This window comes from Eubacterium sp. AF19-12LB (genome assembly GCF_003479125.1).
GTDB lineage: Bacteria > Bacillota > Clostridia > Lachnospirales > Lachnospiraceae > Eubacterium_U > Eubacterium_U album.
Genome location: NZ_QUGP01000004.1, coordinates 114,367 through 172,037, shown reverse-complemented (window position 1 = coordinate 172,037; position 57,671 = coordinate 114,367). Strand labels below are relative to the sequence as shown.

52 protein-coding genes and 1 tRNA gene (2 of these 53 only partly in view) are annotated in these 57,671 nt (G+C 32.9%); 48 read left to right on the top strand and 5 right to left on the bottom strand.

Going from position 1 to position 57,671, the window contains the following annotated elements; genetic code table 11:
- The 15 genes from gatB to DWX29_RS05450 all read left to right on the top strand — a co-directional run.
- On the top strand, window positions 1-427 hold the 3' end of the coding sequence (gatB, locus tag DWX29_RS05520; RefSeq protein ID WP_118565347.1) for an Asp-tRNA(Asn)/Glu-tRNA(Gln) amidotransferase subunit GatB. 1,001 nt of this gene lie to the left of the window's left edge; 427 of the gene's 1,428 nt are visible here — the last part of the coding sequence; the start codon falls outside the window, past its left edge; it ends in the stop codon at window positions 425-427.
- Between the two features lie 67 nt (window positions 428-494).
- Window positions 495-1,937, top strand: coding sequence for an amidophosphoribosyltransferase (gene purF / locus DWX29_RS05515; protein WP_022089742.1), 1,443 nt, complete (start codon window positions 495-497; stop codon window positions 1,935-1,937).
- Window positions 1,938-1,960: 23 nt separating this feature from the next.
- A complete protein-coding gene (purB, locus tag DWX29_RS05510) occupies window positions 1,961-3,391 on the top strand; it encodes an adenylosuccinate lyase (RefSeq protein ID WP_022089743.1) in 1,431 nt (476 codons plus the stop codon).
- Between the two features lie 130 nt (window positions 3,392-3,521).
- On the top strand, window positions 3,522-4,775 hold the full coding sequence (locus tag DWX29_RS05505; protein ID WP_118565346.1) for an FKBP-type peptidyl-prolyl cis-trans isomerase: 1,254 nt from the start codon (window positions 3,522-3,524) through the stop codon (window positions 4,773-4,775).
- Between the two features lie 32 nt (window positions 4,776-4,807).
- Window positions 4,808-5,980 carry an FKBP-type peptidyl-prolyl cis-trans isomerase gene (locus DWX29_RS05500; RefSeq protein WP_022089745.1) on the top strand — a complete coding sequence of 391 codons (1,173 nt, stop codon included), beginning with the start codon at window positions 4,808-4,810 and terminating at the stop codon, window positions 5,978-5,980.
- 24 nt (window positions 5,981-6,004) lie between these two features.
- Window positions 6,005-7,942 (top strand): DUF2142 domain-containing protein, encoded by a 1,938-nt coding sequence (locus DWX29_RS05495; protein WP_118565345.1) that lies wholly within the window; start codon window positions 6,005-6,007, stop codon window positions 7,940-7,942.
- A 16-nt stretch (window positions 7,943-7,958) separates the two neighbouring features.
- The gene (locus DWX29_RS05490) at window positions 7,959-9,398 is read left to right on the top strand and encodes a uracil-xanthine permease family protein (protein WP_118565344.1); all 1,440 of its coding nucleotides are present in this window, start codon (window positions 7,959-7,961) and stop codon (window positions 9,396-9,398) included.
- A 412-nt stretch (window positions 9,399-9,810) separates the two neighbouring features.
- Window positions 9,811-10,410, top strand: a complete 600-nt coding sequence (locus DWX29_RS05485; protein WP_158574507.1) for a C39 family peptidase — start codon at window positions 9,811-9,813, stop codon at window positions 10,408-10,410.
- A 5-nt stretch (window positions 10,411-10,415) separates the two neighbouring features.
- Window positions 10,416-10,892, top strand: coding sequence for a hypothetical protein (locus tag DWX29_RS05480; protein WP_022089749.1), 477 nt, complete (start codon window positions 10,416-10,418; stop codon window positions 10,890-10,892).
- A gap of 223 nt (window positions 10,893-11,115) precedes the next feature.
- The gene (locus DWX29_RS05475; protein ID WP_118565343.1) at window positions 11,116-11,802 is read left to right on the top strand and encodes a hypothetical protein; all 687 of its coding nucleotides are present in this window, start codon (window positions 11,116-11,118) and stop codon (window positions 11,800-11,802) included.
- Window positions 11,789-12,094: a transcriptional regulator gene (locus DWX29_RS05470; protein WP_022089751.1), complete on the top strand. Its 306-nt coding sequence runs from the start codon at window positions 11,789-11,791 to the stop codon at window positions 12,092-12,094. The genes DWX29_RS05475 and DWX29_RS05470 overlap by 14 nt, the downstream gene beginning before the upstream one ends.
- 271 nt (window positions 12,095-12,365) lie before the next feature.
- On the top strand, window positions 12,366-13,019 hold the full coding sequence (locus DWX29_RS05465) for a response regulator transcription factor (protein WP_022089752.1): 654 nt from the start codon (window positions 12,366-12,368) through the stop codon (window positions 13,017-13,019).
- Between the two features lie 95 nt (window positions 13,020-13,114).
- Entirely contained in the window at window positions 13,115-14,542 is a 1,428-nt protein-coding gene (locus tag DWX29_RS05460; protein WP_117908744.1) for a HAMP domain-containing sensor histidine kinase, read from the top strand.
- Window positions 14,543-15,334, top strand: a complete 792-nt coding sequence (locus DWX29_RS05455) for a hypothetical protein (RefSeq protein WP_117908745.1) — start codon at window positions 14,543-14,545, stop codon at window positions 15,332-15,334.
- Between the two features lie 91 nt (window positions 15,335-15,425).
- Window positions 15,426-16,220 carry a M15 family metallopeptidase gene (locus DWX29_RS05450; protein WP_118565342.1) on the top strand — a complete coding sequence of 265 codons (795 nt, stop codon included), beginning with the start codon at window positions 15,426-15,428 and terminating at the stop codon, window positions 16,218-16,220.
- A gap of 98 nt (window positions 16,221-16,318) precedes the next feature.
- On the opposite strand, the gene DWX29_RS05445 is transcribed toward DWX29_RS05450, so the two are convergent.
- Entirely contained in the window at window positions 16,319-16,621 is a 303-nt protein-coding gene (locus tag DWX29_RS05445; protein ID WP_118565341.1) for a DUF6120 family protein, read from the bottom strand.
- Between the two features lie 29 nt (window positions 16,622-16,650).
- Window positions 16,651-16,983 carry a PadR family transcriptional regulator gene (locus DWX29_RS05440; protein ID WP_022089757.1) on the bottom strand — a complete coding sequence of 111 codons (333 nt, stop codon included), beginning with the start codon at window positions 16,981-16,983 and terminating at the stop codon, window positions 16,651-16,653.
- 366 nt (window positions 16,984-17,349) lie between these two features.
- On the opposite strand from DWX29_RS05440, the gene DWX29_RS05435 reads away from it, so the two are divergent.
- The 5 genes from DWX29_RS05435 (at window position 17,350) to coaBC (ending at window position 21,917) form a co-directional block, all read left to right on the top strand.
- The gene (locus DWX29_RS05435) at window positions 17,350-18,189 is read left to right on the top strand and encodes a Rossmann-like and DUF2520 domain-containing protein (protein ID WP_118565339.1); all 840 of its coding nucleotides are present in this window, start codon (window positions 17,350-17,352) and stop codon (window positions 18,187-18,189) included.
- Window positions 18,186-19,013 (top strand): 3-methyl-2-oxobutanoate hydroxymethyltransferase, encoded by an 828-nt coding sequence (gene panB, locus DWX29_RS05430; protein WP_022089759.1) that lies wholly within the window; start codon window positions 18,186-18,188, stop codon window positions 19,011-19,013. Before DWX29_RS05435 ends, panB begins: the two co-directional genes overlap by 4 nt.
- Before the next feature lie 154 nt (window positions 19,014-19,167).
- Window positions 19,168-20,010: a pantoate--beta-alanine ligase gene (gene panC, locus DWX29_RS05425; RefSeq protein WP_118565338.1), complete on the top strand. Its 843-nt coding sequence runs from the start codon at window positions 19,168-19,170 to the stop codon at window positions 20,008-20,010.
- Between the two features lie 239 nt (window positions 20,011-20,249).
- Window positions 20,250-20,645: an aspartate 1-decarboxylase gene (panD, locus tag DWX29_RS05420; protein WP_022089761.1), complete on the top strand. Its 396-nt coding sequence runs from the start codon at window positions 20,250-20,252 to the stop codon at window positions 20,643-20,645.
- 81 nt (window positions 20,646-20,726) lie between these two features.
- Window positions 20,727-21,917, top strand: coding sequence for a bifunctional phosphopantothenoylcysteine decarboxylase/phosphopantothenate--cysteine ligase CoaBC (gene coaBC / locus DWX29_RS05415; RefSeq protein ID WP_117908753.1), 1,191 nt, complete (start codon window positions 20,727-20,729; stop codon window positions 21,915-21,917).
- Window positions 21,918-22,034: 117 nt separating this feature from the next.
- Here the strand turns inward: coaBC and DWX29_RS05410 are convergent, their stop codons facing one another.
- On the bottom strand, window positions 22,035-22,841 hold the full coding sequence (locus DWX29_RS05410; protein ID WP_117908755.1) for a zinc dependent phospholipase C family protein: 807 nt from the start codon (window positions 22,839-22,841) through the stop codon (window positions 22,035-22,037).
- A gap of 492 nt (window positions 22,842-23,333) precedes the next feature.
- On the opposite strand from DWX29_RS05410, the gene DWX29_RS05405 reads away from it, so the two are divergent.
- The 4 genes from DWX29_RS05405 to DWX29_RS05390 all read left to right on the top strand — a co-directional run bounded on the left by DWX29_RS05405 (window position 23,334) and on the right by DWX29_RS05390 (window position 29,933).
- Window positions 23,334-24,632 (top strand): putative DNA modification/repair radical SAM protein, encoded by a 1,299-nt coding sequence (locus tag DWX29_RS05405; protein ID WP_243053240.1) that lies wholly within the window; start codon window positions 23,334-23,336, stop codon window positions 24,630-24,632.
- Complete coding sequence (locus DWX29_RS05400; RefSeq protein WP_118565337.1) at window positions 24,632-25,396, top strand: TIGR03915 family putative DNA repair protein; 765 nt, start codon at window positions 24,632-24,634, stop codon at window positions 25,394-25,396. The genes DWX29_RS05405 and DWX29_RS05400 overlap by 1 nt, the downstream gene beginning before the upstream one ends.
- Window positions 25,397-25,505: 109 nt before the next feature.
- Entirely contained in the window at window positions 25,506-29,258 is a 3,753-nt protein-coding gene (locus tag DWX29_RS05395) for a phosphoribosylformylglycinamidine synthase (protein ID WP_118565336.1), read from the top strand.
- Window positions 29,259-29,345: 87 nt separating this feature from the next.
- Window positions 29,346-29,933: a DUF308 domain-containing protein gene (locus DWX29_RS05390; RefSeq protein WP_118565335.1), complete on the top strand. Its 588-nt coding sequence runs from the start codon at window positions 29,346-29,348 to the stop codon at window positions 29,931-29,933.
- 162 nt (window positions 29,934-30,095) lie between these two features.
- On the opposite strand, the gene DWX29_RS05385 is transcribed toward DWX29_RS05390, so the two are convergent.
- Entirely contained in the window at window positions 30,096-30,983 is an 888-nt protein-coding gene (locus DWX29_RS05385) for a DegV family protein (protein WP_118565334.1), read from the bottom strand.
- A gap of 247 nt (window positions 30,984-31,230) precedes the next feature.
- On the opposite strand from DWX29_RS05385, the gene DWX29_RS05380 reads away from it, so the two are divergent.
- From DWX29_RS05380 to DWX29_RS05295, 18 genes are all read left to right on the top strand, one after another.
- Window positions 31,231-32,517 (top strand): dihydroorotase, encoded by a 1,287-nt coding sequence (locus DWX29_RS05380; RefSeq protein WP_118565333.1) that lies wholly within the window; start codon window positions 31,231-31,233, stop codon window positions 32,515-32,517.
- A gap of 35 nt (window positions 32,518-32,552) precedes the next feature.
- Window positions 32,553-33,470, top strand: a complete 918-nt coding sequence (gene pyrF, locus DWX29_RS05375) for an orotidine-5'-phosphate decarboxylase (protein ID WP_022089770.1) — start codon at window positions 32,553-32,555, stop codon at window positions 33,468-33,470.
- A gap of 110 nt (window positions 33,471-33,580) precedes the next feature.
- A complete protein-coding gene (locus DWX29_RS05370; protein WP_117908767.1) occupies window positions 33,581-34,351 on the top strand; it encodes a dihydroorotate dehydrogenase electron transfer subunit in 771 nt (256 codons plus the stop codon).
- Window positions 34,351-35,253: a dihydroorotate dehydrogenase gene (locus DWX29_RS05365; RefSeq protein WP_118565332.1), complete on the top strand. Its 903-nt coding sequence runs from the start codon at window positions 34,351-34,353 to the stop codon at window positions 35,251-35,253. The genes DWX29_RS05370 and DWX29_RS05365 overlap by 1 nt, the downstream gene beginning before the upstream one ends.
- Window positions 35,254-35,359: 106 nt before the next feature.
- Window positions 35,360-36,040 (top strand): orotate phosphoribosyltransferase, encoded by a 681-nt coding sequence (pyrE, locus tag DWX29_RS05360; protein ID WP_022089773.1) that lies wholly within the window; start codon window positions 35,360-35,362, stop codon window positions 36,038-36,040.
- A gap of 18 nt (window positions 36,041-36,058) precedes the next feature.
- A complete protein-coding gene (locus DWX29_RS05355) occupies window positions 36,059-36,517 on the top strand; it encodes a VanZ family protein (protein WP_243053235.1) in 459 nt (152 codons plus the stop codon).
- A gap of 8 nt (window positions 36,518-36,525) precedes the next feature.
- Window positions 36,526-36,852 (top strand): hypothetical protein, encoded by a 327-nt coding sequence (locus DWX29_RS05350; protein ID WP_118565331.1) that lies wholly within the window; start codon window positions 36,526-36,528, stop codon window positions 36,850-36,852.
- A gap of 151 nt (window positions 36,853-37,003) precedes the next feature.
- Window positions 37,004-37,621: an HD domain-containing protein gene (locus DWX29_RS05345; protein ID WP_347497651.1), complete on the top strand. Its 618-nt coding sequence runs from the start codon at window positions 37,004-37,006 to the stop codon at window positions 37,619-37,621.
- 17 nt (window positions 37,622-37,638) lie between these two features.
- The gene (locus tag DWX29_RS05340) at window positions 37,639-39,639 is read left to right on the top strand and encodes an aminopeptidase (RefSeq protein ID WP_118565330.1); all 2,001 of its coding nucleotides are present in this window, start codon (window positions 37,639-37,641) and stop codon (window positions 39,637-39,639) included.
- 204 nt (window positions 39,640-39,843) lie between these two features.
- Window positions 39,844-40,344 carry a 5-(carboxyamino)imidazole ribonucleotide mutase gene (purE, locus tag DWX29_RS05335; protein WP_022089778.1) on the top strand — a complete coding sequence of 167 codons (501 nt, stop codon included), beginning with the start codon at window positions 39,844-39,846 and terminating at the stop codon, window positions 40,342-40,344.
- Window positions 40,345-40,501: 157 nt separating this feature from the next.
- The gene (purM, locus tag DWX29_RS05330) at window positions 40,502-41,527 is read left to right on the top strand and encodes a phosphoribosylformylglycinamidine cyclo-ligase (protein WP_117908777.1); all 1,026 of its coding nucleotides are present in this window, start codon (window positions 40,502-40,504) and stop codon (window positions 41,525-41,527) included.
- The gene (gene purN, locus DWX29_RS05325; protein ID WP_117908779.1) at window positions 41,521-42,144 is read left to right on the top strand and encodes a phosphoribosylglycinamide formyltransferase; all 624 of its coding nucleotides are present in this window, start codon (window positions 41,521-41,523) and stop codon (window positions 42,142-42,144) included. Before purM ends, purN begins: the two co-directional genes overlap by 7 nt.
- A 19-nt stretch (window positions 42,145-42,163) precedes the next feature.
- Complete coding sequence (purD, locus tag DWX29_RS05320) at window positions 42,164-43,438, top strand: phosphoribosylamine--glycine ligase (protein ID WP_118565329.1); 1,275 nt, start codon at window positions 42,164-42,166, stop codon at window positions 43,436-43,438.
- A 117-nt stretch (window positions 43,439-43,555) separates the two neighbouring features.
- Window positions 43,556-45,037, top strand: coding sequence for a cadherin-like beta sandwich domain-containing protein (locus tag DWX29_RS05315; RefSeq protein ID WP_118565328.1), 1,482 nt, complete (start codon window positions 43,556-43,558; stop codon window positions 45,035-45,037).
- A gap of 182 nt (window positions 45,038-45,219) precedes the next feature.
- Window positions 45,220-47,685: an ATP-dependent Clp protease ATP-binding subunit gene (locus DWX29_RS05310; RefSeq protein WP_118565327.1), complete on the top strand. Its 2,466-nt coding sequence runs from the start codon at window positions 45,220-45,222 to the stop codon at window positions 47,683-47,685.
- A 144-nt stretch (window positions 47,686-47,829) separates the two neighbouring features.
- Window positions 47,830-48,243, top strand: coding sequence for a hypothetical protein (locus DWX29_RS05305; protein ID WP_022089784.1), 414 nt, complete (start codon window positions 47,830-47,832; stop codon window positions 48,241-48,243).
- A 567-nt stretch (window positions 48,244-48,810) separates the two neighbouring features.
- Window positions 48,811-50,169: a DNA repair protein RadA gene (radA, locus tag DWX29_RS05300; protein WP_118565326.1), complete on the top strand. Its 1,359-nt coding sequence runs from the start codon at window positions 48,811-48,813 to the stop codon at window positions 50,167-50,169.
- A 410-nt stretch (window positions 50,170-50,579) separates the two neighbouring features.
- Entirely contained in the window at window positions 50,580-52,706 is a 2,127-nt protein-coding gene (locus DWX29_RS05295) for a hypothetical protein (RefSeq protein WP_118565325.1), read from the top strand.
- 223 nt (window positions 52,707-52,929) lie between these two features.
- Here DWX29_RS05295 and DWX29_RS05290 read toward each other — a convergent pair.
- Window positions 52,930-53,000 (bottom strand) — tRNA-Trp (locus DWX29_RS05290).
- A 532-nt stretch (window positions 53,001-53,532) separates the two neighbouring features.
- Between DWX29_RS05290 and DWX29_RS05285 the strand changes: the two genes are divergently transcribed.
- The 6 genes from DWX29_RS05285 to fabK all read left to right on the top strand — a co-directional run.
- Window positions 53,533-55,110, top strand: a complete 1,578-nt coding sequence (locus tag DWX29_RS05285) for a bifunctional GNAT family N-acetyltransferase/class I SAM-dependent methyltransferase (RefSeq protein ID WP_118565324.1) — start codon at window positions 53,533-53,535, stop codon at window positions 55,108-55,110.
- Between the two features lie 73 nt (window positions 55,111-55,183).
- Complete coding sequence (locus DWX29_RS05280; protein ID WP_117908793.1) at window positions 55,184-55,393, top strand: fibronectin type III domain-containing protein; 210 nt, start codon at window positions 55,184-55,186, stop codon at window positions 55,391-55,393.
- Window positions 55,394-55,589: 196 nt separating this feature from the next.
- Window positions 55,590-56,159, top strand: coding sequence for a sigma-70 family RNA polymerase sigma factor (locus DWX29_RS05275; protein WP_022089921.1), 570 nt, complete (start codon window positions 55,590-55,592; stop codon window positions 56,157-56,159).
- A complete protein-coding gene (locus DWX29_RS05270; RefSeq protein WP_022089920.1) occupies window positions 56,152-56,412 on the top strand; it encodes a hypothetical protein in 261 nt (86 codons plus the stop codon). The genes DWX29_RS05275 and DWX29_RS05270 overlap by 8 nt, the downstream gene beginning before the upstream one ends.
- A gap of 135 nt (window positions 56,413-56,547) precedes the next feature.
- Window positions 56,548-56,778, top strand: coding sequence for an acyl carrier protein (gene acpP, locus DWX29_RS05265; RefSeq protein ID WP_022089919.1), 231 nt, complete (start codon window positions 56,548-56,550; stop codon window positions 56,776-56,778).
- Window positions 56,779-57,671, top strand: partial view of an enoyl-[acyl-carrier-protein] reductase FabK gene (gene fabK, locus DWX29_RS05260; protein ID WP_117908798.1) — the 5' portion only. It continues 31 nt past the right edge of the window; 893 of the gene's 924 nt are visible here — the first part of the coding sequence; its start codon is at window positions 56,779-56,781; its stop codon lies beyond the right edge, outside the window.

Sequence of the window (57,671 nt, the reverse complement as noted above, 5' to 3'; positions counted from 1 at the left end):
TGCAAATGGAAGCAAACCAAAAGAAGCCAGCAACTGGTTGATGGTAGAAACAATGCGTCTTGTAAAGGAAAAAGGAATTGAACCTGACGAGGTTAAATTCTCTGCCGATAACTTTAGTAAGTTCTTAAAACTTATTGATGACAACGTAATTAACAAAACAGTTGCCAAAGAAGTATTTGAGGCAATGTTTAATGATGACATAGACCCTGAAAAATATGTAGATGAACATGAATTGAAGATGGACAACAATACAGATGACCTTAAGAAGATAATCGAGGAAGTCATTGCTAACAACCCTAAGGCAGTTGCAGATTATCAGGGTGGAAATCAGAAGGCGATTGGAGCATTAGTAGGTCAGACAATGAAAGCTACACAGGGTAAGGCTAATCCGCAGATGATAAATCAGATGCTTAGAGAGTTGCTATAGTTGTCGCATTGATATATAATGCAATGGAAAAATATAAAAGTTAGTATACGTAGGTGGAGAAAAGAAAATGAATAGTATCGAGCTTCAACAAAATTGGGAAGATGATGGACTGCATGAAGAATGTGGTGTGTTTGGTATGTATGATTTAGATGGCAATGATGTTGCATCATCCATTTATTATGGATTATTTGCACTGCAGCACAGAGGACAGGAAAGCTGTGGTATTTCTGTATCAGACACGTTTGGACCTAGAAAAGTGGATTTGTTAAAAGGAATGGGACTTGTAAATGAAGTATTTAACAGCGAAAATTTGTCAAAACTTCACGGAAATATCGGTGTAGGACATGTTCGTTATTCTACAGCAGGTGAAAGTATTCCTAGTAATGCACAGCCACTTGTAATCAATTATGTTAAAGGAACATTGATGCTTGCTCACAATGGTAATTTGATTAATGCAAATGAACTTCGTGATGAGTTAGCATATACAGGAGCAATTTTCCAAACAACAATTGATTCGGAAGTTATTGCTTATCTTGTTGCAAGGGAAAGAATTAATGCAAAGACAGCACAGGAAGCAGTTACAAATGCGATGAAGAAATTAAAAGGTGCTTATGCACTCGTAATTTCAAGTCCTCGAAAACTTATTGGTGCAAGAGATCCATTTGGTTTTAAACCATTATGTATTGGCAAAAGGGACAATGCTTATATTTTAGCATCTGAAACATGTGCCCTTGATACAATTGGTGCTGAATTTGTAAGAGATGTACTTCCGGGAGAAGTTGTAACTATTGACAAAGATGGAATTAAATCAGATACATCAATGTGTCTTCCTAAGGCAAAAGAAGCAAGATGTGTATTTGAATATATTTACTTTGCAAGACCGGACAGCAATTTTGATGGAGTGAGTGTATATCATTCAAGAATTATGGCAGGAAGATTCTTAGCTATGGATTCCCCGGTTGAAGCAGATGTTGTTGTGGGTGTACCTGAATCAGGAAATGCAGCAGCCATGGGTTATGCAATGGAATCAGGAATCCCTTACGGAACAGCATTTGTCAAAAACAGTTATGTTGGTCGTACATTTATTAAACCTCAGCAAAAGAGCAGGGAATCAAGTGTTAGAATTAAATTAAATGTTTTAAAAGAGGCAGTTTGTGGTAAACGAGTAATAATGATTGATGATTCAATTGTAAGAGGAACCACAAGTGATAGAATTGTTCAGATGTTAAAGGATGCAGGTGCCACAGAGGTACATGTAAGAATCAGTTCACCACCATTCTTATATGAATGTTATTTTGGAACTGATATACCATCAAGAGATCAGTTAATTGCCCACAATAGAACAATAGAAGAAATCAACGAAATAATCGGTGCAGATTCATTAGGATACCTTAGAGTTGAAAGATTAAAAGAAATTGCAGGCGGACTTGGGATTTGCACAGGATGTTTTGATGAAAAATATCCAATGGAGCCACCAAAAGAGGATATCCGTGGAGAATATATAAAATAAGGTCAAATGTTAAGGAGGAATTTATGAACGACAGATACCAAAGCCCATTATCAGAAAGATATGCAAGTAAGGAAATGCAGTATATTTTTTCACCTGATATGAAGTTTAAAACATGGAGAAAATTATGGATTGCATTAGCAGAATCTGAAATGGAATTAGGATTAAACATTACACAGGAACAGATTGATGAACTTAAGGCTCATGCAGATGATATTAACTACGATGTAGCAAAAGAAAGAGAAAAATTAGTTCGTCATGACGTAATGTCTCATGTTTATGCTTATGGTCAGCAGTGCCCTAAGGCAAAGGGAATTATCCATTTAGGAGCAACATCATGTTACGTTGGTGATAACACAGATATAATTATAATGACAGAAGCATTAAAACTTGTTAGAAAGAAATTAATTAACGTTATCAATGAACTTGCTAAATTTGCTGATAAATATAAATCTCAGCCTACATTGGCTTTTACACATTTTCAGCCTGCACAGCCTACAACAGTAGGTAAGAGAGCAACATTATGGTTAATGGAATTAAAATTAGATTTGGATGATTTAAATTACATGATTGACAGCATGATGTTGTTAGGTTCTAAAGGAACAACAGGAACACAGGCAAGTTTCCTTGAATTATTTGAAGGAGACCATGAAAAGATTAAAGAACTTGAAAATAAGATTGCAAAGAAAATGGGATTTGAAAAATGCTTTCCTGTTTCAGGACAGACTTATTCAAGAAAGATGGATACAAGAGTATTAAACGTTGTTGCAGGAATCGCAGCAAGTGCTCATAAATTCTCAAATGATATTCGTTTGTTACAGCATTTGAAGGAAATTGAAGAACCATTTGAAAAGAATCAGATAGGTTCATCAGCAATGGCTTACAAGAGAAATCCTATGAGAAGTGAAAGAATCGCATCTCTTGCAAATTATGTTATGGTTACAGCATTAAATCCGGCTATTACATCAGCAACACAGTGGTTCGAAAGAACATTAGATGATTCAGCAAATAAGAGATTAAGCGTTCCGGAATGCTTCCTTGCTATCGATGGAATTCTTGATTTATACTTAAATGTAGTAGATGGTTTAGTTGTATATCCAAAGGTTATTGAAAAGAGACTCATGAGTGAACTTCCATTTATGGCAACAGAAAATATTATGATGGATGCCGTTAAAGCAGGTGGCGACCGTCAGGAAATGCACGAAAAGATTCGTACACTTTCAATGGAAGCAGGAAAGAACGTTAAGGAAAAAGGCTTAGACAACAATTTACTTGAACTTATTGCAAATGACCCATCATTTAACATGAGTTTAGAAGACTTACAGAAGACAATGGACCCAAGTAAGTATGTAGGACGTTCACCTGAACAGGTTGAAGAATTCTTGAGAGATGAAATTCAGCCAATTCTTGATGCAAATAAAGAAATCTTAGGATTAACAGCAACAATTAACGTATAAATTTAATTGTGACGTAATTGTGAACAAGCAATAAAGTCTTTAAATATTAAATAAAATGTGATAAAATCGGTTGTATGTGTGTGACACGAAATACAACTGATTTTTTCAGTTATGAAAAGAGGAGAACAAGATGTTTAAGAAAAGTTTAGCAGTGGCAATGGCTGTGATGATGACAATATCATTAGCAGGATGTGCCGCAGGGGAAAAGATAGCAGACGCTACAGGAAAGAGAAGCGACTATGATAAATGTAAATCAAGTTACTATGGAACAGTTAAGTTAGCTGATTACGATCAATTTGAAATGTACTCAGATGAAGTTAGTATTTCAGACGATGATGTAGATAGTGAAATTAACTCAGTACTTGAATCAGATAAGTCATACGAAGATACAGATGAAACAGATGTTACAGATAAGTCAATTGTTGACATCAGTTATGTTGGAACAGTTAAGGTAAAGAAAAAAGATTTTGCATTTGATGGTGGTACAGCAGATAACCAGACATTAGATATTGCAAACAGCTCATATATTGAAGGATTTGCTGAAGGTTTAGTTGGACATAAAGTAGGAGAAAAGGTTGAATTAAACTTAACATTCCCTGAAAATTATACAAATTCAACAAAAGATGCTGATGGTAACGAACTTAAATTAGCAGGAAAGAAAGTTAAATTTGAAGTAACAATTAATAAGATTGTAAAAGAAGTTACACCTGAACTTACAGATGATTATGTAAAGAAGAATTTAAAAGACAAATATGGTGTAGAAACAGCCGACGGCTTAAAAGAGTATTTTAAGAATCAGTTAGAAATTTCAAAAGTTGGAAGTACAAATGCATTAGCTGATTACGTTGAAAAATGTGATGTCAAAGTAGATGAAGATGGTGTAAAGAAAGAGGTTGATAAACAGCTTTCAAGCTTTAAGGATACATTAGAACAGCAGTCAATGACAATGGATGATTACCTTACACAGTATGGTAATGGAGAATCAGAAGCAGATTTAAAGAAAAAGATAAAAGAAAGCATTACAAATCAGTTTAAGACATACGCGGTTATTTGTGCAGTAGTTGAAAAATCAGGAACAGTATTAAAAGAAGAAAGATACAATAAATGGTTAAAGCAGATTGCAGCACAGAGCAAGTATGAAAAGGTTGATGACTTTATCAATGCTTATGAACAGTACTATAAATCATATTACGGACAGGAAATTGATGCCGAAGATACATTTACAATTCAGTGCACATATCTTGACGCAATGGAAATCTTAATTGATAAAGGAAATGTTAAGGAAGGTACAAGACCAGAAGAAACAACAACAGAAGCAACAACAGCAGCAGAAGATGCATCAGTAGAAGAGACAACAGAGGCAGAAGAAACAACAGCTGAATAATTGGTGGGATTACTATAAAGGAGCGTATTACAATGAAAAAAGCTATAGCATTAACACTTACATTAGCAATGGCAGTAACAATGGCAGGTTGTGGTAATAACCAGAAGGGAACTGTTACCAGTGCCAGTGGTAAAAAGATTTCAACAGATTTAATAAAGGGCTCAATTAAACTTGCTGATTACAAAGGATTAGAAGTTTATGAAGATGAAATTAAAGTTGAAGATACAGAAGTTCAGAGCCAGATAGACAACCTTTTAAAAGAAAAGCAGGACAGCAATGTAGTTACAAAGGGTAAGGTTGTAGAATCTGATACAGTTAATATTGACTATACAGGAACAATTAAGTTAAATGGCGAAGATTTCAAGTTTGATGGTGGTTCAGCAACTAATTATGATTTAGACATTGACAACAGTCAGTTTATAGATGGATTTGCAGAAGGGCTTGTAGGACATAAAGTTGGTGAAGAAGTAACTCTTAACCTTAAATTCCCTAAAGATTATTCACAGACATCTAAGGATGCAGACGGCAATGAATTAACTCTTGCAGGAAAGAAAGTCAAATTTGTAGTAAAGATTAATTCAAGAAAAGTTCTTCCTGAACTTACTGATAAATTTGTAAAAAAGAATTACAAAAAACAGTACGGAACAAAGACAGTAGATGAATTAAAGAGCTATATAAGCAATCAGCTTAGAACAAATAAAATTGTAAATGCAGTATTTAGTGATTATGTTGATAAATGTGATGTTGCAGCTTACGATGAAAAAGAAGTTGAAAGCATAGAAGATTTCAATAACAGCGCAATGGCTTCACGTCTTCAGTCTAAGTACAAGACAAATCTTGACACATATCTTAAAGCATGCAAGATGTCAAAGAAAGACTGGAACAAGAAGATGGAAGATTCAGCACAAAAAACTGCTAAGCAGGCAATGGTAATTGAAGGAATTGCAATTAGCGAAGGTCTTTGGGCATCAGAAAAGGATTACAATGCAGGACTTAAGAAAGTAGCTACATCAATGGGATATAAGTCTGTTGATGAATTAGAATCATATTTTACACAGTATCAGGCATACTATGGACAGGTTATTATTAAAGAATCAGTTGCATTTAACGAAGCTGTAAATCAGCTTATCGCAGATAATGCAAAAATATTAGAAGGTTCAAGACCGGCAGACGAGACAACAACAGAAGAAACAACAGCTGAGTAGAATAAATAAGGTTAAGGAAGTTAGATGAAGAATATATCATTAGAAAAAGTTAAGCCTCAGATTCGAATTATTTTAGAAATTGCATTTGCAATAATTATTGCAGTTGTAATTGAATTTGGGATGAACTATCCTTCCCTGACAAAAAGCTATGAAGCAGTTTTGTTTAGTAATTCAGGTGAATTGAATGAAGATGGTGATTTAGTTTATTCACAGAATATGGACAAGGCTGTTTACGTAAACAAATTAAAAATTAAGGCTGAGACTTTGGAGAAAAATTCATACACTGTAGTGGCTACCGTTGTTAATGATTTTGGAAAGACAAAGTCAGTTGAAATTACAGATAAGGCATACCCGGAATTCGGGTATGCCTATACGAATGTTAGGGAGAAAGTTTCAAAACTCCAGGTAATATTTACTTCTCCGGAAAAAATCAATGTAAGTGAGATATCATATTCAAATAAGGCGAATTTTAATGGCTATAGAATGGCATTTTTTGCTTTAGTTATTTTCTTAGGCCTGATATTAATTTTTGAAAGAGAAATATATTTAAAAAAAGTCCAGATTTTCTATCTTATATTTGCACTTGGATTTGGAAGTCTGATTATTATGGCTTCAGGTCCTGTGTCAACGACATGGGATGAAGAAGTTCATTATAATTCAATTTATACATTAAATTTTCATCAGAAAGTTAATTGGAATGAAGCATCAAAGTTAAATTGCACAAGAGAGGCTCCGGTAGCAAATACAAGAGAAGAGCTTAAAATGTTAAACAAGTACATGAATAACATTTCTAATAATGCATTAAAACAGCAGAAACCGGTTGGACTTATCAATAAAGGATATATAGTTTATCTGCCGATGATTGTAAGTTATCATATTTGTGAGGCGATAGGATTGCCTTATACGATGCAGTATACAATTGGAAGATTTGGAAATCTTATATTCTGTGCATTGCTTAATTGCTTTGTTATTTATGTGGCAAGGAGAAAGAAGTTACTTGTTGCTACATTAGCATTAATGCCTACTTTATTATTTCAGGCAAGTTTATACACTTATGATGGAGTAATATTTGCATGTATGAATCTTGGATTTGTACTTTGGATGAATTTAATGGATGACACAAATAATGACAAAGAAACGACATGGAAACAGATTGCACTTGTGGCAGTGTTACTTGGCATAGGATGTATTGCGAAACCGGTTTATTTTCCTGTTATGATTTTGATGGTTCCTATATTGTGGAAAATAATAAAGGACAGAGTGAAAGAATCCGCTAATGGAAAGAGGACAATAGCTCTTATAGCAGTTGCAGTAATTGCAGTGTGTATGGTTATGGCACTAATTTCCATGAGACATGTAATCATAAATTTATTACAGGGTAATTCAGGTTATGGTGGAGACACCAGAGGTGGAAATACGGGAATTATCGGTCAGTTAGTTTCAATAATTAAACATCCGATAGCATTTATTAAGATGTTTATCCATGAGATATTTACTTTTGATAATTTTAGAAACTTTGGAGATAAGACGAAAAATCAGTTTTTACCAAGTAATTTAATGTTTTTAAATTTATATGGACTTGGAATGCTAAAAGATGCATGGTCATTTGTTCTATTACCTGTTCTTGCAATGTTGTTTCTGACAAATACAGATGATGAACAAAATGAACCTAAAAATATAAAGACAATTAGAGTTGTAAATGGAATTGCAGTTGTATGTAGTGTGGCTTTGGTATGGCTTGCTATGTATCTGGCATTTACACCTATTGGAGCGGATGCAATAGAAGGAGTTCAGGCAAGATATTTTATACCGCTTTTGCTTCCGGCTGCGTACACTTTATGGAATAACAGAATTCAGATAAAGGTATCAAAGCAGCGATATTATCAAATTGTGCTAGGAGCGGCATTGGTGTTAGCCGGTGTATGCTTTTATCAAACGTTAATCTGTGGTAGATTAATATAAACTTTAGGAGGAAAAAATGAACAAAAACGAGAAAAACACAATTGGTGAATACGGTATTTACGATGCCAGTGTTCTTGGAGTACCAAAGATGCTTGTACTTGGTTTACAGCATACTTTCGCTATGTTTGGCGCAACAGTATTAGTTCCGCTTCTTACAGGGTTGGATGTTGCAACAACATTATTGATGGCAGGTTTAGGAACTTTATTATTCCACTTTATTACAGGTAGAAAAGTTCCTGCATTCCTTGGCTCATCATTCGCCTTTTTAGGTGGATATGCAGCTGTAGCCGGATTGAAGCCTGAAGGCTCAGATATTAATATGCTTCCATATGCATGCTTAGGTGTTGCTGTGGCAGGTCTTTTATATTTGGTAGTTGCAGCATTGTTTGCAATATTTGATATAAAGAAGATTATGAAATTTTTCCCACCTGTTGTAACAGGACCAATTATTGTAGCAATCGGTTTAAGTCTTGCAGGAAGTGCAGTTTCAAACTGTCAGACAAACTGGGTTATTGCTTTAATTGCATTAGGTGCAGTAATTGTATTTAACATTTGGGGAAGAGGAATGGCAAAAATCCTTCCAATTCTTTTAGGTGTATTAGTAGCAATTGCAATAGCAGTTATTTTAGCTATCACAACAGGAAGTCATGTATGGGTTGATGGAAATGAATATGTGGCAATGTTTGGAAACCCAAATTTCTTATTAGTATCAATTGATAAATGGATTAATTTTAAAAATGCAGCTTGGATTGGATTACCAATTCATGGTAATGAAATTGTATTTGGTAATGTGCCGGATGCTAAATTAGCAGTAAGTGCAATTATCGCTGTTGTTCCAATCGCTATTGCAACAATGATGGAACATATCGGAGATATTTCAGCAATCAGTGCAACAACAGAAAGAAACTTCCTTGCTAATCCTGGTCTTAAGAGAACATTAGTAGGAGATGGTCTTGCAACAACTCTTTCAGCTTTATTTGGTGGACCGGCTAACACAACATATGGTGAAAACACAGGTGTTCTTGCTTTAACAAAGGTTTATGATCCAAAGGTAGTTGAAATTGCAGCAGTATTTTCAATCTTACTTTCATTCTCACCAAAGGTAGCAGCAGGAATTAACCTTTTACCAACAGGTATTATCGGTGGTATTTCATTTGTACTTTATGGAATGATTTCAAGTATCGGTATAAGAAACATGGTAGAAAATAAAGTTGATTTAACAAAGAGCAGAAACCTTATGGTTGCCGCAATTATTTTAGTATGTGCATTAGGTATTACATCAATTGACTTCTCAATCGGAAGCTTTGATATTAGCCTTACATCACTTGCAGTTGCCGCAATCGCAGGTATTTTATTAAATGCAATTCTTCCTGGAAATGACTATGAATTTAATGATGAAGAATTAGTTAAAAAAGAAATTGAAGAAGTTGCAGCACAAAAGGCTGAGCAGAAATAGAAACGCAGAAAAATAGATTACAGATAAATTAAAACCTTCAAAATGGGAGAAATCTTATTTTGAAGGTTTTTTATTTTGTAAAGTATGCTTTTTTGTACAAATAAAGAAATATACCGATTTTGACTTCAGTATTTGTATTGTTATATATAGGCAATGTAATTTTTAATTAAATTGATAAATCATTTTATTATATTAATGAAAAAAAGGATATATTTATTATTATTTATTATTACACGAATAATAAAATATAAAATATACAAATATATCATAGAAGAAAGCATATGTTGACAAAAATATTGCTAATGATATAATTGAATTAAAAATATATAGTAACAGGAGGTAAGAATATAATGAAAGAAAAATTGTATGGAGCGAAGAAGGTTTATTTAAAAGCTATTTGTTAAAAATGAATATGAATAAAAAAATTGATTACATAATAAAAGGGATAAATATAAAAAATGATACTAATAGTGGAACTATTAGTTGTGAAATAGCTGATAAGGCGACATATACCCCGGAATTTCTCAATACAGCAAGTAATGTAGTTGTATGTGGATTGTTTAATCAACAAGGGCAAGGAAAATATGGATTATGTTGGGCGGCATCTGTTGCAACTATAGTAAACTATAGAAATGGAACGGCATATACAGCTAAAAATGTTGCGGATAGAATGGGAATAGAATATAATACAGGTGGAACATTAGAAAATGCGTCTTTAGCATTAAATCTATATGGAGTTATGTATAAGGCAATATATAACCAAATTAGTTGGACTCTGGTAAAAAAGAATATTGATCAGAAGAGACCTATTTATGTTGCAGCAACTTCGAGTGGAAACGGACATGCGGTTGCATGTTTTGGATATAAAGTTAATAATCAGAAAAAGTATGTATATTTTTGGAATCCTGGTACACAGAGTACTTCTATTGTATTATACAAAACGGCCGGAACAACGTTTTCATATAATAATAGTGTATGGACTTGGAAATATACAGCTGCTAGAAATGGATAAGAGTAATGAAGATAAAAGTATATATATTTGGTATAATAATTATAGTTGGATATTTACTCACAGCATGTAGTAATGATGAAATAAATACAAAAAATGAAAAAACTGATAAAAATAATATTCTTAACAATAAAGAATATAATAAGATTGTTTATTGGATAGGTGGGCAAGGTATTGAAATAACTGATAAAGTAGATGTAGAAAATATAGTAGAGATTTTATCAACTGTTCCGGTGGAACGTAAAGAAAAAGCAGAAGAACGGGCAGGTGGAATTTTCTTGGATTTAATAAGTGATGGTAATCAAGAGGAAAGAATAGTAATATTAAGCGATTATATTTCTTACAATAATGAATATTATTATACAAAATATGATGTTATTCCAAGTGTTGAAGAAATTATTGAAGATGAAGCAAAAAAAAATGGACTAGAATATTTATTTGAAGATACATCGACTGGTCATCAGGGGAAAAAGAAAGTTAAGTAAATAATTTATATAATATATTTCATAAAAATAAGATAAGTATTATATTTTTATATATTATATGAATTATAAAAAAATAGTTTAAGATAACAAAAATAGATAATGTTAATATTTGTAAAAAAGATAATCGATTCGTATAATTGATTATCTTTTTTTTTGACAATTTTACAATATAACTTTAAAATAAAAATAACTTTATAATATAAAGTGAATGAAAGGAGAAGGTATGGAATTAACGCAAAAAAGAATTTACAAAGATATTGAGGAAATTAAGAACACAATTGAATGTTCAAAAAGAAACTATACAGGGCCATATAAGTTATTTTTGCTATATGGAACATTACAGGGAGTTTTATTAGTACTAAATTTATTTAGTGCGGTAATATGGGGTGCAAGTGACAATGGAGCAATGTTCAATTTCGCATCACAAATGATATGCTCAGCAATTATTGGTATATTTTATTTCCTAATATACAAGAATGAAAGAAGGGCAAGTAATAGATACTATTTATCAACTCTTAGTATCTGGGGAATATTAGCAATATCAACACCATTTATATTGTTTGCAACAAGATTAGTGCTGGCTTTAAGTAAAAGTGAATTGGTAACTGATAACTTAGTATTCTTAACAGATTATGAGAACTTAATTAATATAGTGTTAGTTTGCATTGCAATAATTACTGTTGGATATATAGTAAACAAAAGAGGGTTAGTGGGATTGGCAATTTTAATTCTGTTTTGTTTTATAACTATTAAAGTATTGCCAACTGTAAATATTTATATTAAATTAAATTTGGATAACCAATTACAAATAAGCATATCCTCCATATTTTATTGTGTAGTTAATATATTTGGATATATCGGTCTAGGTTTAATATTGTTACGTCAGGAGAAAAAAAGTGCAAATATCTAATATACCGGAAGCATTTAGTTTATCGATAAGATTAAAGTTAATAAGTTGTTTGCTTAATGGAGAAAAGACTTTTAAAGAATTAAAGCAGATTACAAAAGCTACAGATGGTAATATCAGTGTGCAATTATCCAAATTGGAAGAATGGGGATATATTGAATCGAAAAAAACTATATGCGGAAAAAGACCTAAAACAAGTTATAAGATAACAGAATTTGGAATAGAACAATTTGAAGCCTATGTTAATTTATTAGAGAAAATACTCAATGGTACTTTTATTAATAATACAGAGTGATTCATGGAAAATTGTATAAGTAAATAAGATTCTTACTAAACATTAATAGTGGTTATAATAGAAAAATAAAAACAGATAGTTGTTACAGTGTGCCAATCTTCAAAAGTTAGAACAGAAGCTAACGATTGAAAGGTGGCACTTCGTAATAAAGACTATCTGTTTTTATTTTTCTAAAGTATGCTTTTTGGATGCCGTTTTGATGTATAATTAATTTCAAAATATACGAAAAATACATAAAATGCAAGAAAGCATGGCAGGAGTAATATAACAAATGATTAATATATTAGTAGTCGAAGATGATAAACCAATTTCAGATTTAATAAAGATGAGTTTAAAAAGAGTGGGGTATTTATGTGATACAGCATTAGATGGTGAAATTGCAATAGATAAAATAAATGAAAAAACATATGATTTAATTTTATTGGATATTATGTTACCTAAAGTAAATGGTTTTGAAATTTTAGAATATATAGAACCACGTAAAATACCTGTAATTTTTCTGACAGCAAAAAATTCAGTTGAGGATAAGGTTAGAGGACTTAGAATGGGAGCAGAAGATTATATAGTAAAACCATTTGAAACAACAGAATTGTTGGCAAGAGTTGACGTTGTACTTAGAAGATATAATAAGACAGACAATGTAATTAATATAGCAGGATTGCAGATAGACATGATTTCAATGAAAGTGAGCCGCGATGGAAAGGAAATTTTGCTGACACCAAAGGAATATAATATACTGTTATTATTTGCACATAATCCAAATGTGGCACTTTATAGGGAAACAATATATGAGAGAGTTTGGGGAGAAGAATACGAATATGGTACAAAAACTGTTGATTTGCATATACAAAGATTGCGAAAAAAAGTTGGATGGCAGAAAGAATTAAAAGCAGTTAATAAAGTAGGATATAGATTAGAAGTATAGAACAAATTTAAAATAAAAGCAGGACTAGGTTACAAATGAAAAATATATTTTTAATCAAAGAAGTATAGATAAAGGATAAAGATTGGAATAACGGAATGAAATTTAGAACCAAAGTAGTTGTATGCATGATAAGTATACTTTCAATTATATTTGGTGCAGGCTCAAGTGCACTGATTTTGAACTCATTTAACAGCGCATTGGATAGGGAAAAGAAAAGTGCAATCCAGTCATATGAAATGATATTAAATACACTAAAAGTAGTAAATGGTGTAGAAGCGTGGGCTGACAGCAAAGATATATCAAATACAATTAAGGAAATGTCAACTCAAAGAAATACATCATGGGCTGGAATACATATTTATACAGAAAAAAATGAATTGTATAAAGATGGAAAAATGAAAGATAAATCGGGAAGTTTATTAGAAAGTACAAAATCAAAGAAAAATGTCGACGAGAAAAGTTGCATTACAAAAGTAATAGCAGGAAATGATAAAGAAAAATATCTTAAAGTTTCAGGGGCATTAAAAGTAGGAAAAGAAAAATGTTATTTAGATGTAGCATATGATATTTCACCGATATATGAAGAAAGGGATAAACTACAGCAAATATATTATGAAGTATTTGCAATAATGATTGCTTTATGTGGAATACTTTCGTACAGCAATTCATTTATAATGACAAGACCATTAGTAAGATTGTCAAGAACATCAAAAGCAATTGCCGCAGGTAATATTTCGTATCGTTCAAGAATAAAGACAAAAGATGAAATAGGAACAATGGCAAGGGAATTTGATAAAATGGCGGACAAACTGGAAAATAATATAATTGAATTGAAGGATACAATGGAAAGTCAGAATCAGTTTATAGGAAATTTTACTCATGAACTAAAGACGCCTATGACCTCAATTATAGGATATGCGGATTTGTTACGAAGTCAGGCACTGACAATGGATGAACAGGTAGAAGCAGCAAATTATATTTTTTCAGAGGGCAAGAGATTAGAAAGATTGTCACTAAAACTATTGGACATATTTGTAACTGAAAATAGTGAGGTGAAATTGGTTTTAGTTTCGCCGGGGAAAATAGTTGAACAGTTAGTAGAAAATCTTAAAGCTGATTATTTGAAAAGAAATATTGCATTAAAATATAACTATGAAAAAGGAGTCTGCCTGTTAGAACCAGACCTTGTGCGTTCCCTTATAATTAATTTAATGGATAATAGTAGAAAAGCAATGACTGATAACGGGCATGGTATAATTAGTGTAGAAGTTAAAATGACAGATAATGGTTGTTCAATTATCGTAAAGGATAATGGAAAAGGAATGCCGCCGGAAGCATTACAACACATAACAGAAGCTTTTTATAGAGTTGATAAATCACGTTCAAGAAAACAGGGTGGAGCCGGATTAGGATTGGCGCTGTGTGCAAAAATTGTAGAAGTTCATAATGGCGATATTAAATTTGAAAGTAAAGAAAATGAAGGAACAACTGTAACGGTAGAACTGAAGGGAGGAAGAGCATAAATGTGGTATAGAATTAAAACAATAGCTTTGGTTGCCATAATGATAACTGTAGGTGCTCTTTTCCCAAAAACAGTTTTAACATATCAGGATAAAATTCTTCAGGGAAAAGTATCTAAATATAACATAAATCAAATTGAATTTAAAACTGAGAATGAAATATTTAATATATTAAACAATATATCAAATAATAATTTTTACTATTCGCGTGAAATAGTAAGTGGTATGGAAAAAAGCAGAGCTGAAATATATGAACAGGAAAAATCATTTTTGAAAATTATAAAAGAATATTGTTCTTCAGATTTAGACTTTGAGAATATAAAGTATCATAATGAATCAGCAGATTTATATATAGAAGACTCACAAAATTCAATATATGTAAACGATAATTTGAATTATGGAATATCAGGAACATCCAATGCAACTGCTAGTGATGAGAACAAAAAAAATAGTAAGATGCAGAAAAAAATTATGAGTGAAGCAACTGCAACTAAAATGGTTATATGGAATTGTAATTTAGAAGGTATTGAGGGAATTAGTATAAACATGCAGATAGAGGATGCAACAGGGCTTGTATGTGGATTTTCAATAGATTATGAAAATGTAGAATATACACCATTTATTACTGATGTAGAAGAATTTGTAAAAGCACTTGGAAAATATTATGGAGTGGAAGCGCAAATTAATAATAAAAATTACGGGCAGATAGAAATAATGTTATCTGATAATAATTCAAAAAAACAAATTATAGTGTATATGAATACCGATAAATACGGAGTTTATTTTAATCAGTAAATGATGCCAAAACGATGCCAAAACATAGCCGTTTTTTAGAAACACTTTACTATGATGATTTATAACAAAAAATCATAGTGAGGTGTTTTTTATGTACACAAGTGAAAATGGATACAAAATAAGAAAAGAAAAGGAAAGGGGCAATGAAATAAAAAAATTAAGAAAAAGTAAATTGAAAAAGTGCATAGGTGTATTAGGAATATTAATAGCATTGATTATTATTACAGGGTGTGTGAATAACTTTGGAAAATTTGTGATTACTAAAAATAATGTAAGAGCTGCTAATAAAAATGAGAAAACTATAGAAACAACTAAGCCATCTAAAAAATCAGATTGGAAATTGATTCTTGTGAATTATCAAAATAAAATTAACAGTGATACAAAAATTGATGTGGTGCAATTGAAGAATGGACAGGCAATAGATAAGAGATGTTATGAAGAATTACAGCAAATGATGGATGATTGCAGAGATGAAGGACTTGACCCTATTATTTGTTCATCATATAGAAGCCATAGAAAGCAAAAGATTTTATATGAACAGAAAATTTATGATCTTTTAAATGAAGGTTATTCACAAACGAAAGCAAAAAACGAAGCCGCAACCGTAGTGGCTATTCCGGGAACAAGTGAGCATGAAATCGGGCTTGCAGTAGATATAGTAGATGATAACTATCAAATGTTAGAGAACGAACAGGAGAATACACCGGTTCAAAAATGGTTGATGAAAAACTGTTGGAAATATGGATTTATATTGAGATATCCTGAGAATAAGAAAAAGATAACAGGTGTAATATATGAACCATGGCATTACAGATATGTCGGTAAAACAGCAGCAAAAGAAATAATGAGTAAGGGAATTTGCTTAGAAGAATATTTAGATGAATAATAACAGGTTGAGAGTGAAATAGAAGAGTAAAAAATAACCTTCAAAAAATAGAAATGTTTCTTATCTTTGAAGGTTGTTTTATTTCTGATAATCATAAATTATATAACAATTGAAAATAACAGAAGAACTGCAATAATAGTAAGAAAAACACAACTTACTATATTTAATTTATGTACATTATAGTACAAATTGTTGTTAGCATTCCAAACAAAATATGAATTAATTACATCATCAGGAGTACCAAAATTTTTATATAGTTCTTCAAGAGAAGAAATATTATATTCGTTACAATATTCTTCAAGATAGTTTTGCAATTTTTCTATATATAGTCTTTCAGATTTACCTATAATGGGAAATGCTGATTTTACGTTCTTAACATACATCTTACATACTCTATTCATTATATAGTTTATCCCCCTTTCGTAAAAAATTAATTAAGTGAGTCTAAAATAGTCTTAACACCATTTATAGTATTGTTGTAATTATTTGATAATTGCTCAAGATAATTAATACCTTCATCTTCAATGTGATAGTAAATTCTAGTTCTCTTTCTACCAACTAATTTAGAATATTCACTAATTTTTCCTTCATTCTCAAGCTTGTATGTAGCTGTATAAATAGTATTTTGAGAAATAGAAAGAAGTCCACCTGATTTCTCTTCAATGCTTTTAGTAATCTCATATACATAAGCATCGTGATTCTTTAAAAAAGATAGAATAAGTAATTCAGTTATTCCATTAATAAAATAATTTCGTTCAGCCACAATTACACCTACTTTCAAATGATGTGACAAGTATAATATATTTAATTATATAAATCAATATTTTGAATAACAAATTATATAGGTTATAAGAATAACATTGAAAGATGGCAGGCTATTCTTATTTTAAGGCTATATATTTTTTCTATATTTAAAAGTTCAAAATGTAGATACCCTTGCGAAATTTTTGTAATTGTGATAGAGTGTCTCGAGGAAAGACCGCTATGTTATTGCGGCTTTATGGATGGTATTCGAAAGAAACTATACCAAAAGACAATTTCTTATATTAATAATTTGAGTGTGCATAGCCGATATTTCATTTTAGAAAATCGGACTCATTATCCCGTAACTAAGGTTAGGAGGGATGCCATGAAAATTGGATTTATAGGAGCAGGGAAAGTTGGCTTTTCCCTTGGAAAATATTTTGCTGAAAATGGTCAGAATGTTTGTGGCTATTACAGTGAATTTGAACATGATGCTGTGGAAGCAGCAGAATTTACAAACAGTAAAGAATACAAAGAAATCAATGATTTAATAGCGGATAGTGATGTGATTTTTTTGACGGTATCTGATGGGCAGATTAAGTCTGTATGGAATCAGTTGAAAAGTCAGCACATTAAGAATAAGATTATTTGTCATTGTAGTGGCGCTATGTCGTCAGATGTCTTTTCGGATATAACCGACATGAATTGTTACGGTTACTCCATCCATCCACTCTTTGCAGTAAGTAATAAATACGATTCTTACAAAGAGCTTTCCAATAGTTATTTTACAATTGAAGGTGATACAAAATATTTAGACCGGATGATTAGTCTATTTGAAAATCTGGGAAATAAAGTTATTACCATAGACAAAAAAGATAAAGTCAAATATCATGCTGCGGCAGCTGTTTGCAGTAATCTTGTGGTAGGACTTATTAACATGAGTGAAAATCTGCTTAAGGAATGTGGATTTGATGAAAAAAGTGCTCATGAGGCAATTACGCCTATCGTTATGGGAAATATCAAACATATTATTAATGACGGAACGGTTAATGCACTTACGGGACCTATTCAGAGAAATGATATTGGCACAATAAAAAAACATTTGGAATGCCTTAATGATGATGAAAAAAGAACATATAAGGCAGTATCTTTGGAAGTTTTGAAAGTTGCGGAGAACAGAGATAAAAATATTGATTATAGTGAGATGGAGGAAATATTAAAATGAAAACTACAGTAACAACACTTCAGAATATGAAAGCAGAAAATAAAAAAATTGCAATGCTTACATGTTACGATTATTCAACAGCAAAGCTTATGGACGAGGCAGGAGTTGATACAATTTTAGTAGGTGACTCTCTTGGAAATACAATGCTTGGTTACGAAGATACAATCAGCGTAACAGTGGAAGATATGATTCATCACTGCGCAGCTGTTGCAAGAGGGGCAAAGAACCCGTTAATCGTTTGCGATATGCCATTTATGTCATATCAGTCATCAGTATATGATGCAGTTGTAAATGCAGGTCGACTTATGAAAGAGGGACGTGCGCAGATGGTAAAATTAGAGGGCGGAAAAGAAGTTTGCCCACAGATAGAAGCTATTGTTAAAGCATCAATTCCGGTTTGTGCTCATTTGGGACTTACACCACAGTCAATTAACGCACTTGGTGGATATAAGGTACAGGGAAAGACAGAAGATGCAGCTCAGAAATTAATAGATGATGCAAGAGCAGTAGAAGCAGCAGGAGCTTCAATGCTTGTACTTGAATGTGTTCCTGAAAAGCTTGCTACAAAGATTACGGAAGAACTTTCAATTCCTACAATTGGAATTGGAGCAGGAGCAGGTTGTAGCGGACAGGTTTTGGTATATCAGGATATGCTAGGAATGTTTACAGATTACGTTCCAAAGTTTGTTAAGAATTTTGCAAATGTTGGTGAAGTAATGAAAAACGCGTTCAGACAGTACAAAGAGGAAATTAACAATCAGACTTTTCCGGCTGCAGAACATTCATATAAAATAGATGATGAAGTAATAGGAAAATTATATTAAAGAATTGTAAAAAGCGAATAGCCGCCGACCGAAGGGAGGGGCAATACAGAATACAGGAGGAAACAAAATGAACGAAGTTCATTTTCTATAAATGTTTCCGACGAATAGCCGCTGACCGAATGGAGAGGCAATACAGATTACAGGAGGACGAACAATGAAAGTAGTAAAAACAATTAAAGAAGTTAGAGAAAATGTAAATACTTGGAAAAAAGAAGGACAGACAGTTGGATTTGTACCAACAATGGGATATCTTCATGAAGGACATGGAAGTCTTATAAAGAAAGCAAGAGAAGAAAATGATAAAGTTGTAGTCAGCATATTTGTAAATCCAATGCAGTTTGGACCAACAGAAGATTTGGAAAGTTATCCAAGAGATTTAGAAAAGGATAGCAAATTCTGTGAAAGCCTTGGCGCAGATTTGATTTTTAATCCTGAACCTGAAGAAATGTACAAAGATGGTTTTAGTTCATACGTTGATATGTCAGTGTTGACAGAAGAATTATGTGGACTTAGCAGACCTGTTCATTTCAGAGGTGTATGTACAGTAGTAAGCAAATTATTTAACATCGTAAACCCTGACAGAGCTTATTTTGGCCAGAAGGATGCTCAGCAGTTAGCGATTATTAAGCATATGGTACAGGATTTAAATTTTGATATTGAAGTTATCGGTTGCCCTATTGTAAGAGAAGAAGATGGACTTGCAAAGAGTTCAAGAAACACATATCTTTCAGCAGAAGAAAGAAAAGCAGCTTTAATTTTAAGCAGAACAGTTAAGCTTGGAAGAGAAATGCTTGAAGCAGGTGAAACTGATGCGGATAAGATTGTTGAAGCTATGAAGAAAAATATTGAAACGGAACCACTTGCTAAAATTGATTATGTTAAAGCGGTTGATGGCTTAACAATGCAGCAGGTTAAGAAAGTACAGAAGCCAATGTTAGTAGCTATGGCAGTTTACATTGGAAAGACAAGATTAATAGACAATACCATTTGGGATTAAGCCAAGCCATGCACCTGCAAATAATTTTTTCAGATGAGAGCTTGCTCTCAAATATGAAAAAAATTATTTGCAGGTATACGGCGCAGCCGTCCATGATAAAATGCGGAGCATTTTAGAATGGGGCATGGCAAAAAAATGCAGGTATACGGCGCAGCCGTCCATGATAAAATGCGGAGCATTTTAGAATGGGGCATGGCAGACGGAATACAATGTAAAAATAAAAGCGGAAGGAAATAAAAATGCAGATAGAAATGTTAAAAAGCAAGATACACCGTGCAACAGTAAAACAGGCAGAATTAGATTATGTAGGAAGCATAACAATTGATGAGGATTTATTAGATGCAGCAGGAATTTTAGAATATGAAAAAGTTCAGATTGCTGACGTAGATAATGGAAATAGATTTGAAACTTATGCAATTGCCGGTGAACGCGGTTCAGGAATGATTTGCTTAAATGGAGCAGCAGCACATTGTGTATCATTAGGCGATAAGGTAATTATTATGTGTTATGCACAGATGACACCTGAGGAAGTTAAAGAAAACAAGCCAAAGGTTGTTTTCGTAGATGATGACAACAAAATTACAAGACTTACAAATTACGAAAAACATGGAAGATTATTTGACTTGGAAAAATAGAAAACATGGGAGATTGCCTGATTTAGAAAAATAGGATAAAATAGGGAAGAATATTTGATTTAGAAAAATAGGAGAACCGTTATGTTAAAAGGAAAAACAGTAGTGTTAGGCGTAACAGGAAGCATAGCAGCGTACAAAATTGCAAGCTTGGCGAGTGCTTTAGTAAAACTTCATGCAGATGTAAATGTTATAATGACTAAAAATGCAACAAATTTTATAAATCCTATTACATTTGAATCGCTTACGGGAACAAAATGCCTTGTAGATACATTTGACAGAAATTTTGAATTTCAGGTTGAACATGTGTCATTAGCACAGAAAGCGGATATATTTATGGTGGCTCCTGCCAGTGCAAATGTAATTGGAAAGATTGCAAATGGTATTGCGGATGATATGCTTACGACAACAATTATGGCAGCAAAATGTCCTAAATATATTTCTCCTGCAATGAACACGAATATGTTTGAAAATCCTATTGTTCAGGACAATCTTAAAAAACTAAAGGATTATGGCTATGAAGTTATTGAACCGGCAGTAGGATATCTTGCATGTGGAACTACCGGCAGTGGAAAAATGCCTGAACCTGAAGTGCTTCTTTCATATATTATGAAAGAACTAGCATTTGAAAAAGATTTGAAAGGCAAAAAGATTTTAGTTACTGCGGGTCCTACGAAAGAAAAAATTGATCCTGTTCGTTTCATCAGCAATCATTCTACAGGAAAGATGGGTTATGCAATTGCAAAAAATGCAATGCTTAGAGGTGCAGATGTAACTTTGGTTAGTGGACATACTTCTATAGAAAAACCTGATTTTGTTAAAGTTGTGGATGTCGAAAGTGCACAGGATATGTACGAAGCAGTAGCAGCTGAATTTGACAATCAGGATATTCTCATAATGAGTGCGGCAGTTGCCGATTATCGTCCGGTTAATCCTGCGGATAACAAGATTAAGAAAAAAGAAGGAGATTCTTCAATAGAATTAGAGAGAACAACGGACATCATTGGAACGCTTGCTCCTAAAAAGAAAAATCAGTTTGTATGTGGCTTTTCCATGGAAACTGAAAATATGCTTGAAAATTCAAAAGCAAAACTTGAAAGGAAAAATCTCGACATGATTGTTGCAAACAACTTAAAAGTTAAAGGTGCCGGATTTGGAACAGACACAAACATAGTAACAATTATTACTAAGGATGAAGTAAAAGAGTTGCCAATTATGTCTAAAGACGAGGTAGCAAATGCTTTGCTTAATGAAATAGTTAAAAAACAGAAATGAAAATAAACATATTTCAGACAAAATACTTTTAGTGTTAATACGAAAGGTATTTTTATGAATTGAAACAAACAACGGGTAAATAGCTTGACTGGCTATTTACCCGTTGTTTTATTTATTTTAATTAAGCCTGTTACCGTTAAAGTCATAATGGAATCTTGGTGACAAAGCAACTGAACCGGACAATACTTTTCTGTAGTTTTTTATAAGTGATACAGCCACAGGAACAGAATCTCTTAACATTTTTTCTAATTCAATTGTATTTTTACGACATTTCTTATTTGCCTCAGGTTCAATCATGTGACCTTTAAAAGATTTATAATGAAATGTTCCACGCATGAGAATGTCAATTATTTTTTGCTTTGGCTTTCTAGGAGCAACAAATAAATGCTTAATAAGTCGCATCCATCGCATGCATTTATGTGAAGCAATTGTTGAAAGTCCTTTATAAAATACAGCAGCACTTTTGGCGGTGGCATAATCTGTAGAAACAAGTTTGTGCATTGGGTAGCGTTCAGGTTTAAAACCATCTTTTGAAAGCAAAAGATTCTCCAAATCACCTTCAATTTCTATGTGACCGCAACCTGTTTCATTCATACTTAAATTAACATAGGGATGACAAATGCTGTCCAATGTAAAATGGCATATAAATCCCATGATATAACTGAATTCTGCACTGTGAATTCCATATTTATGTACTACATCAATGGAATTAAGCATAAATGTGTAAGCATCGGATTTGTGAAGTTTAACACCATATTGGTTGATTTTGTTCATTGAAAAGGCTCTGTAGAAAAATAGATAATCAGGGCCCTGAAGTCCAAGTCTGAATGAATTTGGATATCTTCTGATAATTTCTTTATATTCAACGGGCAAATTTTTAATTACAAGTTTGCCAAATTTGTTATGAGCATATAATGAGGGCATAGTAATTCCTCCTTCTTAAGTATAAAACTTTTGTATAAATTCTTCTGTAGTTAGCCGTACCAAGTTTTTTCACCCGCGTATGAGTAAACTCAAGTGGGCTTAGAAACTCCAACGTTGATACCTACGGATTGTTTCGTGCTACGCACTCTTTACCCTAGCCTCGTATAATTTTATTTTAGCACAAATTAAAAAAAAAATAACATTATGAATATTAAATTTTCATTAATAATGTATTACTCAATAAAAAAGTTACAGAATTTGACTATTGCAAATTGTGCAAAAGGGTGTTATCATCATAACAGAACGTATGTTCGACAGAAAGGCGGTGACACATACATGGATAGCATGGAATTGAGTAATAAATCAGACGTAATTAGTATTGACAATTTAAGTAAAGAGCTTAATGATGCTACATATAATAAAACCAGCGTTATTGATGACAGTAAATTTAATACAGATTCCGTGGAAGTTAATGTTACTCATAATCTTAGCATGTCAGAGAAGTTAAGAATATTGACAGATGCTGCCAAGTACGATGTGGCGTGTACAAGTAGTGGCGTCGACAGAAGCAATAAGGGAAGTGGACTTGGAGATACTCATGCGTGTGGAATATGTCATACATTTGCGGCGGATGGAAGATGTGTGTCACTGCTTAAGATATTATTTACTAATGAGTGTATATATGATTGCAAGTATTGTGTTAACAGAGTTTCTAATGATGTGCCGAGGACAACATTTACACCTGATGAAGTTTGTAAATTAACCATAGAGTTTTATAGAAGAAATTATATAGAAGGGCTATTTTTGAGCTCGGGAATAGTTAAGAATCCTAATCATACAATGTCACTTATTTATGAAGCAATTTGGAAATTGAGAAATATACATCATTTTTATGGCTATATACATGTAAAAGTAATTCCGGGTACATCACCTGAAATTATTGAAAAATTGGGTTTTCTTGTTGATAGAATGAGTGCCAACTTAGAATTGCCAACGCAGGAAAGCCTTTCTGAACTTGCACCGAACAAGCATCATAAGAATATAATTACACCCATGAAACAGATTAAAGATGGAATGGGTCATTTGCTTCCGGGGAAGAATGACGGATATTATTATCCAATGAAATATGGAGGTTATAAGAGTTCTAAATTTGTCCCGGCAGGGCAGAGCACTCAGATGATTATTGGAGCAACAAGAGAAACAGATTACCAGATATTAAATGTAACAGCTACATTGTATGAGAAGTTTAAACTTAAGAGAGTGTTTTATTCAGGATTTGTAGATGTGAATCATAATATAGAGGCACCATCTTTGGAAGGTCATAGCATTTTACTTAGAGAACATAGATTGTATCAGGCGGATTGGCTATTAAGATATTATGGTTTTACGGCAGGGGAATTATTAAGCAAAGAGAAGCCTAATTTTAATATGGCGTTAGATCCTAAGTGCGACTGGGCTATTAATCATATAGAACAGTTCCCTGTGGAGATTATGAGGGCAGATTATTATACGTTGTTAAGAGTTCCGGGAATTGGTGTAAAGTCTGCAAAACGAATTGTGTCAGCAAGACGATATGGTAAGTTGGAGTTTTCTAATTTAAAGAAGATGGGTGTTGTATTAAAAAGAGCAGCATTTTTTATAACATGTAACGGAAAGACAATGATGCCTCTTAATATGAATCAGGATTATATAGCACGTTCAATAGCGGATAGTGACAGAAAGAATACTTATGCCATTGATAATAATATTACTTATACGCAGATGAATATATTTGATATGGGGGTGAACTGATGAATGAATTTAAGGAAATAACTCTTGTATGTGATGACTCATTTGATGGAATTATGACTGCTGTATATGACGGATGGGTTTTAATGCTTAAGGGTAATAAAGTAAAGATTTATCCGGGAGATGATTATGCATATGAGTTGTTTTGTGAGAACATTAATTGTAAGACTAACGTAAAGAAGGCAATTAGTGTTGCACAGGCAATTCAGCAGAAGATATCGGTTGAAGCATATGAATATGTTTTCAGGGCAGCACATCATTATGATAAGAATCGCGGGAATGCTATTTTGGAATTCCTTAAAGTGGGATTTAGAGCAGGTAGTAGAACTACTAAGATGCTTAGTGAAAATAGAGTAATGACCGTAATGGAATTGGCAAGAAAAGTTTCTAATGAGGCGAATGTATTCAGAGAAATATTAAGATTTAAAGAAATTAACGGTAAATTTTTATTTGGCACAATAAGTCCTAAGTGTGATGTTTTACTATTAATTGAGAATCATTTTACATGCAGATATCCTGAAGAAAACTGGATTATATATGATGATATTAGAAAAAAAGCGCTAGTTCACAGGTATAAAAGTGAAACAATAGTTGTATCCGGAGAAGAGCTAGATAGAGTGATTGATCAGATTGATATAGATGATGATTATGAGGAATTGTGGAAAGTATTTTTTGATGCGATAGCGATAGAAGAGAGAAGAAATGAAAAGTGTCAGATGAGACACGTCCCTAAATGGTATAGAAAACATATGAATGAATTTAATTAAAACATTTTTAAAGTGTACTTATTAAAAAAAAAGTGCTATACTATCGAATAAGTATGGGTTATGTCGCAATGACATAATCCATAATAAAACTACTATTCAGGAGGAACTCATGAGCAAGGTAAAGAGAGTTTATGTGGAAAAGAAACAGCCATATGCTGTTAAAGCCAAGGAACTTACAGAGGATATCAAGGGTTATTTAGGAATCAACACATTGGATGCCGTAAGAGTTTTAGTAAGATATGATGTTGAGAATTTATCTGAAGACACTTATAAGAAAGCATTAACAACAGTATTTTCTGAACCACCGGTTGATAATGTTTATGAAGAAAATTTTCCGTTTAACGAAACAGACAGAATTTTTAGCGTGGAATATTTGCCGGGACAGTTTGATCAGAGAGCTGATTCTGCAGAACAGTGTGTTAAGTTTTTAAATGAAGACGAGAAGCCTGTAATTAAAAGTGCAACAACATATGTTTTAGAAGGACATATGAGTGATGAACAGTTTGAACAGGTTAAGTCATATTGTATTAACCCTGTAGATTCAAGAGAAACAGGTTTAGAAAAACCTGAAACACTTGTAACAGAATTTGAAGAACCTGCAGATGTTATTATATTCGATGGCTTTAAGGATATGGAGGAAGCACCACTTAAAGAATTATATGATTCTTTAGGACTTGCTATGACATTTAAAGATTTTCTTCACATTCAGAATTATTACAAGAATGAAGAAGACAGAGATCCTTCAATAACAGAAATAAGAGTATTAGATACATATTGGTCAGATCATTGCCGTCATACAACATTTAATACAGAACTTACAGATGTTACATTTGATGATGGATATTTTAATAGTCCACTTGTTAAGACATACGAAGAGTATATGGAAACAAGAGAAAGTGTTTTCAAGGGTAGAAAGGACAAGTTTGTCTGCTTTATGGATTTAGCACTTATGGCTATGCGTAAGTTAAAGATGGAAGGTAAATTAGACGACCAGGAAGAATCAGATGAAATAAATGCATGTAGTATTGTTGTGCCTGTAGAAGTTGACGGCAAGGAAGAAGAATGGCTTGTTAACTTTAAGAATGAAACACACAACCATCCTACAGAAATTGAACCATTTGGTGGCGCTGCAACATGTTTAGGTGGAGCAATCAGAGATCCATTGTCAGGACGTACATATGTATATCAGGCAATGCGTGTAACAGGTGCAGCTGATCCAACTAAGTCAATGAGCGAAACTTTAAAGGGTAAATTACCACAGAAGAAGATTGTTCAGGGAGCAGCTAATGGATATAGTTCATATGGTAACCAGATTGGTCTTGCAACAGGATATGTTAAGGAAATTTATCATCCTGATTATGTTGCTAAGAGAATGGAAATCGGTGCGGTTATGGGAGCAGCTCCTAGACGTGCAGTACAGAGATTAAATTCTGACCCGGGTGACATTATTATCTTATTAGGTGGTAGAACAGGAAGAGACGGTTGTGGTGGAGCAACAGGTTCTTCAAAGATTCATACAGAACAGTCAATTGAAAGCTGTGGAGCAGAAGTTCAGAAGGGTAATGCACCTACAGAACGTAAATTACAGAGATTGTTCAGACGTGAAGAAGTAAGTTATTTAATTAAGAAATGTAATGACTTTGGTGCAGGTGGTGTATCTGTTGCTATAGGTGAATTAGCAGACGGATTACATGTAAACCTCGATAAAGTAACTAAGAAATATGCAGGTCTTGATGGTACGGAAATTGCAATTTCAGAATCACAGGAAAGAATGGCAGTTGTTGTAGATCCTAAAGATGTAGAACAGTTCTTAAAATATGCTAATGAAGAAAATCTTGAAGCAACAGAAGTAGCATATGTAACAGAAGAACCTAGACTTGTATTAGAATGGAGAGGAAAAGAGATAGTTAATATTTCAAGAGCATTCCTCGATACAAACGGAGCTCATCAGGAAACAACAGTAGAAGTTGAAATGCCGGATGAAGATAAGAACTTCTTCAAGAAACCTCAGGTTGATGATGTTAAGGAAAAATGGTTAGAAACATTATCAGATTTAAATGAGTGTTCACAGAAGGGATTAGTAGAAAAATTTGACGGCTCAATTGGAGCAGGTTCAGTATTTATGCCATTTGGTGGTAAATATCAGTTAACAGAAACTCAGACAATGGTAGCTAAGCTTCCTGTACTTAAAGGTAAATGCGATACAGTAACAATTATGAGTTACGGATTTGATCCATATCTTTCAAGTTGGAGCCCATACCATGGTGCAATTTATGCAGTAGTAGATTCTGTAGCTAAGGTAGTTGCAACAGGTGGTGATTATAAGAAGATTAGATTTACATTCCAGGAATACTTCAGAAGAATGACAGAAGATCCAAAGCGTTGGAGCCAGCCATTTGCAGCACTTCTTGGTGCATATGACGCTCAGATGGGATTTGGTCTTCCATCAATCGGTGGTAAGGATAGTATGTCAGGTACATTTAATGATATTGATGTTCCTCCAACACTTGTTTCATTTGCGGTAGATGTTGCAAAAGAAAAAGATATTATTACACCCGAATTTAAAGAAGTTGGAAGTAAGATTGTTAAATTTGAAATATGCAGAGACCAGTACGAAAAGCCAAATTACGAATGTATGATGAAGTTATATGATGCAATTCATGAAATGATTCAGAATGGAACTATAATTTCAGCATATGCATTAGATAGTAAAGGTGTTATTCCAGCAGTAAGTAAGATGGCATTTGGTAATAAGATTGGTGTTTCTGTCAGCGGACAGATTCCTGGAGCAGATTTATTTGCACCTGGATATGGTGATATAATTGCAGAAGTACCTGCTGATAAGATTGATGATGTAAATGTAAGTTATGTATTAATCGGTGAAACAACAGATGATGCTACACTTAAATATGGAGAAGAATCAATTTTATTAGATGATGCAATTAAGACATGGGAAAAACCACTTGAAAAAGTATTCCCAACAAGAAGTCATAAAGACACATCAGTTATCGATACTCCTGTATACGATAAAGGAAGTGTTTATGTATGCAAGAATAAGATTGCTAAACCTACAGTATTTATTCCTGTATTCCCAGGAACTAACTGTGAATATGACAGTGCTAAGGCATTTGAAAATGCAGGCGCAAAAGTTATTACAAAGGTATTTAAGAATCTTACACCTGAAGATATCAGAGATTCAGTAAAAATCTTTGAAGAAAGCATTAATCAGTCACAGATTATTATGTTCCCAGGTGGATTTAGTGCAGGTGATGAACCGGATGGATCAGCTAAGTTCTTTGCTACAGCATTTAGAAATGAAAAGATTAAAGAAGCTGTTCATAAACTTTTAAATGAAAGAGATGGATTAGCACTTGGTATATGTAATGGATTTCAGGCTTTAATTAAGTTAGGATTAGTTCCAAACGGACAGATTACAGGACAGAATGAAAATTCACCAACATTGACATACAACACAATTAACAGACACGTATCTAAGATGGTTTATACAAAGGTTGTATCAAATAAATCACCTTGGTTACAGTTAGCAGAACTTGGTGGAACATATGTAAATCCTGCTTCACATGGTGAAGGAAGATTTGTTGCATCTGAAGAATGTATTAAAGAATTATTTGCTAACGGTCAGGTTGCTACTCAGTATGTAAATGAACAGGGACAGCCTACAATGGATGAAGAATGGAATGTAAACGGTTCATATTATGCAATTGAAGGTATTACATCTCCAGACGGAAGATGCTTAGGTAAGATGGCTCATATCGAAAGAAAAGGAAACTCAGTAGCTATGAATATTTATGGCGAACAGGATCTTAAGGTATTTGAAGCCGGAGTTAAGTATTTTAAATAATAAAAACACTTATATTGTAAATAATAACAATAAACAAAATTATGGGCCCGGAGTAATCCGGGCTCATATTGAAAAGGAAGATGCGATATGAATTATTTGAAAAGTCTTAAATGGGAAATGGTAATTTATGCTTTGTTATGTATATTAATGGGCATTTTGATGATGATTTATCCAAGTAGCATATTGAATACAATTTGTTATATAATAGCAGTTATATTTTTACTTTTAGCAATAAGATATTTACTTGAATATAGAAAAAGAGATTTGATAAATGATTTTTATAAATATGAACTTGTAGTTGGAATTATTTTTATAGTTGCTGCAATATTTGTTCTTGTAAAAAAAGATTTTGTTATATCAATCATTCCGTTTATAGTTGGAATAATTATAGTGATAAGTGGAATTATGAAAATTGAAAATGCTTTGGATTTGAAAAGAATGGATTCACATTGGGTATTTTTACTTATAGTGGCAATTGTTAATGTATTATTAGGAATTGTAATATTAATTAATCCTCAGAACACAGCAGTATTTGTTACAAGAATTACAGGAATAATTTTAACATACTCAGGAGTTGTAGATTTAATTACAACATTAACTGTATCAGGTAAAATTAGAAGATGGGTAGATGATAATGCAATTATAGATACAGAAAGCAGAGATATAGATGAATAAAACCAAAAGCCTCGCAAATTGCGAGGCTTTTGGTTTTATTGGCTCTTTGTAAAGAATGGGGGTAACCCAAGTTTTATTGTGCACCTTTTAGCACACGCTTTGAATCTTTGTAAAATATGGTGAACCCCAAGTGTATAAACATTTACTTCTTGTAATATATATCTATTTTAAAGTTTCGTATTTTTGAATAATACCTACACCTATAGGATAAGGACCTGTGTGAACAGCAGTTGTCATACCGATATCAACATTAAGTTCGTCTAAGCATTTTACTCCAAGTGTGCTTTCAGCATCCTTTAAGAATTCAGCTCCTTCCTCTTTATCATATCCCCAACCAACGTTGAAGTTGTAATCATCTTTACTTAAATTGTTGTCAGTAAAGTGCTTGTTAACAGTATCCAAAACAGCTTTCTTCAATTTAGCACGACTTCTGCCGATTCCGCCTAAACCTAATTCACCGTTTTTAAGTAAGATGATAGGTTTGATTCCTAATTTACCTGTTGCAATTGAAGCAAGCTTTCCAATACGACCACCGATTTTAAGATAATCAAGAGAACCAACAGTAAAGAAAATGATTGCTGTAGGAATTAATTTGTCAATTTTTTCAACAGACTCTTCAAAACTAAGACCGTCATTTTTCATCTTTACAATTTCATTTACTAATAATGCCTGTGTAACAGTGTTTTGCTTAGAATCAAATACTGCAATCTTTGCATCAGGGTAGTCTTCCTTAATTAAATCAGCAGCTGTTCTTGCTGAATTATAAGAACCACTAAGAACAAGAGAAATTGTTAAACATATAACAGGAATATCCTGTTTAACATATTCTAAAAATGTATCCATATATTCTTCAACTGATGGAAGTGATGACTTTGGAAAAACATTTTCATTAACAAGCCTTGTGTAAAACTCATCTCTTGTTATATCAATGCTGTCTTTTAAATAATGTTCCTGGTCAAAAGAAACAGAAAAAGGAACAACTGTAATGTCATTCTTTTCAACATATTCTTTTGATAAATCACATGCGCTATCGCTAATTATTTTATACATAAAACTAAACTCCTTAAGATAAAAGAATCTTTTGTAAAATCTATATAGTTATCAATACTAGATGAAGTATAACACTAAACTATCATACTGGCAATAGATAAAATAATAATAACATAAAATAATGCAAAATAGCTATGAACTTTATATATTTCATTTTCTTTTACTTGCCTTGAAACGAATACATTTATTTGATATACTTTTAGATGGCGTATTCTGCCTGAAAACAGGCGGCCGGAAAGAGGTATATATGACAATTCTTATTAAGAACGGAAGAGTAATTAATCCGTCTGAGAAAATGGATAAGGTGTTAGATGTCTATGTTAAGGACGGAGTAATTGTTGAAAAAGGGGAAAACATCGAAAAAGAAGCTGATAAGGTTATTGATGCTAAGGGATGTTTTGTAATGCCGGGACTTATAGACTTACATGTTCATTTTAGAGACCCGGGGCTTACTTATAAAGAAGATATAATAACAGGAAGTATGGCGGCAGCTAATGGTGGATTTACATCTGTATGTTGCATGCCAAATACAAAACCTGTTACTGACAATGCAGAAGTGGTCAGATATATTATAAATAAAGGAAAAGAAGCAGGATATACAAATGTACTTCCTGTAGGTTCTGTCACAAAAGGAATGGCAGGAAAACAAATAACAGACGTATTTGAACTTAAAGAGGCAGGTGTTTGCGCAATAAGTGAAGATGGTAAATCTGTTATGGATTCTAATGTATATCGTGATGCAATGAAAAATGCAGTTAAAGCGGATGTGCCGGTATTAGCTCATTGCGAAGATATCAATTTAGTAAATGGCGGCGTAATGAATATGGGCGACAAATCAGAAGAATTTGGAGTTAAGGGTATTAGTAACGCTGTTGAAGATATAATTGTGGCAAGAGATATTTTGCTTGCAAAAGAAACAGGGGCTAAATTACATTTGTGCCATTGCTCAACAAAAGACAGTGTAACAATGGTTAAAAAAGCAAAAGAAGACGGAGTTAAAGTTACTGCAGAAGTATGTCCACATCATTTTGCCATGAGTACAGATGATATGGATAGTGCAGATGCAAATTATAAAATGAATCCTCCACTTAGAACAAGAGAGGATGTTGACGCACTTATAAAGGGACTTAGCGAAGATGTTATGGATGTAATTGCAACAGATCACGCACCACATAGTGCAGAGGAAAAAGCAAGAAGCATAACAGAAGCACCTTTTGGAATTGTAGGATTGGAAACAGCAGTACCATTAACAGTGACTCATTTGCTTAAACCGGGATTTATCACACCTATGCAGATGGCTGAAAAGATGAGCTATAATCCTGCTAAAGTATTAGGAATAGACAAAGGTTCATTGGACGAAGGAAAAGTAGCCGATATTACAATTATCAATCCGGATGAGGAATACATTATTGATGTAAATGAATTTAAGTCTAAAGGAAGAAATACTCCATTTGGAGGAACAAAAGTATCAGGAAAAGTTAAATGGACAATTTTAGGTGGAAAGATTGTTAAGGAGCCTGAAGAAGAAAGATAAGTAAATTAATATAAAGCATAAAGGAGCAGAATAGAATGATTAACAAACTTGTAAAAAAGATTAAAGAAACAAATGCACCTGTAGTTGTAGGATTAGACCCAATGTTATCTTACATACCAAAGCATATTACAGATAAGGCATATGCTGAATTTGGAGAAACACTTGAGGGTGTGTCAGAAGCACTTTGGCAGTATAATAAAGGAATTATCGATGCAACATACGATTTAATACCTGCAGTAAAACCACAGATTGCAATGTATGAACAATTTGGAATTCCGGGATTAGTTGCATTTGACAAGACTGTAAAATATGCAAAAGAAAAGGATTTAGTTGTTATTGGAGATGTTAAAAGAGGAGACATCGGTTCAACTTCTGCAGCTTATGCAACAGGACATCTTGGGAAAGTTAAGGTTGGCAATAATACATATTCATTATTTGATGAAGATTTTGCTACAGTAAATCCTTATCTTGGAACAGATGGTATTAAGCCGTTTGTGGATGTATGTAAAGAAGAAAAGAAAGGTTTATTCATTTTAGTTAAAACATCAAATCCATCAAGTGGAGAATTTCAGGATAGAATGATTGACGGAAGACCACTTTACGAATGGGTTGGTGAACAGGTTGCTAAATGGGGCGAAGACATAATGGGAGATGACTACAGTTATGTAGGAGCAGTTGTAGGAGCAACATATCCTGAAATGGGAAAAGTTCTTAGAAAGGTTATGCCAAAGAGTTACATTCTTGTACCGGGATATGGTGCACAGGGTGGAACAGCAGACGGATTAAAACCATACTTTAATGAAGACGGATTAGGAGCAATTGTAAATTCTTCAAGAGGTATAATTTGTGCATACAAGCAGGATAAATATGCTAAATTTGGAGAAGCAAATTACGCAGATGCTTCACGTCAGGCTGTTGTTGATATGATTGAAGATATTAATTCAATTTTCTAAAATAGCTTATAATTAAAAGAGTAGTGGAATTGTATAATGCAAAAATGCATACCGGATTTCTACTCTCAAATTAAAATATACAAACACAATCTAAGAAAGGTGCTGTTTAGATGAAACATAAAGAAATCGCAAAAGTAATTTCACAGGAATCCATAGCAACAGGAGTTTACAGTATGTGGATTCAGACAAAAGATATTGCAGCAAAAGCTGTAGCAGGACAGTTTATATCTGTTTATTGTAAAGATGGAGCAAAGCTTTTACCTAGACCAATCAGTATTTGTGAAGTTAATAAAGAAGAAGGAACTTTAAGAATCGTATATAGAGTAGTAGGTGGAGGAACCACCGAAATGTCCGGATATGTGTCAGGTGATGATATTGACATTTTAGGACCACTTGGAAATGGATTTATGCAAAGAGAAGGCAAAAAAGCGATTCTTATCGGAGGAGGTATAGGTATACCTCCAATGGTTCAGTTAGGAAAAGAATTAAAAGAAATCGCAGAAGTTCAGACAGTTGCAGGATATAGAGATGAATTGTTTCTGATTGACGAACTTGAAAAAAATGGTGATGTTTATATTGCTACAGAAGATGGAAGCACAGGAACGAAAGGAACAGTTATAGATGCGATTAAAGCATGTGCTGTAACAGGCGATGTAATTTATGCGTGTGGACCAACACCAATGCTTAGAGCGATAAAAGAATATGCTTTGGCAAATGACATTGAGTGCCAGATTTCATTAGAAGAAAAGATGGCATGCGGAATTGGTGCATGTCTTGGATGTGTATGCAAGTCAAAAGAAAAAGACCATCATACAAATGTAAATAATAAACGAATTTGCAAAGACGGTCCCGTATTTTTAGCACAGGAGGTTGAATTATAATGAATACAAAGGTTAATATTGCAGGCGTTGAATTCAAAAATCCTGTTATGGAAGCATCAGGAACATTTGGTTCAGGAGCTGAATACAGCGAATTTGTAGATTTAAATAAATTAGGAGCAGTAGTTACGAAGGGCGTGGCCAATGTACCATGGCCGGGAAATCCTACACCTAGAATTGCAGAAACTTATGGTGGAATGCTAAATGCAATCGGTTTACAGAATCCGGGATTTGATTTATTCGCAAAAAGAGATATCCCATTTCTTAAACAGTTTGATACAAAGATTATTGTAAATGTGTGTGGCCATTCTACAGAAGAATATATTGATGTTGTAGAAAAGCTTGGAAACGAGCCTGTAGATATGCTGGAAATCAATATTTCATGTCCTAATGTAAAGGAAGGCGGAATAGCTTTTGGACAGGACCCTAAGGCAGTAGAAGCAATCACTAAAGAAGTTAAAAAAGTTGCAAAACAGCCAATTATCATGAAATTAAGTCCAAATGTAACAGACATAACTGTTATGGCAAAGGCAGCAGAAGCAGGTGGTGCAGACGCATTATCACTTATTAATACAATTACAGGAATGAAGATAGATGTTGAACGTCAGAAATTTGCTTTGGCAAATAAGACAGGTGGTCTTTCAGGCCCTGCAATAAAACCGGTAGCAGTTCGTATGGTATATCAGGTTGCAAATACCGTAAATATTCCTATAATCGGAATGGGTGGAATTAAAGATGCAAATGATGCAATGGAATTTATATTAGCCGGTGCAACAGCAGTTTCAATAGGAACAGCAAATTTTACAAATCCATTAGTAACAGAAGAAGTTGTTGCAGGAATTGAAGACTATATGAGAAGACACAATGTTGAAGATATCAATTCATTAATCGGATTAGTAAAATGATAGAGGAGGAAACAAAATGAACGAAGTTCATTTTCTATAAATGTTTCCGACGAATAGCCGCTGACCGAAGGGAAGGGGCAATACAGATTGGTAAAGGAGAAACAAAATGGAAGCGTACAAGCAGGAATTTATTGATTTTATGGTAGAAAGTGATGTTTTAAAATTTGGAGAATTCACATTAAAAAGTGGAAGAAAATCACCATTTTTTATGAATGCAGGTGGATATGTAACAGGTTCACAGCTTAAAAAGTTAGGAGAATATTATGCAAAGGCAATCCATGATACATATGGAGATGATTTTGACGTATTATTCGGACCTGCATATAAGGGAATCCCTATCAGTGTTGTAACAGCTATTGCATATAGCGAATTATATGGAAAAGATGTACGTTACTGTTCAGACCGTAAGGAAGAAAAAGACCATGGTGCTGACAAGGGAAGTTTTCTTGGAAGTAAGTTAAAAGATGGTGATAGAGTTGTCATGATTGAAGACGTAACAACATCAGGAAAATCAATGGAAGAAACAGTACCAAAGGTAAGAAATGCTGCTGATGTTGAAATCGTAGGATTAATGGTTTCATTAAATAGAATGGAAGTTGGAAAGGGTGGCGAAAAATGTGCCCTTGATGAAATTAAAGAATTATACGGATTTGATGCAAATGCAATAGTAACAATGGAAGAAGTTGTTGAACATTTGTATAATAAAGAATGCAATGGAAAAGTAGTAATTACAGATGAGATTAAGGCAGCGATTGACGAATACTATGACAAATATGGAGTAAAATAGTCGGGAGATTTTAAAGTAGTGACAAAGACTCAAAAAAGGATACGGCTTTGGGGTCGTATCCTGTTTATATTGTATTTATTATGTGCTTTGTATGTAATGTTTTTCTCTGAAAGTTTAGATAGAGAGCTGGTTAGTGATACATACAGATATAATTTAACATTATTTAAAGAAATTAAGCGCTTTTGGAATATGCGCTACACATATGGCTGGAATGTTACACTTATAAATCTGGTAGGAAATGTAGTATGTTTTCTGCCGTTTGGATTTTTGCTACCAACCATATCAAGAAAACCAATATTTAAAAATATAATAACAGTTACAATTTGGGCAATGCTGCTTAGTTCTGGAATAGAGACAGCACAGTTGCTGACAAAAGTAGGTGCTTTTGATGTTGATGACATTTTCCTTAATACATTAGGCGGATGTTTAGGATATATAATATTCAGATTAACAAAACTTCACAAACATGTTATGTAGGAGAAACAATGGCGAAAAGAAATAAAAAAGACAAAAAACAAAGAATAGCATTAAGCAGTTATACAAAGGGCGGAAGAATATCTTCGCTTATAGCACTTGAAGCTTTTATATTACTTGTTTTAACAGTTGCGTTATGCATAGTGCAGAATGGAAACGCAGGTATATATGTAGGAATTTTGGCATGGGCTATATTTGGACTTGCGCTTGCCGGATTTGTAATAGGTTTAAAAAGTTATCAGGAAGAAACAAAGTTTCTAAAATACACATATATAGGAACAATTTCTAATGCAGTAATATGGATTGGAATTTTGTGCGTATTTTTAATATATGTATGATGCCAGGGTGAAATTGTGGGAGTGCGTAGCACGAAACAATCCGTGGACATCAAAGCCGGGGAGGTTTGCTCCACCCGATATCATATATATGATCAAGAAAACGATAGCCGGATAATTAGATTACAATTTTAAAAATATAAGAAAGGATGCTTTGCACAGCAGTAATGGTAAGACAATGTCGGATAAAGAAAGATTTGAAAAGCAGATGGAATTTATCAGAGAAGTAGATAAATCAAAAGAAATTTTTAGACAATCATATGTGACAAGTGGCAGTAGACATGAAAATGATGCTGAGCATGCATGGCATCTGGCTATGATGGCAATGATAATGAATGAGTATGCAAATGAAAAAGTAGATTTGCTTAGAGTTATAGAGATGGTACTTGTACATGACCTTGTTGAAATAGATGCAGGTGATACATATGCATATGATAATAAGGGAAATGAAACAAAGAGAGAGAGGGAGTTAGTTGCCGCAGACAGAATTTTTAATATACTTCCAAATGACCAGGCAAAAATGATTAGAGGACTCTGGGATGAATTTGAAGCCGGAGAAACAAAAGAAGCAAAATTTGCAATAACATTAGACAAAACTCAGCCAATAATGTTAAATGATGCTACTGACGGAAGGGCATGGATGGAGCATGGTGTAAAAAAAGAACAGATTATGGCTAGAAACAAAAAAACACCGGATGGTTCCGTCAAAATATGGGATTATTTTGAAAATATAATTAATAAAAATGTAGAAAAAGGCAGAATTAAAGAATAGCCTTTAGGAGTAAATCTATGATTAAAGAAAGATATGATATTGCTATAGAAAGAATAAAAGAAATAATTACTGAAGATACAGTAGAAGAAAAATTTCTACCTTATTTTGTTGCAGCAGCACAGTTTATACTTAAAATAGATAATTTACTTGGGCTAATAGAAAGCAAAAAGATTGAAAAACTGACTTTAGAGCAGTTGACAGCTCTTAATAAAGATTTATATGAAGATGAAACAGAAATTGTATATGGAAAATGTTTCGCAAATCCTAAATTTGCAGTAGAAAAATTAGGAGAAGAATACGGACAGTTATTATGTTATGTATTTACGGCAAACAGAAATATGATTTCTAATGCATTTCAGGGCAAATTAGAAGAAATAACATTGAGAATGGAATTGTTTATAGAAATATATAATCAATTTGAAGATAGAGAAAATCTTACAAAAAAATCAATTCATGATATGATTTATTCTTTTGAAAAAGATAATTCAGAAATTTTTATGACTAACAGAATAGATGAAATAATAAATCCGGAAAATGATTTTGCAGTTAAGATTGTAATGGAAAGTGATTTAGAAGATTTAAGATATTTATACAAATATGGTGAAAGTATTAGTGAAAACGAAATAGAAACAGCAAAATTTTTAAATACACTTTCACAGGAAAAAATAGATAAAATCGCAAGTGTTTATACAGAAGGATATAGACTGGGGTTTATAAATACAGGAAAGGATTTATCTATTAAAAGTGCAGTAGACATAAGATATTATATTGGATTTGAAAGAATAATCCGTGCGGCCATAAAGCAGTTTGAAAATATGGGCTTAAAACCGGTTATTTATAAAGGAGGATATGAATCTACCAAGATAAATAAGCAGTATTGGTTTGACCATAAGTTAGATGATGCATTATTCTTTGACAAAGGTTATGTACAAAGAAAGTTAGAGGTTGCAACTACAGCATTTGAAAATAGAAAGAAAATAGCAGCACTTATGGCAGGACCGGCGGTTATAGAAGTATTTGGAGAAAATCCATTTGAGCCGGAAAATAAAAAAGAAGCTTTACAGTTAAGCAAGGAGCAACAGAAATTAAAAGTTGAATATGCAAGAGAATATACTCAGATAGTTCAAAAATATATTAAGGGCGATGAGAGAAGCTTTACGATTATTGCGTTTCCACTTCCTGAAATTGGAATGGATTATGAAGAATTATTCGAAGAAACAGTTAAAATTAACTGTTTAGATCAGGATAAATATCGCAAGGTACAGCAGAGTATAATAGATGCCCTTGATAAGGCAGATTTTGTAAGGGTCGAAGGAAAAGGAAGCAATAAGACATACATTACGGTTAATATGCATGAATTGAAAAATCCTGAAAAAGAAACTAATTTTGAAAACTGTCTGGCAGATGTAAACATTCCATTAGGAGAAGTGTTTACTTCGCCAAAACTTACAGGAACTAACGGAGTGTTACATGTGAGTCAGGTATATTTAAATGAATTAAAATATAATGATTTGGAAATTACATTTGAAAATGGATGCATAAAAGACTATACATGTAAGAATTTCGATACTGAAGAAGAAAATAAAAAGTATATAAAAGAAAATGTTATGTTTAATCATGACACTTTACCTATAGGGGAATTTGCCATAGGAACAAATACAACAGCTTATGTTATGGCAAATAAATACGATATAGTATATAAACTTCCAATTTTAATAGTGGAAAAAATGGGACCTCATTTTGCAGTAGGTGATACATGTTACAGTTGGGAAGAAGATGTTAAGACATTTAATCCTGATGGAAAAGAAATTGTAGCAAAGGAAAATGAAATCTCAGCTTTAAGAAATGAAGATTTGTCAAAAGCATATTTCAGTTGCCATACAGATATAACGATACCTTATGATGAACTTGGAGAAATTACAGCCGTAACTAAAAATGGTGAAGAAATTGTCATTATAAAGGATGGAAGATTTGTTCTTCCGGGAACAGAACTTTTAAATGAAGCTTTTGATAAATAAAATAAACATAAAAATGTAAATAAATGCAATAAAATTGTTAATTTAGTACCCCATTTATTGACGTAATAAGTCTTAACAGTTACAATGTAAGTGTTTTTATGATTTAATAAGCCAGGGGAGGATTGTGTGAGTGCGTAGCACGGAACAATCCGTAGGCATCAAAGTTTAATGCAATACTATAAGAAATTATGAAGGAGAAGAGCAATGGCAAAAGTAGCAATTGTAATGGGCAGCGATTCAGATCTGCCGGTAATGAGCAAAGCAGCAGATTTTCTTGAAGAGATAGGAATTGATTATGAAATGACAATCATATCAGCACACAGAGAGCCGGACATCTTTTTTGAATGGGCTAAGGGCGCAGAAGAAAGAGGAGTAAAAGTTATTATTGCAGGAGCTGGTAAGGCAGCTCATCTTCCGGGCATGTGCGCAGCTTTATTCCCTATGCCGGTAATAGGTATACCAATGAAAACATCAGATTTAGGCGGAGTAGATTCATTATACTCAATCGTTCAGATGCCATCAGGTATTCCGGTTGCAACAGTTGCTATTAATGGTGGACAGAATGCAGGTATTCTTGCAGCAAAGATTCTTGCAACATCTGATGCACAGTTGCTTGAAAAGTTAAAAGCATATACAGAAAAAATGAAAAAAGACGTTGTAGCAAAAGATACAAAGTTGAAAAAAGTAGGATATAAAAACTACTAAAATTATATTAAAAAACGTAATGGTATTATATTTTCATATAATCGGTACTAAATTTTAATATGAAAAATAAAAAAACATATTTATTATAATTTGTTTTTGCATTATATGATTAAAAATGATTTAAGAAACCATTTGAAAGTAAGAGGAGAAAAGAATTATGGATTACAAGAAGGCAGGCGTTGATATCGAAGCAGGTTACAAGTCAGTTGAACTTATGAAAGAGCATGTAAAAGGAACTATGAGACCTGAAGTCTTAGGAGGTCTTGGAGGATTTGCCGGAGCTTTCAGTTTAGATTCTATTAAGAAAATGGAAGACCCTGTTTTATTATCAGGAACTGATGGATGTGGAACAAAAGTACAGTTAGCTTATATTATGGACAAACATGATACAATCGGTATTGACTGTGTTGCAATGTGTGTAAATGATATTGCATGTTCAGGTGGAGAACCACTTTTCTTCCTTGATTATATCGCATGTGGAAAGAACTATCCTGAAAAGATTGCTACAATCGTAAGTGGTGTCGCAGAAGGATGTAAACAGTCAGGAGCAGCATTAGTTGGTGGTGAAACAGCAGAACATCCGGGACTTATGCCTGAAAATGAATACGATTTAGCAGGATTTGCAGTAGGTGTAGTAGATAAAAAAGATTTAATTACAGGAGAAAATATTAAACCGGGAGATGCGTTAATTGGTATCGCATCATCAGGTGTACATAGTAACGGATTTTCTTTAGTAAGAAAAGTATTTGAAATGTCAGAAGAATCACTTAATACATATTATGATGAATTAGGAAAGACATTAGGAGAAGCTTTACTTGCACCAACAAGAATTTATGTTAAAGCATTAAAGAATGTTAAAGATGCAGGAGTAACAATTAAGGGATGCAGTCATATTACAGGTGGTGGATTCTATGAAAATATTCCAAGAATGCTTCCTGATGGAGTAAAGGCAGTTGTAAAGAAAGACAGCTATGAAGTACCTGCAATTTTTAAACTCCTTGCTAAGACAGGAGATATTGCAGAAGAAATGATGTACAACACATACAACATGGGTATCGGTATGGTATTAGCAGTTGACCCTGCAGATGTAGAAAAGACAATGAAAGCATTAGAAGCTGCCGGAGAAACATGCTATGAAATCGGAAAGATTGAGGCAGGAGAAAAAGGAGCTGAATTATGCTAAGAGTTGGGGTTTTAGTTTCAGGCGGAGGAACAAACCTTCAGGCAATCATTGATGGAATTAAGAATAAAGTAATTACAAATACAGAAATCGAAGTAGTAATAAGCAATAAGAAAGATGCATATGCGCTTGTAAGAGCAAAGGAAAATGGAATTAATGCAGAATGTATTTCACCTAAAGATTTTGCTGAAAGAAAAGATTTTAATCAGGCGTTAATTGATACTTTAGATAAGTATAAATTAGATTTAATCGTTCTCGCCGGATTTTTGGTTGTATTACCTCCTGAAATGATTTCAAAATACAGAAATAAAATTATAAACATACATCCATCTCTTATTCCATCATTCTGTGGAAATGGTTTTTATGGATTAAAGGTTCATGAAAAAGCATTAGAAAGAGGTGTTAAGGTAACAGGAGCTACAGTTCATTTTGTAGATGAAGGAACAGATACAGGTCCTATAATTTATCAGAAGGCGGTAGACATTTTACCGGGAGATACACCTGAAGTGCTTCAGAAAAGAGTTATGGAACAGGCTGAATGGAAGATTATGCCACAGGCGATTAATGATATTGCCAATGGTAAAATCAAAGTTGTAGACAATAAAGTAATATATCAGTAGACAATATAAGGAGAAGACAATGAAAGTATTAATTGTTGGAAGCGGTGGAAGAGAACATGCCATTGCAAATGCAGTAGCAAAGAGTTCAAAAGTTGATAAGATTTATTGTGCGCCCGGCAACGCAGGAATTGCAGAATATGCAGAATGTGTAAATATCGGTGCAATGGAATTTGATAAGTTAGTTTCATTTGCAAAAGAAAAAGAAATTGACTTAACTGTAATTGGTATGGATGATCCGTTAGTAGGCGGTGTTGTAGATGCTTTTGAAGCAGAAGGTTTAAGAGTATTTGGACCAAATAAGGCAGCAGCTATTTTAGAGGGATCAAAAGCGTTTTCTAAAGACTTAATGAAGAAATACAATATTCCAACAGCAGGATATGAAAATTTTGATTCTCCTGAAAAAGCATTAGAATATTTGGAAACTTCAAAATATCCAATTGTATTAAAGGCAGATGGACTTGCTTTAGGAAAAGGTGTATTAATTTGCAATACAAAAGAAGAAGCAATTGAAGGCGTAAAGAGCATAATGCTTGATAAGAAATTTGGCTCAGCCGGAAATACAATGGTTGTAGAGGAATTTATGACAGGAAGAGAAGTTTCTGTTTTATCTTTTGTTGATGGGAATACAATAAAGATAATGACAAGTGCTCAGGACCATAAGCGTGCAGGAGATGGTGACACAGGTCTTAACACAGGAGGAATGGGAACATTTTCACCAAGTCCTTTCTATACAAAAGAAGTTGATGAATTCTGTAAGAAATACATTTATCAGGCTACTGTTGACGCTATGAAAGCTGAAGGAAGAACATTTAAGGGAATTATCTTCTTTGGATTAATGATTACAGAAGACGGACCAAAGGTATTAGAGTATAATGCAAGATTTGGTGACCCGGAAGCACAGGTAGTTCTTCCAAGAATGAAAAATGACATAATTGATGTATTTGAAGCATGCATCGACGGAACACTTGATAAGATTGATTTGCAGTTTGAAGATAATGCAGCTGTATGTGTAGTTCTTGCAAGTGACGGCTACCCTGTAAGTTATGAAAAGGGATTTGAAATAAAAGGATTAGATACGTTTAAGGATAAAGATGGATATTATGTATTCCATGCAGGAACAAAGTTTGATGACGATGGAAAGATTGTAACAAACGGAGGACGTGTATTAGGCGTAACTGCAAAGGGAAAAGATTTAAAAGAAGCCAGAGCAAATGCATATAAGGCAACAGAGTGGATAGATTTCGATAATAAGTATATGAGACATGATATTGGAAAGGCTATCGACGAAGCTTAAAAGTAAGGGAAAGAGATGAAAAAAATATGTGAGAAAGGAAAATTGCAAATCATATAAGCCTTTGATTTGCACCTTTTAAACACAAGATGTTTGTGATTAAAGGAATGGGTACAAATAATGAGAAAAAGTAAATCATTATTATTAAGTTTAATTGTGGCTGCAGGATTGACAACATTAATGGGAGCAAATGTTTTTGCCAATTCTTCTTTAAAAGAATTGACAGTTAATGGGAAAACAGATTCAGGTGACAGTACGGTAGTAAATTTAAGTCCTTCATTTTCAGAAGATGTAACTGATTATGAAGCTACAGTAAAAAACAGCGTGAAAAAATTAGACGTTAAAGCCGTTGCAAATGAAAGTTCAGCAAATGTAAAAGTCTCATGGGACACATTAGATGAAGGCGACAATAAGACATATGTTGAAGTGACAGATTCAAATGGTCAGAAAACTACATACACAATTAAAACAAAAAGACTTACAACAGATGAGGAAGAAACTTATAAAGAAGATACAGAAACTAAAAAAGATAGTGGAATTAAGGTTACTGTTAACAAAACAGAATTGACTATATCTTCAAAAATTAAAAAAAGCGATATTCCTGAAGGATTTGAAGAAAGCACATTTACATATAATAAAAAAGAAGTGCCTTGTATTGTAGGCAAAGTTAAACAACTCACAGCAGTCTATATGACAAATGAGGAAGAAGGCATAGCAGGATTTTATATTTATAATGAAAAGAAGGATACTTTTTATCCGATGAGAAACATTCTTATTAAGAGTAGAATGTACACTGTAGTAAGACCGGAAAAAAGAGATTCATGCCTTAAGAATTATACAAAAAAAAGAATAACAATTTATGACCAGGAAGTTAGTGCATGGGAACTTGATTCAGAAGAAAAATTGTATCTTGTATATGCAATGAACTGGGATGGAGATATAAATCTTTATTGTTATGATGATCAGGAAAAAGTATTTCAGAGATACATAGCTACAAATGATGTTAATACACAGCTTGAGGCAGCAAATACTTCATATGGAAAATTACAGGATAAGTATAATAGTATTGTTGACAGATATAATATCTTAGTGAAAGCAATTGCAGGATTAATTATTTTAATCGTTATTCTTATATTTGCAGTGCTAAATCTTATATTGTCAAATAAAACAAAAAAGATAAAAAAATCAAAAGATGAAGAAACTAATAATTTTGGAATCAATGTAGAAGGTCAGGATGATGATGTTAAATCAGATGATTCTGAAAACGAAGAAAATCCTGAGACTACAGATAGTGATGATACTACAGAAGAAACTCATGAAAAGACAGAAGAAGATGAAATAGAAGAAGCTATTTCAGAAGTAAATGAAGATTTAAAATTAGCTGTGGCAATGGAAACAGGTATATTTGACGATACAGATGAACAGAATGAAGATAATGATGCTGATAATGGAATCAATATCTTAGAAGAAACAAATGAAATCGAAGAAAATGAAAATAGTATTCTGATGGAGAATGAAAAAGACATTCAGACAGAGAGTAATAAGAAAGACAGCACAGTAAAATCAGATGATGATGATGATGATTTTGTTTTCGTAGATTAATAACAAAATAACAAGGATCCGGAGTGTTGCAAGATGTAGCTTTCGGGTCCTTTCTGACATATAATAAAAGTATTTTTTTAATAATCACAGTTTTATTAAATTATTAAAATAATGATAATAAAGATATTTGCAAATAAATCACAAATGTCTGATACAATAAATACAGAATAGGAGGGAAAGCAATGGAGGACAAAAAATATACAAAACAGACTTTACAGGCTTTAGAATATGCAAAAGATATTGCTGTATATTTTGAGGCTGATTATATAGAAACAGAGCATCTTCTAGGTGGGCTTGCAAAGGTTACTGACGGTGTCGCTGCGAATATATTATACAATTACGAACTCGAAGCTCACGATATAATCAGGGCAATAGGCGAAGACATTACAGAGCAGGATATTTTAAAAACGAAGAGAAGAATTTCAAGAAATAATTTAAAATTTACATCCCGAAGTCAGGGAGTTTTAGATAGAGCAAAACTTGAAGCAGGAAGAATGGGAGTAAATGAGGTTGGAACAGAGCATATTCTATTGGCAATAATTGCCGACCCTGAATGTCAGGCAAATAGAATGCTAACAAGTTTTGGACTTAGTTTGAAAAATTTGTGCATAGATATTTTAAAACTTACAGATAGAGACCCTAATGAATTTAGAGCATATGTTAAGCAGGGAAGAAAAGAGCCGGTTAGAAGGTCAGATGTGCCTACATTAGAACAGTTTGGACGAGATTTAACAAGAGATGCACATGAAAAGAGATTAGACCCTGTAGTAGGAAGAGAAACAGAAATCCAGAGAGTTATACAGGTTTTAAGTAGAAGAACAAAGAACAACCCATGTCTTATAGGTGAACCGGGTGTAGGTAAGACAGCAATTATAGAAGCAATTGCACAGAGAATTGAAGCAGGTGAAGTCCCTGAAACAATGCTCGATAAGAGAATATTTATTCTTGATTTGACAAGCACGGTTGCCGGTTCAAAATACAGAGGTGAATTTGAGGAAAGAATTAAGAGGATAATAAGTGAAGTTCAGGCAGCAGGCAATATTATTCTTTTTATTGATGAAATTCATACAATCATAGGGGCCGGAAGTGCAGAAGGCTCTATGGATGCTTCAAATATATTAAAGCCATCACTTGCAAGAGGTCAGATACAGATAATTGGAGCAACAACAATAAATGAATACAGAAAAAATATCGAAAAAGATGCAGCATTAGAAAGAAGATTTCAGCCTATAATGGTGGATGAACCATCAGTAGAAGATACAATTACAATTTTAAATGGTTTGAAAGAGACTTATGAAAAATATCATAACGTTGTAATCTCAGAAGAAGGAATTGATGCAGCAGCAAAATTATCTGAAAGATATATTAATGACCGATACCTTCCTGACAAGGCAATTGATTTAATTGATGAAGCATGTGCAAAGGCAAGACTTAAAGGAACACCAAAAACAAAAGCAGTTATTAATGCTGAAAACAATGTGGAACTTTACACAAATATGTTGGAAGACTCCATAAAGAAGGGTGACTTTAAGACGGGAAGCGAAGCTAAGATTAATTTAGACAAAGCAATGACTAAGTTAGATAAAGTTACTGAAAAATGGAACACAAATAAATATGAAAATAAACCTGTAATAGGTGAAAGTGAAATAGCGGAAGTTGTTTCAATGTGGACCAGAATTCCGGTAAGCAAATTAACAAAAGATGAGACAAAGCATTTGATTAAATTAGAGGAAGTTCTTCATAAGAGAGTGGTAGGTCAGGATGAAGCAGTAAAAGCTGTAGCCAAGGCTGTACGAAGAGGAAGAGTAGGATTGAAAGATCCAAACAGACCAATTGGTTCATTTTTGTTTTTAGGACCTACAGGTGTAGGAAAAACAGAATTGTCAAAAGCACTTGCAGAATCTGTATTTGGTTCAGAAGAAGCAATTATCAGGGTAGATATGTCTGAGTACATGGAAAAGCACAGCGTTTCTAAAATGGTAGGTTCACCTCCGGGATATGTAGGATATGATGAAGGTGGACAATTAAGCGAAAAAGTAAGAAGAAATCCATATTCAGTTATACTATTTGATGAAATTGAAAAAGCACATCCGGATGTATTTAACATATTACTTCAGGTACTTGACGATGGTCACATTACTGATTCTAAAGGAAGAAAAGTAAGCTTTAAAAATACAATTCTGATTATGACAAGTAATGCAGGTGCTTCAAGAATTATGGAACCTAAAAAATTAGGATTCAATTCAGAAGAAAATGAAAAACAGGATTATGAAAAAATGAAAGCAAATGTCATGGAAGATGTTAAACGAATTTTCAGACCTGAATTCATAAACAGAATTGATGATATTATTGTGTTCCACAGTCTTGGAAAGAATGAAGTAGGAAAGATTGTAAACATCATGCTTAACCAGTTTAAACACAGAGTAAAAGAGCAGATGGATATAGATATCAAATTTGCAGATTCTGCCAAAAAGTATATAACACAGGAAGGTTATGACAAGAAGTATGGGGCAAGACCACTTAGAAGAATGATTCAAAATAAAATTGAAGATACATTGTCAGATGAAATATTAAATGGAAATGTTACAAATGGAGACAGTATTACTATTTCAGTTAGAAATAAAGAGGTTATTATTCTAAAGAAATAATTGAACGAATAGTGATAAATTTGTAATAAAAATTTAATAAATTATATACGACTTTTGGAAGAAAAAAACGGACAAGTATGTTATAATGAAAAAAACACTAGGACGCCTGACGGAATTAACGGGCGAAAATAACAGGAGGATAAGATGGCAGTAGTAAGCGAATTGATTAGAAAAGAAAGCGATGGTTCTATTAGCTTTGGTGATTATACATTAGATAAGAAGACAAAGCTTGCAGATTTTGAAGTTGCAGGTGATATGTACAAAGTAAAGACTTTCAATGAGATTACTAAATTAGAAAGAAACGGAATGTTTGTATATGAATCAACACCGGGAACAGCAGTAAATGCATTCAAAGCAACAGCTGATGAAGTAAGTTTCTTTGTTGAAGGATTAGGACAGACTCAGATAACACTTGAATTAACAGCAGAAAAAGAATATGAAGTTTTCATCAGCAACAGAGCAGTAGGAAAAATGAAAACTAATTTAGGCGGTAAGCTTACAATTAGTGTAGATGCTGATAAAGAAGCTGTAACACACGTAAAAGTTGTAGCAATTTAATAATCAATAAGCACAATAATAAAATAAAAATAAACTAAAAAAGTGTCAAACCACATGGCACTTTTTTTGTTATACGCAATGAGCCAAATACTATCTGCTTTTTGCTTGCAAAAAAAGCAGATAGTATTTGGCGAATGCATAATCACTGAGAAGAAGCGAAGCGGATTCGAAGTGATTACATGGCGAAGCCATGGGTGTATAACAAAAAAAGATAAAGAGTAAGAGTCGGCGAATGCATAATCACTGAGAAGAAGCGAAGCGGATTCGAAGTGATTACATGGCGGAGCCATGGGTATAACAAAAAAAGATAAAGAGTAAGAGTTGGCGAATGCATAATCACTGAGAAGAAGCGAGAGTTTTAAAGCCCGGAAGGTGAAGCAGGATAAATTTGAATAAAGAGCATTTGCCGCCGTCGGTTCAAATCTTTCGCCATATTCTGACAGAAACCAATGGTTTCGAAGTCAGAATATGGCGGAAGATTTAGAACCGCTACGAGCGGCAAGCAGCGCGAGCGTACTTTAGGCAAATTTATCCTGCTTCACCCCCATAGGATTGAAAAGGAGAAATATGGCAAAGGGAAAAACAACAGCATTTTTTTGCAAAGAATGCGGATATGAAACAAGCAAATGGTTAGGACAATGTCCGGGATGTAAAGAATGGAACACATTTGTAGAAGAATTAGTCACAAAGAAAACAAAGGGACTTACGGGAAAAAATATACTTGAAAGTAAACCGGTAGCAATAAATGAAGTTGATGCAGCAGATGAAGAAAGAATTTCAACAGGATTTTCTGAATTAGACAGAGTGTTAGGTGGGGGTATTGTGCCTGGAGGAATGGTACTTGTAGGTGGAGATCCGGGTATTGGAAAATCAACGTTATTGTTGCAGGTATGCAGAAACCTGTCAAATGATGGAAAAAAAGTGCTTTATATATCAGGTGAAGAATCAGTTAAGCAAATAAAATTAAGAGCAAACAGAATAGGAAAATTTAATGACAAAATGCTTCTTTTGTGCGAAACAAGTCTTGATACCATAGAAGAACAGATAAAAGTATGTAATCCGGATATTGTTGTTATTGATTCGATTCAGACAATGTATCGTGAAGAAGTAGGTTCGGCACCAGGAAGTGTAAGTCAGGTAAGAGAATCTACAAACGCTCTCATGCAGGTCGCAAAGGGAAGTACAATTCCAATGTTTATAGTAGGTCATGTAACAAAAGAGGGGGTTGTGGCAGGACCAAGAGTGTTAGAGCATATGGTAGATACAGTTCTATATTTTGAAGGAGACAGACATGCTGCTTACAGAATTATAAGAGGTGTAAAGAATAGATATGGTTCTACAAATGAAATAGGAGTATTTGAAATGAGAAGCGAAGGATTAGAGCAGATACTTAATCCTTCAGAATTTATGCTTGAGGGAAGACCTACAGATGCTTCGGGTTCAGTTGTAGCCTGCCTCATGGAGGGAACACGCCCTATTTTAGTGGAAATACAGGCACTTCTTACAAGAAGCAATTTTGGAATGCCAAGAAGAACTGCAGTTGGTACAGACTATAATAGAGTAAATCTTTTGATGGCAGTTTTAGAAAAAAGAATTGGAATTCAAATGGGAGACTTCGATGCTTATGTAAACGTTGCAGGCGGAATGAAAATATCAGAACCCGGTCTTGATTTAGCGCTTGTAATTGCCATGCTTTCAAGTTACAAAAACAGAGTTATTGAGGCAGATACAATATTTTTTGGCGAGGTAGGTCTGGCAGGTGAAATAAGAGCAGTTGCAATGACAGATCAAAGAGTTGCTGAGGCAAAAAAATTAGGATTTAAACGCTGTGTTCTTCCAAAGGTATCAATGGATAGCTTAAAAGATACTAGTGGAATAGAATTAATAGGCATTAGTAATGTAAAAGAAGCACAGGATTTAGTTTGAAGTAACTAAAAGAGTTAATAAGGCAAAATTTATAGAATAAAAGTTAAAATTACAAATTAGCAATATATACGATAGAAATTAATAATTAATTTTGAATAAGATAATAATTAATTGTAAATAGTAAGAAAATATATGGTGCCTGGACAAAGATAAAATCTGTAAAAACTAAAAAATAAAAAAGTATATACATAATTATAAATAAACCTGAAATTGATTTTAATTTTGCTAATAAATGTAAAGTGGAAGAATATATCAATTTCAGGTTTTTTATAAAAATATCTAAACAAAACAGTTGAGGAATGTCACATATTAATGTATAATATTTTGTGAGGTTCTAAATAATATGTACATTATGCATTAAATTTGTGAACTTATAAAGTAACAAAACAGATAAATGAAGGGAGAGTACAATGAGACAAAATGTAAAACGAACAATTGCATTTGCTGAAACTGTAGCAATGATTGCAACATTGACAGTAGGAATTACATTTGGCAACGCAACACAAGTAAAGGCGGATATAACATCCAGAACAAATAATATTCATATTGATACTTCAATTCCAATTTCGTCTCAGGGTGAAACAGTAGGTTATGAATTTACAGTTGAAAAAGATGGGTACTATATGTTGTACACACAGGGAGAGGATGATACATACGGAACTTTGTATGTAAAGGAAGGAACAACTTGGAAAGAACTTATCCATGATGATGATGGTGATGACGGCGATTCAAACAACTTTCTTTTAACAGCTACATTATATAAGGATAAAGAATATAAGATAGATGTTAGAGAATATGATAATAACAATTTTAGCACAGAATTATTTGCAACAGAATATACACCAATAATTAATGGGGTAAATTGTAGTTCTAATGTATATGCCAGGGTGGGTGATACAGTTGAATTGAAAACATATGCTGAAGATCAATATGGAAATTATATTGAGGATTTAGGAGATCTTGGAATAACATATAGATGGTATATGGAAGATGATGAGACAAGTAAAATTGACGAGTTAGGTACCGGAAGTTCTTATACAGTTAACAACGTAACGGAGCATATATTTAATGAAGTTACATACAAAGTTGATTGGCGTTATGGCGAATATAATGATACGCTTGAGTTTTATATATATGATATAGAATATTCTTATAAAATTAACTCAGATAATAGTGGCAATATATACGCAAGCCAGGGAGAATCTGTTTCATTAAATATTAAAGTTGAAAATTATAAAAAAGAAGAAGTTGACCCGGATGAAGAGGGAATTACTTGTACTTGGTATAAATGTAATGATGATGAAAGAAAAGAAATAGGAAAAGGAAAAAGCTATACAATTGATAGCGTTGAACAAAATGATTTATATGATGAAGATTCAAATATAAGATATCGTTGTATAATCAAAAAAAATGATAAATTTATTGATGCAACTACATTTTATATTTACGACAGAGTTTATGCATATGAAACACAGAGTATATGGATAAGAACAATGGCAGGACAGAGTTGTATACTTGAAGCTAATGTTGCTAATGCAGAAACATATAATGAAGTTAATCCTGCAAATGAAGGAATAACTGTAAAATGGTATAAGTATACAGGAAAGAGATATTATGATAGTGGCAATGACGATTATTATTATGAATATGGTGATCCTGTGGAAGTTTCTTCAGATGGATTTATTTTATTAAACAATTTATCTGAAAAAGATTTTTATAGAAATGGCGATACAAGTACATATTGGACATATGCAATCTATAAAAACGGGAAAAAGATAGATGAATCAGATGCACATATTAGTAAAGAAGATGCTGATTTTTCAGGTGTTACTGAAATGAAAGTTGTATATGCAAATGAAGGAAGTTCAGCGACACTTGTTCCGGACGTTTACGAAAATGGAACAAAAGTATCATTTAATAAAAATTATATATGTGAATGGTCAAATGAAAAGGATGAAAATCTTGGAACAAAATTAGTTTATGACATAAGTAATGTAACAGCAACTAATATTTATTCATATCAGAATCCTGTTTCCTATTATTGTGATGTTTATAAGGTAAGTTATGATGGAGATGGAGAGTATAGAGAGCGTATTGGATATACAAGATTTATTATTGTTAGAGGTAACTCACAGATAAATCATCCAAATCAACCGAACCAATCAGGTCAGCCAACAACATTACCGGGACAGAATAATGTAACAACACCGACAACAAACAATACAGTAGGCAATGCAGCAAAAGATGCAACAATTAAAGAGACAGTTAAAGGAAATGTTTTAAAAGCCGGTAAAGAAAGTATAAAGATTTCTATTAAGAAAATCGCAAAAGCAAAAGGATATCAGGTACAGGTTTCTACTTCAAAGAAATTTAAAAAGAAAGTAACAATTACTAAATTAACAAAGAAAAATAGCATTGTTATTAAGAAATTAAAGAAAAAGAAACAGTATTTTGTAAGAACAAGATCATATACAATTGTTAAAAAGAAAAAGAAATTTGGTAAATGGTCAAAAGTAAAAGCTATTAAAACAAAATAGAAAAATGTTTATAAAGTAGTGTCGGTATAAAAGAAAATAATTAAATTTATTTTCGGAAATATATTAATGCCAATACGGCAAGCTGAATTATAAACTTATAAAATGAAACCTTCAGTGTCATTTGAGCACTGAAGGTTTTTTACAAGGTGTTGTTTATGAAATTAAATTTAAATAAGTTAATGTAAAAATAAAAAATCGTGTTAAAAACACGATTTTTTTATAACAGGGGTGGAAGGAATCGAACCCTCCTCTGGAGTTTTGGAGACTCTTATTCTACCGATGAACTACACCCCTAAAGGTTGCTGTGCGTTAAGCACTTGATATTTATATCACAAATAGAGAATATTGTCAAACAAAATATTAATAAAAGTGTTTTTATTAATTTGAATAAAAAAATAACACCTGCCTATAAAATAAAGGGTTGCATAATAAAAACAGTTCAATTACAATGAGAAAGAAGAAAGAAGTCGTTAAATTCCTAATATAATTATATCAAATACCTTCATATTTTATTAGAGACCCCAATCAATTAACGAACTTCTTTAAAATAATGAGCGTTTGCAATCGAAAGATTTGTGAATGCTCATTTTCTTTTGGCGTTATTTATACATATTATTTATTTAAATTATTGAGATTATATATTGTAAAATGAAAGATTAGATAATGAATGTTTTCTGTTTATATTATTACTTATGTCTAAAAATTTTTACGTGAAGTTTATTTAAATAAAAGATTAGATAATACTAATATTTATTATTATATTCTATGGAAAGAAAGTGCCAAATTTGATATTATATACATAGAGACTTTTAAGGAGAGAAAAGGAATGTACGATACTGTAGCATATATATACAAGGATTATCGAATTGAATTTAAAGAAGAAGGGTATCATGTGTACGGAGAGGCTTTTTATCCGGGAGAAGTTTTGCCGGTTGGAACAATTACAGGACATTCATATAACTCTAAAGACGAAAATGATATTTCACATATGAAAGACAATTCACTTCATATTGATATGCTTATTGTAAGTGAAAAGCATAATGGAAAAGGGGTAGGTTCAACCCTTATGAAGATGATGATGTTGTATGTTGAAAAAAGAAAATTTAAACATGTTACTACGAATCCAACTCCGATAGATGGGAGAACTACAAAGCAGTTGGAAAAGTTTTATCATAAATTTCATTTTAGCACAGGTATTATGATAAAACGAATTGAATTTGTAGATGACAAGGATATGTTTGAGTTAGATAGTGACGAGAATAGCGAGGAAGAATTCGAGACTCAGAAGATAAAAAATATTAACCACGATGTAGAAAAAGCCGTAAGTTCACAGAAGTCCGGCAGTTATCAGGAGGAAGAAGTTATTGAAGGACTTCAGCCTGTTGAAAAAATTGAACTTAAAGAAAATATACAGGCAGCGCTTAGAGTATTAGACGAGGAAGCTCATAAAATAGAAATGAAAAAAGTTATGCTTGAAGAGATATCTAATGCGAACGGAATAGAAGAATCTTTATATGAGTTAGAACAGGATGTTGAATTAAAACAAGAAGCTACTAATAAAAGAACGGCTTCTGATAATGTTAAAATATCTTTAAAACAAGATGACAATAAGAAAAAACAGAAACTAAAGACTGAATGCAAGATAAGCGATAAATTGGAAGATGATTTTACTAAAGAGGGAAAAGACGATTATGCAGAGCATTTAAAAGAAAAAACGGGCTCAGAGGAAAAGGCAGCTTCACAAGTTAACCATATTCCGAATTCTTACAATATTGGTATATTGACAACGATCTATTATGTAGAGGAAAGATTGCCAAAGAAGAGCGATATTCTTGATATAAGCTCAAGATTTGTAGCAAAGAAAGCTTATTTTGAACAGAAAGGTCACAAAGTTACTTCTGTTAATTCCATAGATTTAACAGAATTTAATGATGAGAGTTTTGATGTTGTACTTGCAGTTGAACCTATGGATAAATTAAAGACAAAAGAAGAACAGGTGTCATTTCTTAAAGAAGCATACAGAGTGTGTAAAGTAGGCGGAAGAGTTTTCGTTTCATTTACTTCTAATGATATGATGCTTGCAAATGAAATTTTAAATTACGATCCTGATTTTCTTAAATCTGAAAATGTAGACAAGAAAACAATGAAGATTCTTCATGGAAGTAAAACTACATTTACCATAGATGAGATGGAAGATGTAATTCATTCAAGCGGAATGGAATTTACAAATAGATTTGCCATGGATGGAATAGGTTCTATGATGACTGAACAAATTGATGCAATGAATGATAGTCAGTTTAATAAATGGATGAGTTATCATTTATATGCGTGTGAGAAAGAACATGGAATAGGATACAGTTCATCAATTGTTTATATAATTAAGAAGATAGACTTAAGTGTTTAGAATAATTAAGAAAAAGAACTTAACTAAAGATGAGAAAAATAGACTTAAATTTTTACAACAAAAATAAATTTAAGTGATTAGAATCATCGAGGTAAAAGTATCAACATCAAAGAAATTTGCTAAAAAGACAACAAAAACAGTAGATGCAAAGAAGTTATCTGTTACAGTTAAAAAGTTACAACCAAATAAAAAATATTTTGCAAAAGTAAGAGCGTATGTTATCGTTAATGGAACAAAAGTATATGGCAAATATTCAAAGGCTGTAAAGATTAAGTTAAAGTAAGGCTTGAAAAATAAGTTGTATTGAAAACTAAATTGTAAATGTAAAATATTATATTTGAAGAGCTGTCGTATTTATGCGGCAGCTTTTTTTAACCAAATTCAATCTAATTCAAAAAAATAGAGATTTTTTTGCAAGATTATGATAAAAATAGTGTATAAGTTAATGTACGTACAAAATCCTTAAGGAGAACAAAGAAGTGACAGATGAAAGAATTTTAAAGTTGCTGATAAATAAAGACGAAAAAGCTCTTTATAAATTATCAGGAAAATATGACAAGTTACTTAGTTACATTATTTCAAATATTGTGGGAAACAGACCGGAAGATGTAGAAGAATGCCTGAATGATACTTATTTTAAGGTATGGAAAAATGCACATAAAATCGATTTGAAAAAAGCATCACTTAAGACATATTTAAAATATGTAGCAAGAAATACGGCGATTAACAGAATAAGAGATTTAAGCAAAGATGAAATAATGCTTGAACATGGGGACGCGGAAGAAATGCTTAAAAATTATGTTTCCATAAGCAAAGGACCTGAAGACAGGGCAATGATTGAAGAAGATGTAAATTTGCTTAAAAATATATTAGATGATTTAAAACCAAGAGAAAAAGAATTGGTTATTAGAAAATATTTTTACATACAGAGTTCCAAAGTAATAGCGCAGGAAATGAATATGGAAGTTACGACGGTAGATTCATATTTATCAAGGCTTAGAAAGAAAATGAAAAAGGAATTCCAGAGGAGAGAAGAAAGTTATGAGTAATCCAATAATTGAAAATGCGATTTTTGAAAGCAAGTTAATTGATTTATTTAGTAAAATAGATATAAGTGAAGTTGAAACAGATTATCCGGACGAAGATATTGAAAAGTTGAAATTTGAAGAAACACTATTTGAAAAATGGTGGAATAATAAAAAAGTAAGAAGAGTTACTGAAGTAGGTGTGCTTGCGGCATCCCTTACAACAGGAATAATTGTTGCAATCAGAGTTATTCACAAAAAGCGAAAGGCTGCATAACAGTGAATCAATAAGATATTAAAAAAATAAAAAAATAAAATTTTGCAAAAAAATTGCAAGGTTTTATTTTTTTTTGTGTATAAGTATATGTCCGCGTTAAAAAAGTGGAACAAAAAGAAAAGAGGAATTAAAAAAATGGTAGAAAAGATTATTGAATTAGCAAAAGAAAATTTAAGCATTGATGGAGAAATTACAGCAACAAGTTCTTTCAAAGAAGATTTGGAAGTAGATTCATTAGACTTAATGGAATTAGTTATGGCATTAGAAGATGAATTTAATGTAGAAATTCCATCAGAAGAATTACAGAATATCAAGACAGTTCAGGATGTTGCTGACTATTTAACATCAAAAGGCGTGGAGGCATAAATGAAAACAAGAATAACAGAATTGCTTAAAATTAAGCATCCTATTATTCAGGGAGGTATGGCATGGGTAGCTGACCATCATTTGGCAGCTGCTGTGTCAAATGCCGGCGGACTTGGAATTATAGGTGCGGCAAATGCTCCAGCAGAAGTAGTTAGAGAGGAAATAAGAAAGACAAGAGAATTAACAGATAAGCCTTTTGGTGTTAATGTAATGCTTCTTAGTCCATCAGCAGATGAAGTTGCAAAAGTAGTTGTTGAAGAAAAAGTTCCCGTAGTTACAACAGGTGCAGGAAATCCTGAAAAATATATGGAAATGTGGAAAGAAGCGGGAATAACTGTTATTCCAGTTATTGCTTCTGTAGCGATGGCAAGAAGATTAGAAAGAACCGGAGTTGACGCGGTTATCGCAGAAGGATGTGAATCAGGCGGCCATATTGGTGAATCAACTTCAATGACTTTAATACCACAGGTAGCTGATGCGATAGAAATTCCTGTAATTGGAGCAGGTGGCGTAGGCGATGGAAGAGGCATGGCAGCAATGTTCATGTTAGGTGCTGAAGGAATTCAGGCAGGTACATGTTTCTTAGTGGCAAACGAAACAAATATTCATGAAAATTATAAAAATAAAGTTTTAAAGGCAAAAGATATTGACTCGGTTGTAACAGGAAGAAGCCATGGACATCCGGCACGTTCATTAAGAAATAATATGACAAGACAATATGTAAAAATGGAAAATGAAGGTGCAGGATTTGAAGAATTAGAATATCTCACATTAGGCTCGCTTAGAAAGGCAGTGCAAGATGGAGATACACAGAATGGCTCTTTTATGGCAGGACAGATAGCAGGACTTATACACGAAACAAAAAGCTGCAAAGAAATAATTGAAGAAATGGA

Coding starts and splice junctions, on each gene's coding strand:
- purB (WP_022089743.1), top strand. CDS start 1,961: ATGAACGACAGATACCAAAGCCCATTATCAGAAAGATATGCAAGTAAG.
- DWX29_RS05350 (WP_118565331.1), top strand. CDS start 36,526: ATGGCGAAAAGAAATAAAAAAGACAAAAAACAAAGAATAGCATTAAGC.
- DWX29_RS05310 (WP_118565327.1), top strand. CDS start 45,220: ATGGAGGACAAAAAATATACAAAACAGACTTTACAGGCTTTAGAATAT.
- DWX29_RS05505 (WP_118565346.1), top strand. CDS start 3,522: ATGTTTAAGAAAAGTTTAGCAGTGGCAATGGCTGTGATGATGACAATA.
- purM (WP_117908777.1), top strand. CDS start 40,502: ATGGATTACAAGAAGGCAGGCGTTGATATCGAAGCAGGTTACAAGTCA.
- DWX29_RS05500 (WP_022089745.1), top strand. CDS start 4,808: ATGAAAAAAGCTATAGCATTAACACTTACATTAGCAATGGCAGTAACA.
- DWX29_RS05390 (WP_118565335.1), top strand. CDS start 29,346: ATGAATTATTTGAAAAGTCTTAAATGGGAAATGGTAATTTATGCTTTG.
- DWX29_RS05270 (WP_022089920.1), top strand. CDS start 56,152: ATGAGTAATCCAATAATTGAAAATGCGATTTTTGAAAGCAAGTTAATT.
- DWX29_RS05495 (WP_118565345.1), top strand. CDS start 6,005: ATGAAGAATATATCATTAGAAAAAGTTAAGCCTCAGATTCGAATTATT.
- DWX29_RS05490 (WP_118565344.1), top strand. CDS start 7,959: ATGAACAAAAACGAGAAAAACACAATTGGTGAATACGGTATTTACGAT.
- DWX29_RS05405 (WP_243053240.1), top strand. CDS start 23,334: ATGTCAGAGAAGTTAAGAATATTGACAGATGCTGCCAAGTACGATGTG.
- panB (WP_022089759.1), top strand. CDS start 18,186: ATGAAAACTACAGTAACAACACTTCAGAATATGAAAGCAGAAAATAAA.
- DWX29_RS05485 (WP_158574507.1), top strand. CDS start 9,811: ATGAATAAAAAAATTGATTACATAATAAAAGGGATAAATATAAAAAAT.
- DWX29_RS05475 (WP_118565343.1), top strand. CDS start 11,116: ATGGAATTAACGCAAAAAAGAATTTACAAAGATATTGAGGAAATTAAG.
- DWX29_RS05295 (WP_118565325.1), top strand. CDS start 50,580: ATGAGACAAAATGTAAAACGAACAATTGCATTTGCTGAAACTGTAGCA.
- DWX29_RS05480 (WP_022089749.1), top strand. CDS start 10,416: ATGAAGATAAAAGTATATATATTTGGTATAATAATTATAGTTGGATAT.
- purE (WP_022089778.1), top strand. CDS start 39,844: ATGGCAAAAGTAGCAATTGTAATGGGCAGCGATTCAGATCTGCCGGTA.
- DWX29_RS05305 (WP_022089784.1), top strand. CDS start 47,830: ATGGCAGTAGTAAGCGAATTGATTAGAAAAGAAAGCGATGGTTCTATT.
- radA (WP_118565326.1), top strand. CDS start 48,811: ATGGCAAAGGGAAAAACAACAGCATTTTTTTGCAAAGAATGCGGATAT.
- DWX29_RS05460 (WP_117908744.1), top strand. CDS start 13,115: ATGAAATTTAGAACCAAAGTAGTTGTATGCATGATAAGTATACTTTCA.
- acpP (WP_022089919.1), top strand. CDS start 56,548: ATGGTAGAAAAGATTATTGAATTAGCAAAAGAAAATTTAAGCATTGAT.
- DWX29_RS05315 (WP_118565328.1), top strand. CDS start 43,556: ATGAGAAAAAGTAAATCATTATTATTAAGTTTAATTGTGGCTGCAGGA.
- DWX29_RS05380 (WP_118565333.1), top strand. CDS start 31,231: ATGACAATTCTTATTAAGAACGGAAGAGTAATTAATCCGTCTGAGAAA.
- pyrF (WP_022089770.1), top strand. CDS start 32,553: ATGATTAACAAACTTGTAAAAAAGATTAAAGAAACAAATGCACCTGTA.
- DWX29_RS05370 (WP_117908767.1), top strand. CDS start 33,581: ATGAAACATAAAGAAATCGCAAAAGTAATTTCACAGGAATCCATAGCA.
- DWX29_RS05435 (WP_118565339.1), top strand. CDS start 17,350: ATGAAAATTGGATTTATAGGAGCAGGGAAAGTTGGCTTTTCCCTTGGA.
- DWX29_RS05400 (WP_118565337.1), top strand. CDS start 24,632: ATGAATGAATTTAAGGAAATAACTCTTGTATGTGATGACTCATTTGAT.
- panC (WP_118565338.1), top strand. CDS start 19,168: ATGAAAGTAGTAAAAACAATTAAAGAAGTTAGAGAAAATGTAAATACT.
- DWX29_RS05395 (WP_118565336.1), top strand. CDS start 25,506: ATGAGCAAGGTAAAGAGAGTTTATGTGGAAAAGAAACAGCCATATGCT.
- panD (WP_022089761.1), top strand. CDS start 20,250: ATGCAGATAGAAATGTTAAAAAGCAAGATACACCGTGCAACAGTAAAA.
- purD (WP_118565329.1), top strand. CDS start 42,164: ATGAAAGTATTAATTGTTGGAAGCGGTGGAAGAGAACATGCCATTGCA.
- pyrE (WP_022089773.1), top strand. CDS start 35,360: ATGGAAGCGTACAAGCAGGAATTTATTGATTTTATGGTAGAAAGTGAT.
- DWX29_RS05285 (WP_118565324.1), top strand. CDS start 53,533: ATGTACGATACTGTAGCATATATATACAAGGATTATCGAATTGAATTT.
- DWX29_RS05365 (WP_118565332.1), top strand. CDS start 34,351: ATGAATACAAAGGTTAATATTGCAGGCGTTGAATTCAAAAATCCTGTT.
- DWX29_RS05340 (WP_118565330.1), top strand. CDS start 37,639: ATGATTAAAGAAAGATATGATATTGCTATAGAAAGAATAAAAGAAATA.
- DWX29_RS05450 (WP_118565342.1), top strand. CDS start 15,426: ATGTACACAAGTGAAAATGGATACAAAATAAGAAAAGAAAAGGAAAGG.
- DWX29_RS05410 (WP_117908755.1), bottom strand. CDS start 22,841: ATGCCCTCATTATATGCTCATAACAAATTTGGCAAACTTGTAATTAAA.
- DWX29_RS05445 (WP_118565341.1), bottom strand. CDS start 16,621: ATGAATAGAGTATGTAAGATGTATGTTAAGAACGTAAAATCAGCATTT.
- purF (WP_022089742.1), top strand. CDS start 495: ATGAATAGTATCGAGCTTCAACAAAATTGGGAAGATGATGGACTGCAT.
- coaBC (WP_117908753.1), top strand. CDS start 20,727: ATGTTAAAAGGAAAAACAGTAGTGTTAGGCGTAACAGGAAGCATAGCA.
- DWX29_RS05465 (WP_022089752.1), top strand. CDS start 12,366: ATGATTAATATATTAGTAGTCGAAGATGATAAACCAATTTCAGATTTA.
- DWX29_RS05385 (WP_118565334.1), bottom strand. CDS start 30,983: ATGTATAAAATAATTAGCGATAGCGCATGTGATTTATCAAAAGAATAT.
- DWX29_RS05455 (WP_117908745.1), top strand. CDS start 14,543: ATGTGGTATAGAATTAAAACAATAGCTTTGGTTGCCATAATGATAACT.
- purN (WP_117908779.1), top strand. CDS start 41,521: ATGCTAAGAGTTGGGGTTTTAGTTTCAGGCGGAGGAACAAACCTTCAG.